The organism is Micromonospora qiuiae (genome assembly GCF_016863555.1).
Classification (GTDB): Bacteria; Actinomycetota; Actinomycetes; order Mycobacteriales; family Micromonosporaceae; genus Micromonospora; species Micromonospora qiuiae.
This window is the reverse complement of sequence record NZ_BOPC01000039.1, coordinates 57,672-103,987: the sequence shown is the minus strand read 5'-3', so window position 1 is coordinate 103,987 and position 46,316 is coordinate 57,672. Positions and strand designations below refer to the sequence as shown.

The following is a 46,316-nucleotide window of genomic DNA, read 5'->3' as shown; positions in this document are numbered from 1 at the left end:
CACCCCGCTCCCCGCTCCCCGCTCCCCGCTCCCCGCTCCCCGCTCCCCGCTCCCCGCTCCCCGCTCCCCGCTCCCCGCTCCCCGCTCCCCGCTGATCTTGCACTTTGCGTCGGGACAAAGGCCTACGTAACCGGCAATCCGGCGACCGAAAGTGCAAGATCGCCGGGGAGAGGGGTGGCGGCGGGGAGGGGGGTCAGGAAGTGAGGTTGTGCAGGGCGTCGGAGATGGCGCGGTGGAAGGTCGGGTACGCGTAGATCATGTGCCGGAGCTGGGCCAACGGGACCGCCGCGTGCACGGCCACCACCAGCCCGGACAGCACCTCGCCGCCGGCCGGGCCGGCCGAGGTGGCCCCGACCAGCACCCCCTGGTCGGCGTCGGCGACCAGCTTGATGAAGCCCTCGTCGTCGGTCTGGTGGATCCAACCGCGAGTGGACGAGGAGAGCTTGGTGAAGCCCACCTGCACGTTGATGCCGCGCTCGCGGGCCTGCTGTTCGGTCAGGCCAACTGCGCCGACCTCCGGGTCGGTGAAGGTGACCCGGGGCAGCGCCCGGTAGTCGGCGCGGGGCACCGACCCCGCCGAGCCGCTCGATCCGGTTGCCGCCAACGAACTGGCCACGCCGGCCGCGCCGCCGACGATGCTGGCGGTACCGCTGGGGTCGGCGCCGTCGCTGGCCCGCCGGACGTGGTCGAGCACGTCGGCGACGACGATGGCCGCCTGGTACATGGCGACGTGAGTGAAGGCGCCCTCGCCGGTCACGTCGCCGACCGCCCAGACCCCGTCGGTGACGTGCAGCCGGTCGTCGACCGACAGGTACCGTCGGCCGGCGTCCACACCGATCGTCTCCAGCCCCAGCTCGTCCAGGTGGGCACGGCGCCCGGTGGCCACCAGCAGCCGGTCGGCGGTGAACTCCTCGCCTGCGGCGCCGTGCAGCGTGAAGCCACCCGAGCCGTGCTCGACCCGGGCCGCCTCGACCCCGGTACGGATCTGGACGCCATCGGCGCGCAGCGCGGCGGCGACTGCCTCCGACGCCTCCGGCTCCTCGACGGCGAGCACGCGGTCCGCCGCTTCCACCACGGTGACGCGTACGCCGAACCGAGCGAACACCTGGGCCAGTTCCAGCCCGATCGCCCCGCCGCCCAGCACCAGCAGCGATCCTGGCAGTTCCTCGACCTCGACTGCCTCGCGGTTCGTCCAGTACGGGGTGTTTGCCAGCCCGTCGATCGGCGGCACCGACGGCTTGGTGCCGGTGCCCAGCACGATGCCGTGCCGGGCATGGAAGACCTGGTCGCCGACGCGAACGCGGCCCGGCCCGTCGAGCCGGCCGCTGCCCCGGACCAGCCGCCCGCCCTTGCCGATGAACCGTTGCACTGCGGCACGGTCGTCCCAGTTGTCGGTGGCCTCTTCGCGGATCCGTTTCGCCACCGGCGCCCAGTCGGGACGAAGCTGGGCGCTGCCACCCAGCCCGTCGATCCGACGCGCCTCGGCGATCGCGTTCGCCGCCCGGATCATCATCTTGCTCGGGATGCAGCCCCAGTACGGGCACTCCCCGCCGACCAGGTTTCGCTCGATTCCGACGACGGTGAGCCCGGCCTCGGCGAGTCGGCCGGCGACCTCCTCACCGCCGACCCCGAGCCCGAGCACGACCACGTCCACGTCCACGTCCACGTCTGACAGTTCCGGCTCCACCATCCCGCCAGCATCGCGCACCACCGGCCCCGCGGGCCAGCCGAGCGCCGCCGACAAGAGGGACGCGGTAGCAGCCCGGGCTAGCACACCACCGGGCCGGGCATGACGCCGGCCACCGGCACCGGCGATGCGGGCGGCACGACCGGCGTACCGGCCGGGGTGAGCAGGGCTCGGCCGGCCACCGCCACCCGGTGCCGCTGCGGCACGGTGGCCCGCCGGGCGAACACGTCGTAGCCCTGGGCAGCCACCTCGTCGAGGATCCCGCCGTAGAGGGCGTACGCGGTGCGGATGCAGGCCTGTGAGCCGGCGTCGAGCAGGATCACCCCCGGTGCCGCGGCGGCGTAGTGCGCCTGGGCGCGGCCCACCTCGTACCGGATCAGCTCGCGCACCGCTTCGGTGGCCCGGCCGACGGCGCGGCAGCCCGCCAGGTCGTCCGGAGTCACCCCGAACGCGGCCAGGTCCTCCTCCGGCAGGTACGTCCGGCCCCGGCCCAGGTCTTCGGCCACGTCCCGGATGAAGTTCGTGAGCTGGAACGCGAAGCCGAGCTGACGGGCCGGCTCCCGGGCGGCCGACGGGTCGGAGCTGCCCAGGATGGGCAGCATCATGGTGCCGATGACCGCGGCGGATCCCTCCATGTAGTCCAGCAGCTGGCCATAGCTGCGGTACGACGTCACGGTCAGGTCCATCGCCATGCTCTTGAGGAATGCGGCGAAGTCCTCCCGGTCCAGATCGAAGACGGCGATGGTGTGCAGCACCGCCGGCAGCAGTGGGTCGTCGACCTGCTCACCGTGCAGCCCGGCGACGAACCGCCCACCCCAGTCATCGAGCTGGGCGGCGCGCTCGGCCGGCGGCAGGGCCTCGGTCTGATCGACGATCTCGTCGGCGTACCGAGTGAATCCATATAAAGCGTGCACATGACGCCGTTTCCATGCGGGCAGCAGTCGGGTGGCCAGATAGTAGGTGCGGCCATGACGTCTGTGCAGCTCACGGCACCTGCGGTAGGCGGCGGCGAGATCCAGGTCCACGGCCCCTCCTCTAAATCGACGCATCAATCGACGCATCTTGCACTTTAGGGTACGCTCAGCCTCATGGCCAAAGACGCACCAACGGGTAACCTGCTCCGTGTGGTGCCTGAACAGCCAATCGATGGAGATGATCCGATTCGGGCCGTTCTGGCCGCCTACACCCGGGATGTCATCGCGGCCGTCGACCGGACCCTGACCGAGTTCCTCGCCACCGAGGTCGGCGCGCTGGACGAAATCGACGCAGCCATGGGTGATTTCGCCGCCACGGCGCGCGACTACGTCCTCGGTGGCGGCAAGCGGGTCCGCCCGACCTTCGCCTACTGGGGATGGCGCGGAGTGGTCGGCGGCGACCAGCCGGTCGAACCGGTACTGCCCGCCCTGGCCACCTTGGAGCTGCTGCACACCTTCGCGCTGGTCCACGACGACGTGATGGACGCGTCCGCCACCCGGCGGGGCCGGCCGACCGCGCACGTGGCGGTGGCCGCCCGACACGCGGCCGACGGCCGCAACGGGGACTCCGCACGCTTCGGCGAGGCGGTCGCCGTCCTGATCGGCGACCTCTGCATCGTATGGGCCGACCAACTGCTGGCCCGCACCGAGCTCCCGGCGCCCCAGCTGCTCGAGGTCCGGCGCGGCTACGACCGGATGCGGGTGGAGACGATCGCCGGGCAGTACCTCGACATCCTCGGCGAGACCGATCCGGCCAACTGGTCGGTGGACCGGGCGCTACGGGTGGCCCGCTACAAGACCGCCAGTTACACCGTCCTGCGCCCGCTGCTGTTCGGCGCCAGCCTGGCGGGTGCCGACGACCCCGCACTGATCACCGCGTACACCCGCTACGGCCGCTCGGTCGGCGAGGCGTTTCAACTCTGCGACGACCTGCTCGGCGTCTACGGCGACCCGAGCACGACCGGTAAGCCGGCCGGCGACGACCTGCGCACCGGCAAGCCGACGGCCCTGCTCATGCTGGCCCGGCAGTTGGCCACCCCGGCTCAGCGCCGGGCGCTGAACGGCGCCGGCCCCCGCGACGAGCCGGAGATCGCGCGGTTGGCCGAGGTGGTGGTCGACACTGGCGCGGTCGACCGGATCGAACGGATGATCGGCGAGCGGATCGAGGACGCGCTGTCGGCGCTCGACACCGTCGCCGTCGACGGGACCGCGCGTACCGCGCTCGTCGGCCTCGCGTCCGCCGCCACCCGCCGGTCGGCATGATGGGCTCCGCACGCAGGGAGGTGGTCGCCGGTGCGAACCGTTGACGGACGTACGGACCGGGTGGTGGTCGTCGGTGCCGGGCTTGGCGGTCTCGCCTGCGCGCTGCACCTGGCCGGCAGCGGACGGCAGGTGACCGTCCTGGAACGCGAGCCGGTGCCGGGCGGGCGGGCCGGGCGGCTCAGCCTCGACGGCTACGAGTTCGACACCGGCCCGACCGTGCTCACCATGCCCGACCTGATCGCCGAGGCCCTCGGCGCGGTCGGCGAGGAGCTGACCGACTGGCTCGACCTGGTCCCGCTGGACCCCGCCTACCGGGCCTACTACCCGGACGGGTCCACGCTCGACGTGCTCACCGACACGACCCGGATGGCGGCGGAGATCTCCCGGGTCTGCGGGCCGCGCGAAGCCGACGGCTACCTCCGGTTCGTGGACTTCGCCCGCAAGCTGTGGCGGCTGGAGCGGGCCGATTTCATCGAGCGCAATCTCGACGCACCCACCGACCTGCTCACCGCCAACCTGCTCAGGCTGGTGGCCAACGGGGCCTTCCGACGCCTCCAGACCAAGATCGACCAATTCTTCCGGGATCCACGCACTCGGCGGATCTTCTCCTTCCAGGCCATGTACGCCGGCCTCGCACCGCACGACGCGCTGGCCATCTACGCGGTGATCGCGTACCTCGATTCGGTGGCCGGCGTCTACTTCCCGCGCGGCGGCATCCACGCGGTCTCCCGGGGCCTGGCCGGCGCCGCCGAGAAGCACGGCGTGCAGATCCGTTACAGCTGCACGGTGACCCGGGTGGAGACCGCGAACGGCCGGGCCACCGGCGTGCTGACCGCCGACGGCGAGTTCGTCCGAGCGGACGTGGTGGTGCTCAACCCCGACCTGCCGGTGGCCTACCGCGACCTGCTTCCGCCGTCCCGCCCGCGCCGGCTGACCTACTCGCCGTCCTGCGTCGTCCTGCACGTCGGCTCGACCCAGGGCTACCGGCGGATCGCCCACCACAACATCCATTTCGGGCGGGCGTGGAAGGGCACGTTCGACGAGGTGATCCGGCGTGGTCACCTGATGACGGACCCGTCCCTGCTGGTCACCAACCCGAGCCGCACAGACCCGGCGGTGGCGCCCGCCGGCCGGCACACCTACTACGTGCTCGCCCCGGTGCCCAACCTCGACCGGGCATCACTCGACTGGCGCGGCGACCTCACCGACCGCTACACCGACCGGCTCGTCGCCACCCTGGAGCAGCGCGGCTACGTCGGCTTCGGCGCAGGCGTCGAAGTCCTCCGGGCGGTCACCCCGGCCGAGTGGGCGGAGCAGGGCATGGCGGCCGGCACCCCCTTCGCCTCGGCGCACACCCTCTTCCAGACCGGTCCGTTCCGGCCGTCGAACATCCACCGGTCATTGTCCAACGTGGTCTTCGTCGGCTCGGGCACCCAGCCTGGCGTCGGCGTTCCGATGGTGCTCATCTCCGGCAAGCTCGCCGCCGGACGGGTGATCGGGAAACGGCCCGTGGGCGCCAGCAGGCCAGCACAGCAGAGCACCAACGTCACGAACGGAGGACGGCACTGATGCCAATGTCCCGAGAGGGTCACCTGGTCGAACTGGTCGACGACGCGGGTCGGCCGGTCGGCGAGACCACCGTCGCCGCCGCCCACCGGCCGCCGGGTCAGCTGCATCGCGCCTTCTCGGTGCTGCTGGTCGCGCCCGACGGCCGGGTGCTGATCCAGCGCCGCGCCGCGGTCAAGACCCGCTTCCCGCTGCGCTGGGCCAACGCCTGCTGCGGTCACCCCCAGCCCGGTCAAACCCCGGCGGAGGCCGCCAACCGCCGGCTGGCGGAGGAGTTGGGCGTCGGCCCCGTACCGCTGACCGAGATCGGGGCCTTCGTGTACCGCGCCGAGGACCCGGCCACCGGACGGGTCGAGGTGGAGTACGACCATGTCCTGCGAGGCGAGTTCCGACCGGACACTCCGCTACGCCCCGACCCGGCGGAGATCGCCGAGCTGCGCTGGGTCGATCCGGCGGCGCTGGCCGCCGAAATCGCCGGAGAACCGGACGCGTACGCCCCCTGGCTGAGTGGCGTCCTGGATCGGTTGCTGCGCTCCTCGAGCCCCGCCGACGACGCGTCGGAGCGGTCGGGTGGCCGATGAGGCGTTGAGCGCCGGGGCGACCGCCCGTCGGTTGGGCGTGGCGGTGACCACACTGCGCACCTGGCACCAGCGGTACGGCCTCGGGCCCAGCCAGCACGTCCCCGGGCACCACCGGCGTTACACCTCGGCCGACCTGGTCCGGCTGGACATCATGCGTCGGCTGACCGCCGAGGGGGTCAGCCCGGCCGAGGCGGCCCGCTGGGCCCGGCGGGCATCCGACGACACGGTGCCCGGCGGCGCCAGCGTCCGGGCCGGGTCGAGGGGTGTCCGGGACGGCGGCGGCACGGCCATCCCGGTCGGCCGCGCCGGCCCGGCGGCCCGCGGACTGGCCCGCGCCGCGATGCGGCTGGACACCGTGGCGATCAGCGAGACGATCACCCGGAGCATCGCCACCGACGGAGTCGTCCGGACCTGGGATCTCCTGCTCCGTCCGGTCCTCGTCGGCATCGGTGAGCGGCACGCCGCGACCGCCGCCCTGATCGAGGTCGAGCACCTCTTTTCGCGCTGCGTCTCGGCGGCGTTCGCCGCCGTCGTGGCGGGCCGTCCCGCCCCCGCCGCGCCGCCCCGCATCCTGCTCTCCTGCGCTGACGAGGAACAGCACAGCCTGCCGCTGGAGGCGCTTGCCGCCGCCCTCGCCGAGGCCGGCGTGAGCCATCGGATGCTCGGTGCCCGGGTGCCGGTGAGCGCCCTGCTCGACGCGATCGGCCGGACCGGCCCGGCCGCCGTGGTGATCTGGTCGCACATCCGGTTCACCGCCGACGCAGCCCAGCTCACCGCCCTGCTCACCGCGCCGCGCCGCCCGCTCCTGGTGCTCGCCGGCGGGCCTGGTTGGCAGGCCGAGACCCTGCCCGCCGGGGTGATCCGTCCGGTCGACCTGGCCGAGGCGGTCGCGCTCGCCGTCGCCGTACGCGACTCGCTGGACCAGGCCGCCGCCTCCTGATCCCTCCGATGCAAGCCGTCGAGGTACGGAAAGCTGCCGCGTCCTGACCCGCCGTTGATCCCTCGGAAACGGGTGAACTAGCGTCTGAAGGTCCGCGTACCCCGACCCCCCTCGGGAGCGAACGATGCGTCCTCGTGCTCTGCTCGCCTGCGCCACCGGCCTGACCGTTCTGCTGATGTCCGGCTGCGCCGGCGCGAAATCGCCCGAATCCGACAATCCACCCACCCCACCGCCCCCCTCGGCCGCCCTGCCACCGCAGGCGGAGCCGGCACCGACGCCTACGCCGAAGCCGACGCGCAGCAAGCCATCCAAGCCGCCCCTACGGCCGCTACCCGCCAAGCTGCCGGCCGGTCTGGTCCGTACCACCGGGGTACCGGAGGTGGCCCTCACCTTCGACGACGGCCCGGACCCGGTTTGGACCCCGAAGGTGCTGGACCGTTTGAAGAAGGCCAAGGTCACCGCCACCTTCTGCGTGGTGGGTACGCAGGTCCGCAAGCACCCCGAACTGGTCCGCCGGATCGTCCGGGAGGGGCATCAGCTCTGCAACCACAGCTGGCGTCACGACCTCGACCTGGCCCGACGGCCGATCGCCGAGATCCGCGCCGACCTGGTCCGCACGAACAAGGAGATCCGGCGGGCGGTGCCCGACGCGGAGGTGCCGTTCTACCGGCAGCCCGGTGGCCGGTGGACCGCCGAGGTGGTGAAGGTCGCGCGGAAGCTGGGCATGCGATCGCTGCACTGGACGGTCGACCCGAGGGACTGGGCCAAGCCGACCGCCGCCACGATCGAAAAGCGGGTGAAGCGTTCCGCCAAGCCCGGCGCGGTCGTGCTGCTGCACGACGGCGGCGGCGACCGCGCCGCCACCCTCGCCGCCTGCCACCGGATGATCGCCGCCCTCAAACGTGACCACGGCGTCGCGGGTCTCCGCTGACCCCCCTCCTGAGCTGCGGCTATTCGAGGCGCTGGGCCTACGGCCATACCGGTTTGGTCGTCGGGTGAGGCATCACGTATGCTTTCCAAGCCTCCGGCGGGGCCGGATGGGAGCAAGTCCGCACAACGTTGCGAGTGTGCAATGATGGCGGGGCCGCCCTCATCGTCTAGCGGCCCAGGACGCCGCCCTTTCAAGGCGGTAGCACGGGTTCGAATCCCGTTGGGGGCACGGTCCGGCTTCGGCCGGATGCGACAACAGCTAGGTCCTGTGGAGCAGTCGGAGTGCTCGCCGCCCTGTCAAGGCGGAGGTCGCGGGTTCAAGTCCCGTCAGGACCGCAAGCGCCGACGCCGCGCACCACGCGCGGCGTTCCGCGTATCGGGGAGTGTGACCCACGCGGCGGCCATCCCGCCGTCCGGGTAGCATGAACCGAGCAACAAGGCCAGGTAGCTCAGTTGGTACGAGCGTCCGACTGAAAATCGGAAGGTCGGCGGTTCGACCCCGCCCCTGGCCACATAGCCTTTCGCCGGGCTATTGCAGCGCCGACCAGCGGAAACGCCGGGTCGGCGTTTTGCTTGTTGCCCCGTGACCAACCCGTCTCGTGTCATCGACGGGCACCGAGTGCGGCCGGTATGGAGCACACGCGAAGCGGCCGCGCCCTGTCGACCTGGCACGAGCGGCCCCGACCGGGGCCGCGTTAAAGACGGACAGAAATTCCGCCGAGCAGGATGGCGGCGGTGAGAGCGACGCCGGCCTGGTTGGTCTGGCGCGTGGCTGCTGGCGAACCGGTGGACAGGTGGACCGGTTCACCTGGTGGCGCGCCGACTTGTACGCCTCTCGGCGGGCCAGCGCCGCGCAAGCTGGCTGGCCTGGCGCAGCGGCGTTCCGCCTAGTGCTGCTGCCCTTTCAATCCGGCAATAAATGATGGCGAGGTGGGTCCGGGCGTGATGACCGCTGCGCCTGGGGATGCGGACGGCACGGGTTGCGGCATCTCGGGGTGTTCGGGCGCCCAGGGCGGGCACGTGTTACGGCATGTGGGCGTATCCCGTCCTTCGAGTGGCACGGGTTGCGGCATGTTGGGGCTTCCGGGCCGGCCGAGACCGCGACTTGCGGCATCCTGCGCCACAGGACCGCGAGTTGCGGTGTCCAGTGCGAGGGTGCCGTTGCGGACGTGGTCTCATCGCCCGGCCGCCTGGCGTGCCCAGGATCCGCCCCGGCCGCCTCCGCCCTGTTGCCGATCGCTCTAACGAGGCAGTGGCGACGACCTGGTGCGAACTCCAGGCCCGGGCACAGCATCGCGGCCGCCCTCGTCCGACGAGTGATTCCTGAATCGCGGCGCGTTGCCTGGTCGACCGGCTGCCGCTGGCGGCCTTCAATGGCAAGGATCACGTTGACTTCGCCGAATACGACGGCCTGCCCCTCTTCGACGTTTCGTAGTTAAACGCCCGTCGAGGGGGTCGGGCGCCGGCGGGCAGGACGGGCTTCAGGAGAGCTGCGCATCCGGGCATCAGACGGTATGGTCCGGGCCTATGGGACACGGGATGGCCGATGCGACCGACATCAGGCAGGACCATGACCGGTTTGCGCTTCGCAGCACCCTGCTGGTCCCTACCTCCGCTGATCGGGCCTACGCGGCGTTCACTGGAAAACTCGCCGACTGGTGGGTGACGGAATACACCTGGTCCGGGCCGGGCGTACTGGCCGAATTGGGGATGGAGCCCCGGGCCGGCGGGATGCTCTACGAGGTCGGTCCCTACGGGTTCCGCAACGACTGGGGTCGCGTACTCACCTGGGACCCGCCCCGCCGCCTGGTCTTCACGTGGCAGATCGGCGCGGACCGCGCGCCGGTGCCCGACCCGGCGCGGGCCAGCGAGGTCGAAGTGCTCTTCAATCCCGAAGGGGCCAGCACCCTGGTCGAGGTCACGCACCGGCACTTCGACCGGCATGGCGAGGCCGCGGAGGGCTACCGGGAGGCGTTGACCGCCGGCTGGCACGAGCTGTTGTCCCGCTTCGCCGCGATCGTGGCCGACAACCGGACGTGAGATCGCCGAGGGCCGGCGACGGTCGCGCCCGGACGGTGGTCAGCTGGCCCGGTGCCGCAGCGTGGCCACGGTCGAACCGGCGAGGGTGAGCAGGCACTCCGGCAGCAGCCCGTCGGCCTGCGCCGCACCGAACAGCGCCTCCGCCGTGTCCAGGTCGGAGTTGGCGTACGCGCTGACGAAGCGGGCCACCCACCGGGCGTCGTACCCGGCCTGGTCGATCCCGGGAAAATCGAGTGCGCAGGCACCTGGCGGAACCGGATCGCCGACCATCGTCGCGGCCAGGCACCAGGCCACGTCGTACACCCCGGCCAGACCGGCCCGGTCGACCACCGCGTCGAATGTCCCCGCCACGGCCTCGGAGTCTCCGTCGAGCGCCGAGCGGAGGATGGCGGCGGCGTCGTCGTGCGTCTGCTGTGGCGAGTCGGTCACCCACCGCACAGTAGGGGTGTGGGTCAAGAACCAACTCATGGCTACTCTCCGTGCATACCGACGTCGACCTGCGGATAGCCGGACCTCCATGGTCCCGCTGACCGGAACGGCGCGCTAATCTGCGCACCGGACCTTCGCCGGAGGAAGGACGACAATGCACATGTCACGGGGCTCGCGGACGGCTCTTCTCGCCTCCTGTGCAGCGCTCCTGCTCGCCACCAGCGCCTGCGGAGACGACCAGCCCGAGGAGGCGGCGACCCAACAGGTGCACCTCTACGGCACCGACGGCAACATGTCGAACTCGTATCCGGAGGAGTTGGGCGATCGCGCCGGCCTGGTAAACGGCATGAAGGGCACCACGCCCCTCACACCGCTGCCCGAGGACTTCAAGAAGCGGCTACTGTCCGTCGATCCGCAGCTGGACGGCTTCCTCTACGCCGCCGAGGCGTACGACGCGGTGGTGATCAGCGCTCTCGCGGCCGAGGTGGCCGGCACCACCGATCCGGCGGCCATCGCGAAGCAGATCGTCGGCATCACCAACGGGGGCACCCGCTGTGGCACCCCGGCTGAGTGCCTGCCGCTGGCCCGCGACGGTGAGGACATCGAGTATCGCAGTGTCTCGATCACCCGGGCCGGGTTCACCGACGCCGGCGAGCCGGCCACCGCCAGCTACGCGACACTGCACTTCGACGGGGATCGGCTCAACGACGCCAAGATGGAGTTCGTCGGCGCCGGTGACGAGTCGGCGGCGAGCGCCAAGTCGCCGCCGAAGGTGGACCGCTCGTCCAACGGTGGCGACGCACCGCTCGTCCTCGGCGGGCTGCTGCCCAAAACGGGCGACCTGGCGCTGGCCTACCCGCCGATGGCCGCCGGTGCCGCGCTGGCGATCAAGGAGCTCAACGACGCCGGTGGCGTGCTCGGCAAAGACGTGGTCTGGATCGACGGCGACGACGGCACCAACCCCACGGTCGCCAAGGCGACCGTGGCCCGCCACCTCGCCGAGGGGGTACACGTGATCATCGGTGCCGGTGGCTCCGGGATCACCGCCGCCGTGCTGGATGACGTGGTGAAGAAAGGACGGATCCTGTTCTCCCCGTCGAACACTGCGGCGAGCCTGACCAGCGCGGAGGACCGGGGCCTCTACTTCCGCACCGCACCGCCGGACAGCCTCCAGGGCCGGGCACTGGCCGACGTCATCCTCCGGGACGGGCCGCACAAGATCGCCATTGTGGCCCGTAAGGACTCCTACGGCGAGGGCCTGCAGGACGTCGTCCGGTCCGAGTTGGAGCGGGCCGGTTTCGGTGGCGACAAGGTGCGGCTGCTCAGCTACGAGCCTGGTGAGGGCGCCGAGGCCCCGCCGATCGACTTCAGCGACGGCGCCCGGCAGATAAAGGAGTTCGGCGCGGACGCTGTCCTGATCATCGGCTTCAGCGAGTCCGCCGCGGTGGTCCGGGCGCTCGCGGACGCCGACGTACCGCTGGCGGCACTGGCCCGGCGCTGACCCGCTGACCCGCTGGCTCGCTGGCTCGCTGACCCGCTGGCTCGCAACAGCACGACGGCCGCACCGGATCCGGTGCGGCCGTCGGAACGGTCTCCGGCCACCTCAGCGCCCGCGCCGCCGGTCCAGGAACTCCGTCATCCGGCGATGCTTCTCCTCGTCCTCGAAGAGCACCGCCTGGCTGACCAGGTCCAGCTGCGGGTGAGCGGCGGGCGGGGCGTCGACGGCGAGTTTGGTCAACCGCAACGCCAGCGTCGATCCCTCGGCCATTTCGTCGATCAGCTCGTGGGCCGCCGGCAGCAGCGCCTCCGGTGCCGGCACCATTCTGTTCACCAGACCGATCCGCAGCGCCTCCGCGGCGTCCATCCGCCGCCCGGTGAACAGCAGTTCCTTGGCCCGGGCCTCGCCGATCAGCGCCGGCAGCCGGTGGGTCGCACCGGCACCGGCCAGGATGCCCAGTCGCACCTCGGGCTGCCCGAAGACCGCGCGCTGGGTGCACACCCGCAGATCACAGGCGTACGCCAACTCGGCGCCGCCGCCCAGCGCCGGTCCGTCGACGGCCGCCACGGTCGGCAACGGCAGGGCCCGGATCCGGGCGAAGGCGGCCGCGTTGATCGCGGCGAGCGCCTCCAGCCGTCCCCGCTCGCGCAACTGGCCGATGTCGGCCCCGCCGGCGAAGATTCCGTCGGTTCCCCCGGTCAGCAGCAGCATCCGGGGGCGGGCCTCCAGCTCGGCGCAGACCTCGTGCAGCGCGGCGATGAGGTCGGCGTCGATAGCGTTGCGCTTCTCCGGTCGGTCCAGGGTGACCACCAGCCGGTCCGGGCGCTCCTCGACTCGCAGGCTCTTGCTCATCGCGCCGCCTCCGATCCGGGCAGCTCGGTGCCGCCCGCACGGACACCGTCGGCCCAGTGGTAGAAGCCCTGGCCGGACTTCTTGCCCAGCCAGCCCGCGGCGACCATTTCCACCAGCAGCGGCGGCGGAGCGAACCGGTCCCCGTACGCGGCCTGGAGCGTACGGGCGATGTCGAGGCGCACGTCCAGCCCCACCAGGTCGGTCAGCTCCAGCGGCCCGACCGGGTGCCGGTAGCCGAGCACCATCGCCTTGTCGATGTCGGCGGGGCTGGCCACCCCGTCGGCGACCATCCGGATCGCCTCCAGCCCGAGAGCCACCCCGAGTCGCGACGTGGCGAAGCCGGGCATGTCGCGTACCACGACGGGGTCCTTGCCCAGCCGGCCGGCGAGCGCGACGGCCGCGTCGGTGGTCTCGCCCGCGGTGGCCGGGCCGACCACGATCTCCAGCAGTGCCATGGCCCAGACCGGGTTGAAGAAGTGCAGCCCGCAGAAGCGCTCGGGTCGCGTCAACCCCTGGGCGAGGTCGGCGATGGGAATGCTGGAGGTGTTGCTCCCGAGCAGCGCTGGCCGCAGGGTCTCCGCCTCGGCCAGTACCGCCCGCTTCAGGTCGAGCCGCTCCGGCACCGCCTCCACGATCACGTCCGGTGTTTCGGTCACCTCGGCAAGCCCGGCCCGCAGGGCGACCCGCTTCCGGTTGGCCGTGGCCTGTTCGGCGCTGAGCTTGCCGCGCCGCACGGCCCGGTCCCACAGTTGCGCGAGCCGCTCCACGGCCGCCTCGCCGCGCGCCCGGTCCACCTCGACCAGCTCCACCAGGTGGCCGGCGTCTGCCGCCACGTACGCGATACCGAGACCCATCGTGCCCGCCCCGATCACGACGAACCGCTCAGTCATGGCGCCACCACCGCACAGTGACGATTTCCGGCTCACTGATGTCGCCGGCGCGCGGGATCGCCACCACGCCGGAGCCAGCCCGTACGCTCCGCTCAGTCATGGTGGGACCCTATGCAGCACCCGTCACGGCCACATGCGTGGGGGCGGGTGGGGCCGGGTACTGATCACCGACAACCAAGGGAAGGACGAGCGGATGAGCCAGGCACCGGAGACCGCGGGCGGAGCGGGCACCGAGGAGACCGTCGAGACGCGCGGCGAGGAGCGCGTCGACCTGCTACGTGCCGACACGAACAACGACGGCCGGACCGACGTGTGGGTGGTGGACACCGACGGCGACGGCAAGGCCGACCTGTTCCAGTTCGACACCGATGGCGACGGCAAGGTGGACGTCACGATGGTCGACCTCGATGAGGACGGCCAGCCCGACGAGATCGTCGACGGCGACGGCGGCCTCCCCCCGGAGCAACTCCCCCCCACCGTCCAGGTGTAAGGAAGGGCCCCTTGTTAACGCCTCCGGTATAGCAAGGGGCCCCTATTAACATCTGCCGACGCGCGACGGGGGTTCAGGCGGCCAGCCGGAGCGTGGCGAGGTAGTACGGAGCGTCCCGGTCGTCCACCTCAGCCAGTCGCCACCCGGAACCGCTGACCAGGTCGGCCAGCTCGTCGGGTGAGCAGACCAGATAGTCGAACCACGGCGTACCGAGTTCGCGGTAGCGCAGCCGCAGTCGTAGCTGCCCACCGAGGCGGCCCCGCCGGCGGTTGTACTCGTGGTAGCCGGTGTGTACGGGGTCTCGCGTGCCGTACGGATCGGTACCGTGCGCGATCACCTGCGCCCCCGGGTTGGCCATCGCGGCCAGGGCGGCGAGGAAGACGGGTGCCCGTTCCCGGCCCTCGAACAGCCCGAGGTTGTTGCCGAGCAGCAGGAAGGTGTCGTAGCGCCGCCCGCTCGCGGCGTGTGCGTCGACGGTGCCGTGCACGAGGTCGCGTACGCCCCGGCGGCGGCACACCTGAAGCGCCCCGGGCGAGACGTCCAGCCCGGTGACCGGTACGCCGCGCGCCTGGAGCAGCAGCGCGATCCGCCCGGCACCGACGCCGATGTCCAGGGTGTCGCCGCGCACCCGGTCCACCGCCCGGTGGTCGTGCGGTTGCCAGTCCTGCGGCCCGTCGAGATAGTGCGCGGCCGGCGCGCCGTTGATCAACCCGTCGTCGCGCTCGATGACCTCGATGACCGGGCGGGGAAGACGCCCGCCGGCCAGTGGCCGGGGACCGACCCCGGTGGCCACGGCCAGCGCGTCACGCAGCAACTCCCCGAAGACGTCACCGATCTGTGGTTCTCCCGTCACATTCGCCACGCTATCCGGCCGCCCGGTCAGCGGCGGCGCCCGTATCCTTGGCGCGTGACCACGTTGGATCGCCTCGCGGCGGAGAAATACATTCTCCTCACGACCTTCCGCAAGGACGGTCGCGCGGTGCCGACCCCGGTCTGGGCGGTCCGCGACGGTGACGCGCTGGCGGTGTGGTCGGCGGCCGACGCCGGCAAGGTGAAGCGGATCCGGCGCAGCGGGGAGGTCACGGTCGCGCCATGCGACGTACGCGGCCGACCGCACGGCGAGGCGGTGCCGGCCCGGGCGAGCCTGTACGACCCGGGGGCGACCCGCCGGATCCGCGGGCTGATCAAGCAGAAATACCGCGTGCTCGGTCGACTGACGCTGCTCGGTAGCCGGCTGCGCCGAGGCGAGGGCGGGACGGTGGGGATCCGCATCGAGCTGGCCGAATAAGGGTTCGGCAACAGGGCGGTGGAGGGGCGGTCACCGGCGGGCTCCGCGGAATGATCCAAGGCATCCGGCGGGTCCCGCGGAATGATCCAGGGCATGACGAAGGGCGGCGGATGGGGTCCGCCGCCCTTCGAGAAGCTTGCTATGGGTCAGCCGGTCAGTCGCCTTGGCGCTGCTGCGGGATCTGCCCCTGCAGCAGCGCCCTGACCTCGGACTCCCGATAACGGCGGTGGCCGCCGAGGGTCCGGATGGCGCTGAGCTTGCCAGCCTTCGCCCAACGGGTCACCGTCTTCGGGTCGACACGGAACATCGACGCCACCTCGGCCGGTGTAAGTAGCGGCTCTGGTTCGTGCGTTCGCGATGCCATCGGTCACTCCTCCACATGTATAGACATCGGCCGGGGTCCCGCCGGCCGACGCGTCTCCCATGGTCCGGCTAGTCCCCGATGTCCGACATGGGCCGAACGGCCGAACGTCCCTAGACGGACGGATGAACCATGCCCGATATATACTACCTTTACCCCCCAGAAGCCACCTTATTCGGACTCATGATCACGGTTCGTGATGCGTCAACTACGAAGTCCCCTCGCGTCAAGGGGCGGAACGGGGACAAACGAGGGCCAGTGCCACTTTCTGCCGATGAGCAGGACCGTCCCAGGGCGGCCGGGACCGAGGGGCCACTAATTGCAGCGTTCCAGAAGTTGCACGGCGCGCCAGCGAGCCACCAGCCTGTCGTAGGCGGTGGACGCCTCCTCCGCCTCGCCCCGGGCCAGCCCGGCGAGCCCCGCCGCGACCAGTTCCGGCGAGTCGTCGGCGGCCAGCGTCTCATCCGAGAGCAGCTCGACCAGCCCGCCGTAGTCCAACTCGACCACGGAACGCGGGTGGAACTCCTCCAGCCACCGGGCGGCCTCCTCGACCGCCTCGGTGATCGGCGCCTCGCCGACCGACTTGCGCAACACGGCCAAGGCCCGGGACGAACGGCGGCGGGCCTTGGAGATTTCCGTCCGGAAACGCAACGAACGCCGGTGAGGCGCGGTGACGTGGTGGCGCTCCTGCGGCTCGAACAACACGAACCACCGCAGCGGTACGCCCCAGGTCGCGATCTGCTCGTGCACTCGCGGCACACCGTGCTCCAGCACCCGCGCGCCGCTGCGCCAGTCATCCACCACCGCCTTCGCCTGCCCGGCCAGCACCGGCGGAACGAACGCGTCGGCCAGCACGGGTGGCACTCCGTCCCGCGCGCTCAACGCGGCCTCGGCAACCCGGATGCGCAGATTCCACGGGCACACCAGCAGGCTCTCGTCCGTCTCCAGCACGTACGCCTCGTCCGGCAGGTCGGGCAACCGGGTCCAGCCGGCACCGAGCGCCTCGATCACGGAGCTGCGCTGCCGCCCGGGGCCTTCCACCGGTGCCACCGCCCGCCCTTGCTCGACGTAGCGTCGCCAGTACGACTGACGATCCCGATCGAAGGCAGTCAGCGGCTCGTACACGCGCAGGTATGAGGCGAAGAGCGACGGCACGGCGCGATCCTCCCACGAACCACAAGCCGAGCGTTGCTCGGCGTCATCAATGGACAGCCGACAAACACCGCCGGACCGCGCAATCGACAGTACGCAGAGACAGGCCCGCAGGGCGGGACAGTGCTGTCGAGGGGAGCGGAACCGGGGCGGCCGATATTAGGCTCGCAGCACCGGCAACATCCCCGCCGACATACATCAGGTCCGCGTCCCACAAGGACGCCCGCCGACGCAGGAGCCAGCCATGGGCGTATTCGCCACCACGGACGACCCCGAGACCACGGGTCACGAGCAGGTCGTATTCTGCCAGGACAATCAGACCGGCCTAAAGGCGATCATCGGCATCTACTCCACCGCACTGGGCCCCGCGCTCGGCGGCACCCGCTTCTACCCGTACGAAAGCGAGGAGGCCGCCCTCGCCGACGTGCTCGACCTGTCCCGCGGCATGGCGTACAAGAACGCCCTCGCGGGCCTGGACCTGGGCGGCGGCAAGGCGGTGATCTGGGGCGACCCGGAGCAGATCAAGAGCGAGGCGCTGCTGCGCGCCTACGGCCGCTTCGTGCAGTCGCTGGGTGGCCGGTACTACACCGCTTGCGATGTCGGCACCTACGTGCCGGACATGGACGTGATCGCCCGCGAGACCCGGTACGTCACCGGCCGCAGTGTCGAGCACGGTGGCGCCGGAGACTCCTCGATCCTCACCGCCTGGGGCGTGTTCCAGGGCATGCGGGCGGCGGTCGAGCACGCCTGGGGCGTACCGACACTGCACGGCAGGCGGGTCGGGATCGCCGGCCTGGGCAAGGTCGGCAAGTGCCTCCTTGGCCACCTGCTCGACGACGGCGCCGAGGTGGTCGCGGCCGACGTGAACCCCCGGGCCCTGGAGTGGGCCCGTACCACCCACCCGCAGGTGACACTGATCGAGGACGCTGCCGCGTTGGTGGCCGCCGACATCGACGTGTACGCCCCATGCGCCCTCGGCGGCGCGCTGAACGACGATACGGTGGTGGCGCTGCGCGCGAAGGTGGTCGCAGGGGCGGCCAACAACCAGCTCGCCCACCCGGGCGTCGAGAAGCTCCTCGCCGACCGGGGCATCCTCTACGCGCCGGACTACGTGGTGAACGCCGGTGGCGTGATCCAGGTGGCGGACGAGATCGAGGGTTTCGACTTCGAGCGGGCCAAGCTGCGGGCGACCCGGATCTACGACACGACCCGGGAAATCCTCCGGCTCGCCGACAGCGACGGCGTCCCTCCGGCGGTGGCCGCCGACCGGCTGGCCGAGCGGCGGATGGCCGGGATCGGCCGACTGCGCATGATCCATCTGCGCTGACGCACCGCCGCCAGCGACCGGCCTCGGGGACGGGCGATTGGTTCCGTCCTCGGGGGCCCGGTCGGACTAAAATGAAAGTGCGGCGGTTTCACACGATTCATCCCGGTGTCACGACCGTTCCCGGCCTCGCCCCTTACCGGGTACAATGGGTGACGACCGGTAAGAACGCAACTCGCGGCAGCGGTCGACGGTAACCCGAGGTGCCGAACGATGGCATCCCCATGTACCGTAAGAGCCACGAGAGATGCCTGACGTCATCGGGGCCCGCCTTCGGGCTGCCCCGCATTCTGTGCGAGGGGGTCGAGCCATGGGGCGCGGCCGTGCTAAGGCCAAGCAGACAAAGGTGGCGCGGGAGTTGAAGTACCACTCCCCGAACACCGACCTCGCCGCCTTGCAGCGAGAACTCGGCGGCAGCGGCAAGTCGAACCGCAACTTCGACGACGACTACAACGAGTACGTCGACGACGACGAGGACCACGCCGAGGACGACCCGGACACCTGGGTCCGTCCAACCCGCTGACACCCGGTCACATCTGAGCACGCGGTAACTTCCGCGTGCTCACGTATGTGACCGTTCTGCGGCGGCGTGCCACCCGACGATCCGAGGGCCTGCCACGCCCGGTGCGATGCTCCGGACGTGGCAGGCTCCGGCTCTGGCCCCGTCAACGGGGCCGGTTGTTCCAGTTGTAGAACGTCGGGATGTTCTCGAAGTGGTTCCAGGCGCAGACCGCGCTGGACCCGTCGCCGCCCGCCACCTCCGCCCGTGCCTCGCGCGCGACCTCGGCCTCATGGAGCAGCGCGGTGAGCCCGACGCTGGCCGCACGGATCCGGTCGGCGACATCCGAACCGCCCCCCGTACCACGCTCAGGCTCCCGGTGACTGGTGGTCTCGGGCATGCTCCAACACTCCCTCCAGTAGGCGGATCTTGCTGTTACGGCAGTGTTCCGTCTCTGTGGCGTCAAAACGCCCCAGCTCGAAGTAGCGGTTCGCCGCATGGCCACCGCCACAGAAACCGAAGTACGGGCACGACGAGCGGCACGCCTCCACCCCGGTCAGGAACTCGCCCACCCAGGGCGTACGGGCCGCGTCGGCGAGGATCGCGTGCAACGGTGTGGTGAGCACGTTCCCGCTGGTGAAGTCGCCGTAGCGCGGATCCGTGAAACCGGCCAGCTCGGGCGAGAGCACCACCACCGAGCCGTCGTGCGCCACGGTCGGGATCGGATCGAGCTGGCCGGGTAGCAGGTCGTCAGCGCTGCCGTCCAGCACCGCCGCGGCGTACCGCAGGGACCACTCGATCTCCCGCAGATGGATCCGAGGATCCCGCCGCCAGGCCGCGACCAACTCGGCCCAGAAGGCGGTGACCGCTGCGGCATCGTGGGAGTTGTCCCGGGTGTTGACACCCTCGGTCTCCTCGATGTTCACACCGAGTACCTCGCAACCGAGGTCGAGGCAGTACTCGTAGAGCTCCGTCGCCCGGCCGGGCGACGGGTCGTTCACCACCGAGAGCGCCGAGAACGGCACCCCGTGCCGCCGCAGCGCCGCCACGCCGCGGACGATCCGATCGTACGCGGGCCGGCCGGACCGGCTCACCCGATCACCGTTGCGCTCCCGGGGCCCGTCCACGCTCACACTGACCCGCATCCGGTGCGCCACGAAGAACTCGCACCACGCGTCGTCGATCAACGTCGCGTTGGTCTGGACGTGGTGTTCCAGCGCGGGGTCGAACGGTGCCATCAGCACGGCGAGATGCTCACGCCCGGCTGCCAACGGTTCGCCACCGTGCCAGACGACCGAGAACCGCCCCGAGGTTGCCCACCGGTTCACCGAGCCGGCGACCGCCTCGGCCACCTCGACCGGCATCCGGCGGTCCAGGGCGCGCAACGGCAGGTAGCAGTACGCACAGTCGAGGTTGCAAAGGGTGGTCGGCTGCATCACGACGTACGACGGGACGGTGGCCAGGCCCCGCATCCCGCGCATCGACCGTCCCCGCGCAGCCATCGCCCTCCTCTGTAGCGGTTGACGGCTGCCGGGCGCACCCCAGCGCGGGCGCACCCCACAGCTACGAGGGTGCCCTTCAGGCTAGGCTGCCACGGCCACTCGGGTGAAGCCCTGTTCAGGTGGTTGGACAGTCATCCGGTGTCTTCACCCGCGGGTGTGCTGGCCGACCATCCGCACCTCACCGGTCCCCTCGATGATCTCGCCGACCTGCCAGGCGTCCACCCCACGCCCGGTCAGCGTCGCCAGGGCGCGGTCGGCGTCCTCCGCCGAGACGACCGCGAACATCCCGACACCCATGTTGAAGGTCGCCTCCATCGCCTGGTCCTCGATCCGGCCCTTGGACTGGATCAGGTCGAAGACCGGCTGCGGCTTCCAGGTGGAGCGGTTGACCACCGCGTCCACATGCTCGGGCAGAACCCGCACCAGGTTGCCGGGGATGCCGCCGCCGGTGACGTGGGCGAACGCCCGAACCTCGGCCTCGGCGATCAGCTTGAGGCAGTCCTGCGCGTAGATCTTGGTGGGAGTGAGCAATTCCTCGCCGAGGGTGCGCTGCCGCCCGAAGTCCTCGATCACGACGTCCAGTCGCATCCGCCCGGCACCGAGCAGCACGTGCCGGACCAGGGAGTAGCCGTTCGAGTGCAGGCCGGACGAGCGCATGGCGATCACCACGTCGCCGACCTCGACCCGCTCCGAGCTGAGGATCTCGCTCTCCTCCACCACGCCGACGCCGGTGGCGGAGATGTCGTACTCGTCGGGGCGCAGCACACCCGGGTGCTCGGCGGTCTCCCCGCCGAGCAGGGCGCAGCCGGCGTACCGGCAGCCGTCGGCGATCCCGGCGCCGATCTCGGCGACCTTCTCCGGTACGACCTCGCCGGTGGCGATGTAGTCCAGCAGGAACAGCGGCTCGGCGCCACAGGCGACGAGGTCGTCGACGACCATCGCGACCAGGTCGATACCGACCGTGTCGTGGATGTCCATCTGCTGAGCGATCACCAGCTTGGTGCCGACTCCGTCGGTGGAGGAGGCCAGGATCGGGTTCTTGTATTTCGTCGTGTCCAGCCGGAACAGGCCGGCGAAGCCGCCGAGGTCGCCCATCACCTCCGGCCGACGGGTCTGCTTCACCTTGGACTTCAGCAGCTCGACCGCGCGGTCGCCCGCCTCGATCGACACGCCGGCGTCCGCGTAGGAGACCGAGCGTTTGCGAGTTGAGCGGCCGGTGCCGGCCTTCCAGGGCTGGCGATCGCCCCCAGCGCCGGTCGGGCTGCTTCCTGCGCCGCTGCGCTCGGACACGTGCGTCACGGTTCTCCCCTTTGTTTCTCGGCTGCCACGTCGACGTGACCGACGCCACAGCCGGGCGGTGCTATGGGCGGTTTGTGGTCGCCGACATTCTCAGGTCGGAGCGCGGGCTGAAGTCGTCGTCGCCGCTCGGCGCAGCGACGACCGGAGGGACGGTCTGCTCTCCGGTGTCGGTGCCGCCGGCCGCACCGTACGCGACCCGGCGCCCGATCCCTTCGAGCACGTGCTTGCCGATCAGGTTGTCGACGGGCAGTTCGATCGGGTACTCCCCATCGAAACACGCCCGGCACAGCCGGCTCTTCGGCTGCTCGGTCGCGGCGATCAGACCGGGCAGCGAGACGTAGCCGAGCGTGTCCGCGCCGATGGAACGCCGGATGCCGTCGTTGTCGAGGCCGTTGGCGAGCAGTTCGGCACGGGTGGCGAAGTCGATGCCGTAGAAGCAGGGCCAGGAGACCGGCGGTGAGGAAATGCGTACGTGCACCTCCACCGCGCCGGCTTCACGGAGCATCCGTACGATCGCGCGTTGGGTGTTGCCCCGGACGATGGAGTCGTCGACCACGACCAGGCGCTTGCCGCGCACGTTCTCGCGCAACGGGTTGAGCTTGAGCCGGATCCCCAGCTGACGCAGGGTCTGCGACGGCTGGATGAAGGTGCGCCCGACGTACGGATTCTTCACCAGACCGGCGCCGTAGGTGATGCCGGACTCCTCGGCGTAGCCGATCGCGGCCGGGGTGCCGGACTCGGGCACCGGGATGACCAGGTCGGCCTCGACCGGGTGCTCCTTGGCCAGTTGGCGACCGATCTGCACCCGGGCCGCGTGCACGTTCCGACCCGCGATGGTGGCGTCCGGGCGGGCGATGTAGACGTACTCGAAGAGACAGCCCTTGGGCTCGGGGGCCGCGAACCGGGTCGACCGCAGGCCCTCGGCGTCGATCGCGATCAGCTCGCCGGGCTCGACCTCGCGGACCACGCTGGCACCGACGATGTCCAGCGCAGCCGTCTCGCTGGCCACCACCCAGCCCCGGTCCAGCCGGCCGAGCACCAGCGGGCGTACCCCGTGCGCGTCACGCGCCGCATAGAGGGTGGTCTCGTCCATGAAGACGAAGCTGAACGCACCCCGCAGTCGCGGCAGCACCTCCAGCGCAGCGGCCTCGACGGAGAGATCTGGTCGACTGGCCAGCAGCATGGTGACCAGCGAGGTGTCGTTGGTCGAACCGTCCGTCCGCAGGCCCCGCTCGATCACCTCGCCCTGGAGCTCGGCGGTGTTGACCAGGTTGCCGTTGTGGGCCAGCGCGATGGTGATGCCGGAGCTGGTGGCGCGGATGGTCGGCTGGGCGTTCTCCCAGGTCGAACCGCCCGTCGTCGAGTACCGGGTGTGCCCGATCGCGACGAAGCCGCGCAGGCTCGCCAGCGTCGGCTCGTCGAAGACCTGAGCCACCAGCCCGAGATCCTTGTAGACCACCACGCCGGAGCCGTCGCTGACCGCTATGCCGGCCGCCTCCTGCCCTCGGTGCTGCAACGCGTACAGGCCGAAGTAGGTCAGGTTGGCGACCTCTTCGCCGGGCGCCCAGACGCCGAAGACGCCACACGCGTCCTGTGGGCCGGGTCGTTGAGGATCAAGGTCGTGGCTCAGCCGGCCGTCGCCTCGGGGCACCTGCCGCTCCCTCTTGCTGGTCTGGACTGGCCTGGCGGGTAGCACGAGTGCTGCTCCGCACCGCACGGCCGGGACCACACTGTTCGTCGCGAGACAGTGTACGCGAATTCGCGTCGACACACACAGTCACGATTTCGGAGCTTTCCGTCATCACCAACTGGACCTCATCCCAGTTCGAGGGGCAGATGTGCGGACAGGTCCGCCCGCGACCCACTCGCCCGTACGCGACCCTCTGTTACCGCCCGAGTCCAGTCGAGTCGTCCGGTGGCCAACCTGAGCCAGGTTTCCGGATCCATCTCCACCGTGTTCGGTGGCGCACCACGGGTGTGTCGCGGCCCCGGAACACACTGAACTGCACCGTAAGGTGGGACACGCACCTCCACCGATTGGCCGGGGGTGCGGGCCGCAAGGACGTTCAACAGCACCCTGACCGCCTCGCGGAGCACCAACCGTTCGGGCGTGCGCCCCGCATCGAGCGCCGCCACCGCCGTCGCGACCGCTGCGGACTTACTGTACGGAGAGGACACGACGGGACGATACGGCGTGAGCGCGCGGCGTATCACGTTGCCCCTGGGTCGCGCCGATCCGCCCCGACAAGGCATAGTTGCCGACGGCGTATTCGTACCGTGATCTTCCCCGGCCGGGCATCCGCCGGTCAGGGAGGGTCAGTCCGGAAGGCGGTGGACGTGTCAACACACCGACGAGCCTGGCAGAAGCGGGCCGGTGTGGTCGTGGCGCTGATTGTCGGTGCCCTGCTCGCCGTCCCCGCCACACCTGCCCACGCCGCCCCAGAGGTGAACAATGTGTCAGCCTCCCCGAGCGCGGTTGAAGCAGGCAAAACCACCACGGTCAGCTTCTCGCTCAACTTTGGCGACGGCGCGGATCCTGCGGACATCACCGTCAGCTCCAACAACGGAAAACTGCGCTGCATCGATGGCTGCGAGCGTAAGCGGGTCGACGCGAATGGCACGTTCGAGGCAAAGTTCCAGCTCGCCAACGACGCTGGCAACGGGTCGGCCACGATCACCGTCAAGGCGGTCGACTCGAACGGGCCCCTCCGGCGGGAACAGCAAGCATCCACCACGGTGACGATGGTTGCCGCGCCGCCACCCGCGCCGACGACGCAGGCGCCGCAGACGGTCAAGTCGATCTCCGGCAAGGTGGTGAACCAGGCGAACGAGGGCGTGCCGAACGCCTTGGTCCTACTCAAGGACAGCGCCGGCAAGCAGTACGAGGATCGCAGCGACGGCAACGGGAACTTCCGCTTCAGCGGCACTCGGGACCGGCCGATCGCACCGGGCCGGATCGACCTCGGCGCGAGCGCCGAGGGCCAGACGGCCATCGTGAACTTCACCGCCAACGCCGGGCAGAGCATCACCGGGCGGCGGATCACTCTGGCGATCGGGGCCTCGGCCAGCCCGACCCCCACCCCCACGGCGACCGAATCGGCCCCGCCCACGGATGATCCGTTCGAGGACGAGTTCGCTGAGGAGGAGGAACCCGCCGACGAGAGCGCCGTCGCCCAAGCCCCGGCCGGCAACGAGGACTCCGGTGGCGGCTTCGGCAACTGGTTGCTCATCCTGCTGGGCGGTCTCTTCGTGGCCGTCGGCGTCGGCACGATCGTGCTGCTCTGGATGAAGCGCAAGGAGAACGAGGAGGCCGAGGCCGACGCTGACGGCCCGGCCGGTGCGCCGGCCGGCGCGGTGCCAGCGGCCCGCGGATCGTTCGCGGGAGCGGACGACCAGACCCGGGTGGTGAACCGGGTCGGCTCGGCACCGGACCCGACCATGATCGGCGGCGCCGGGTTGAGCAACGCTCCGACGATGATGCACCAGCCGGTCGTCGACGACGTTCCGCCGGACCCGTACGGCGCGCCTCCGCAGCCGTACGGCGCACCGGGCGGCCCCGGACAGGGGGGCGGCTGGTCCGGCGGCGGCTACGGTGAGGAGCCCGGCGGCTACGGCGCACCCGGCTACGGCAACGCGCCGTCGTCCGGCGGGGGCTACGGCAACACCCCCTCGTCGGGTGGCGGTTACGGAAGCCGCGACTACGGTGCCGACGGTGGGGCCGACTACCCGCCGGCGGGCGGTGCGGGCGGTTACGGCGAGCGGTACGACGAGCCGACCGGCCGCTACACCGGCGACCAGACCCGCTACCCAGCCCCTGCCGACCCGTACGCCACCGGGATGTACGAGCCCGAGGCGGGCCAGGGCTACGGCCAGGCCGAGCCCACCGGCGGCTACGGCCGGGGTGAGGCCGGCGGCGACTACGGCCGCGGCGAGCCCACCGGCGGCTACGGGCACGGTGAGTCGACCGGTGGCGGCTACGGCCAGGGCCCGCCGACCGCCGGCTACGGCCAGGGCGACGGCACCCGGGCATACGGGTCGGGCGAAGCGGGCGGCTACGGAGCGGCCGACCAGACCCGTGGCTACGAGCCGGGTGGTTACGGCCAGGGCGAGCCCAACCGTGGTGGCTACGGTCAGGGCGAAGCGGTCGGTGGTGGCTACGGCCAGGGCGAGCCCGCCGGCGGCTACGGCTCATCGGGCGGCGGCTACGGCCAGGACCCCGCCCACCAGCGCGGCTACGACAACGCCGGCTACGACAACGCCTACCAGCAGCAGCCGGGTGGCGGTGGCTACGGCCAGGGCGGTGGCTACGGCCAGGAACCCCCGCAACAACGCGGCGGCTACGACGACGCCTACCAGCAGCAGCCGGGTGGCGGTAGCTACGGCCAGGGCGGTGGCTACGGCCAGGAACCGCCACAGCAGCGCGGTGGGTACGACAACTACTACACCGACCCGGCCCAGACCGATCGTGGCCGGCAGGACAGCCCGGCCGACCGCGGCGGCCGCCGACTGGACTGGCTGGACGACTGACGCAGCCCGGCCGCAGCCAGCGCGTGCTACATACGAGCTGGCTGCGGCCGCCGGCAGCCCTGGCGGGGCTGACCTGGACGGCCGCAGCCAATCGCCTCAGCGCTCGTCGGAGGCGGCAGGTTCCTCGGGATCACCGGACTCCGAGCCGGCGTCGCTCTCGTCGCCGGCCGGCTCGGCCGGACGGTCACCCATCGCCACGGCCGGTTGCCCGGCGCCTCGCGCCACATCCGGGCCTGGCGCGGTGGCCTCGTCGGCGTCCTCGTTCGAGATGACGATGTCGACCTCGGTGAGGCTGTCCACCTCGGCGGTCACGTCGGCCTCGGCGGCGTCGGCCGTGGCCTGCGCCGACGACTCGGCGACCGGAGACCCGACGGGCACCGGGGTGAACGACTGCACGCCGCCGAACAGGCTCGGCAGGGTGCCGGTGTGCGCGTCCCTCAGCTCGTCCAGGTGGATCCGGAACTGGCCGTGCACCTCCAGCGCGCCGCCCGCCGGGTCGGTCACCCCGATCAGCTCCCACGGCACGCCGTGCTCCTCGCAGAGGGCGGTGAACGCCTTCTCGTGGCCGCGCGGCACCGAGACCAGCACGCGGCCGGCGGACTCGCTGAACAGGAAGACGAACGGCATCGAGCCGCCCTCGAACCGCTCCGGCACCGCGATCCGCGCGCCGACGCCGTGCCGCAGGCAGGACTCCACCAGGCTCTGCGCGAGCCCACCGTCGGAGAGGTCGTGTGCGGAGCTGAGGTGCCCCACCCGGCCGGCGTCGGCCAGCAGCCCGGCGAGTTGCTTCTCGCGTGCCAGGTTGACCTGCGGGGGTACGCCACCGAGGTGCTGGTGGGTCACCCAGGCCCACTCCGAGCCGGAGAGTTCCACGTGCGTCTCGCCCAGCAGGAAGAGCTGGTCGTGGTCGCCGCCGGGTCGCGGGACGAAGCCCATTGCCACCCGGTCGGCCACGTTCTCCAACACGCCGAGCACGCCGACCACCGGCGTCGGGTGGATCGCCGCCGCACCGGTCTGGTTGTAGAAGCTGACGTTGCCACCGGTCACCGGGATGCCCAGCTCGGCGCAGCCGTCGGCCAGGCCGCGTACAGTCTCGGCGAACTGCCACATCACGCCCGGGTCCTCCGGGGAGCCGAAGTTCAGGCAGTCGGTGACCGCGATCGGCGTCGCACCGGTCACCGCCACGTTCCGGTACGCCTCGGCAAGCGCCAACTGGGCGCCGTGGTACGGGTCGAGGCGGGCGTACCGGCCGTTGCCGTCGACCGACAGTGCCACGCCCAGGCCGGTCCGCTCGTCGATCCGGATCACGCCGGAGTCCTCCGGGGGCGCGAGCACCGTGTTGCCCAGCACGTAGCGGTCGTACTGCTCGGTGATCCAGGTCTTGTCGCACAGGTTGGGCGACGCGATCATGCGCAGCACGGTCTCACGCAACGCGTCCGGGTCGGCCGGCCGGGGCAGCGTCTCGGCCCGGTCCGCCTGGAGCAGGATCAGGTCAGCCGGCTCACGCATCGGGCGGGCGTAGACCGGCCCGTCGTCCACCAGCGAACCCGGCGGCACGTCCACCACCAGGTGATCCCGCCAAGTGATCAGGAGTCGACCGGGCTGACCGTCCGGCTGCGGCGGGGTGACCTCGCCGATGGCGGTGGCCAGCACGCCCCACTTCTCACAGATCTTGAGCACCGCGTCGAGCTTGTCCGGCTCGACGACCAGGAGCATCCGCTCCTGGGATTCGCTGGCGAGGATCTCGTGCGGCTCCATCGACGGCTCGCGCAGCGGCACCCGCTCCAGCCAGACCCGCATGCCGGTGCCGGCCGCCGCGGCGGTCTCGGTGAGCGCGCAGGTCAGCCCGGCGCCGCCGAGGTCCTGAATGCCGGCGACGAGCTGGGCGTCGTACAGCTCCAGGCACGCCTCGATCAACAGCTTCTCGATGAACGGGTCGCCGACCTGCACCGACGGGCGGCGCTGCTCGCTGCCCTCGGTGAAAGCGGCGCTGGCCAGCACCGACACGCCACCGATGCCGTCCCGTCCGGTCTTGGCGCCCATCAGCACCACGACGTTGCCCGGGCCGACGGCGGCCTTGTTCTGCAGTCGGCTCACCGGCAGTACGCCCAGGCAGAGCGCGTTGACCAGCGGGTTGCCCTGGTAGCAGGGGTCGAAGACCACCTCGCCGCCGATGTTGGGCAGGCCGAGGCAGTTGCCGTACCCACCGACGCCAGCCACCACTCCGGGCAGCACCCGGGCGGTATCGGGGTGGTCGGCGGCGCCGAAGCGCAGCGGGTCCATCACGGCCACCGGGCGGGCACCCATGGCGAGGATGTCCCGCACGATGCCGCCGATGCCGGTCGCCGCGCCCTGGTACGGCTCGACGAAGCTCGGGTGGTTGTGCGACTCGACCTTGAAGGTGACGGCCAGCTCGTCGGAGACGCGGACGACGCCCGCGTTCTCGCCGATCCCGGCCAGCAGCCGATCACTCGGCGGGGCCTTCTCGCCGAACTGACGCAGGTGCACCTTGCTGGACTTGTAGGAGCAGTGCTCGCTCCACATGATCGAGTACATCGCCAGCTCGGACTGGGTCGGCCGGCGGCCCAGGAACTGCCGGATGCGGTCGTACTCGTCCTCCAGGAGCCCCAGCTCGGCGTACGGCTGGAGTTCCTCCGGGGTGTCCTCGGCGCGCGGCACGGTGTCCACCCCGTCGGTCCAGTCGGTGGCCGCCCGCGCGGTGGCGTGCCGGGCCGCGGCGGCCAACGGCGCGGTGGCGTCCGGGCTCGGCTGCGCCGGCGCGACCGGGAATGCCTCCGGGCTCTCCCGTACCGGGTCCGGATGCGTGGTCATGACCTCTCCTCGTTGCGCTCGCCGCCGGACGGGCGGGTGAGCCGACCGATGATCCCGACGTGGGCGGTCACGCCGGTGCCCCCACCAGGTGCTTGAGCACGGAGGTGAAGAAGCCCAGGCCGTCGAGGGAGGGGCCGGTGAGCGCCTCCACCGCGTGCTCGGGGTGCGGCATGATGCCGACCACGTTGCCGGCGGGGTTGGTGATCGCGGCGATGTCCCGCTGCGATCCGTTGGGGTTGCCGCCGACGTACCGGGCCACCACCCGGCCCTCGGCTTCCAGCTCGTCCAGCGTCGCGGTGTCGGCGACGTAGCAGCCCTCGCCGTTCTTGACCGGGATCAGCACCTTCTGTTCCGGCTGGAAGGTGTTGGTCCAGGCGGTGCCGGTCGACTCGATCCGCAGGAGCTGGTCGCGGTTGCGGAAGTGCAGGTGCTGGTTGCGGGTGAGGGCGCCGGGCAGCAGGTGGGCCTCGCAGAGGATCTGGAAGCCGTTGCAGATGCCGAGCACCGGCAGACCGCCGGCGGCGGCGTCCACGATCGTCTCCATCACCGGGGCGAACCGGGCGATGGCCCCGCAGCGCAGGTAGTCACCGTAGGAGAAGCCGCCGGGCAGGACGACGGCGTCCACCCCGTGCAACTGCGGGTCACCGTGCCAGAGCCGGACCGGCTGCCCGCCGGCGATCCGGACGGCCCGGGCCGCGTCCCCGTCGTCGAGCGAGCCGGGGAACGTCACCACACCGACCCGCGCGGTCACGAGCGGGCATCCGCGGGTTCGTCGGTCTCGACCAGGCGGACGGTGAAGTCCTCGATGACCGGGTTGGCGAGTAGCTTGTCGGCGATTTCCCGGGCCCGGTCCAGGTCCGGTTCACCGGTGAAGTCGATCTCGATCCGCCTGCCGATCCGTACCGAGGCGACGTCGTTGACGCCGAGCCGGGGCAGCGCGTTTGCGACGGCCTGGCCCTGCGGATCGAGGATCTCGGGCTTGAGCATGACGTCGACGACGACGCGAGGCACTGGGCACTCCTGACTGTGTACGCAGTTGGGTGCCGACCCACAACGGGCGAGCGCAGCCAGCCTACCTGGCAGATACCGCACCGGCCGCACGCGGTGCGGGCAGTTCCTGGCCGTACCCGCACGTGCCCCTCCGCACCGATACGGCTTCGTTGCCGTCCCGATACGGGTTCGTTGCCGGATCGGCCGGCGGGTCGCCCCGGGAGACCCGATTGTTACATCACGTTGTTTCAGTGAACCTCTTGTGAAACATCTCACCGACCCCTACGGTACATCGTCAGACGTCGATGTGATCGGCGTCGCGGTGGCAGATCACCCCGTCCGCCACCGCAGGTCGACCCGGCTGAACCCGGGTCCCGCGAAACCCCGAAGGAGCCCCCACCCATGCGCATCCGATCCCTGATCGCGGTCCTCACCACAGCCCTGGCCGGCGTGCTCGGCGCCAGCTCCGGCGCGGTGGCCGCGCCCGTCAGCCCGTACATCATCGGCGGCGGAACGGTCTCCTCCGCGCCGTGGGCCGCGGCTGTCTTCAGCAACGGCTCGTTCACCTGCTCCGGCACGATCATCGCGCCGCAGTGGGTGCTCACCGCCCGGCACTGTCTCGGCGGCACCATGTCCGTCCGGGTGGGCAGCGTCTACCACGGCTCCGGCGGCGTCACCCGTACGGTCAGCGCCACCTACAGCCGCTACGACCTTGCCCTGATGCGGCTGTCCAGCTCGGTGAGCACCAGCTACGTCACCCTGGCCAGCAGCAATCCGCCGATCAACTCGACCAACTCGATCTACGGCTGGGGCATGACCTGCTACAGCGGGTGCTCGGCCTCGAGCCAGCTCAAGACCGCATCGGTCCGGGTGACCAGCAACAGCGCCACCGACGCGTACGGCGGGCAGGCGATCCGGAGCACGCGGATCAACGGCAACGCATGGCGGGGCGACTCGGGCGGCCCACAGTTCTACAACGGCGCACAGGTCGGCGTGGCCTCCACCGCCGACGGGCAGAGCATCCAGAACTACGGCAGCGTCGCGTACAACCGGGCCTGGATCACCTCGGTGGCCGGTGTCTGACGGTTAGCGCCCGTAGCGGCGCGGATGGTGGGCTGCGCACCCGCCGTCCGCGCCGCGCTGTTTTTCAGCATCCGATCAGGTGAACAAGGCTCACGTTGGGCCGCGACGAGGGCTGCGAGCATCGAAAACGTGCTGGTCGTGACGACGGATCAACTTCCCGGCTACGAGATCCGCCAGATCCTCGGCGAAGTGGTCTCCTCGATGGCCAGGACCCGCAACCCGTACCGCGAGGGCGTGAAGAACCTGCGCGGCGGCGCGTACGACCCGATGGCATCGGACAACCTCACCCGGTGGCGTACCGACTCGGTGGCCCGGCTCGGCGAGGAGGCCCAGCGGCTCGGCGCGAACGCCGTGGTGGGAATGCGGTTCGACAGCCGCGACTGCGGCGAGATGTGGATGGAGATCTGCGCCTACGGTACCGCCGTGATCGTGGTGCCGAAGGCCCCCGAGGTCATGCCTCCCGACCAGCCTCTGGTCGCTGCGGAAACCGCCCAGGACCCCGCCTTCACGGAGGCCCCCGGCAAGCTCGCCGAACCCCCCAGCGCCCCCACCCTCGGCACCTCCGCCGAAACCCCCACCCGCAACCCCTGACCAACCCCGCCCCGGGGGGGTCGCCGCGCCGCATCGCCGCGCCGCATCGCCGCGCCGATCATGAAGTTGTTGTCACTCCGCCCGGCGTGTCGCGACAACAACCTCATGATCAACCCGGCGATGCGGAGGGGGAGGCGGGGGGAGTTAGAGGATGGGGGGTGGAGTGTAGGTGGCGGCGGTGGGGTGGGATTCGACGATTCTGGTGATGCGGGCGGTTACTGCCTGGATCTGGGCGGGGGCGGCGCCGGTGAAGGCGGCGCGGTCGGCGACGAGGGCGTCGATCTCGGCTCGGGTCAGGGCGAGGCGAGGGTCGGCGGCGAGGCGGTCGAAAAGGTCGTTGTCAGCGCTGCCCTGCTCCCGCATGGCCAGGGCCACCGCGACGGCGTGTTCCTTGATGGCCTCGTGCGCGCTCTCCCGGCCGACGCCTCGGCGCACGGCCGCGACGAGAATCTTGGTGGTGGCCAGGAAGGGCAGGAAGCGCTCCAGCTCCCGGTTGATCACCGCGGGGTACGCGCCGAACTCGTCCAGCACGGTGAGGAACGTCTGGAACAGCCCGTCGGCGGCGAAGAAGGCGTCGGGCAGGGCCACCCGGCGCACCACCGAGCAGGAGACATCCCCCTCGTTCCACTGGTCGCCGGCCAACTCGCCGACCATCGAGAGATACCCCCGGATGATCACCGCGAAGCCGTTGACCCGCTCCGACGAGCGGGTGTTCATCTTGTGCGGCATCGCGCTGGAGCCGACCTGGCCCGGCTTGAAGCCCTCGGTGGCCAGTTCCTGGCCGACCATCAGCCGGATCGTGGTGGCCAGCGACGAGGGCGCTGCGGCCACCTGCGCCAGCGCGGCGATCACGGCCAGATCGATGGACCGCGGATAGACCTGCCCGACGCTGTCCAGCACCCGGTTGAAGCCGAGGTGCTCGGCGACCCGGCGCTCCAGCTCGGCCACCTTCCCGGCGTCGCCGTCGAAAAGATCGAGCTGGTCGGCGGCGGTGCCCACCGGACCCTTGATCCCCCGAAGCGGGTACCAGGCGATCAGGTCCTCCAGTCGCTCGTACGCGATGATCAGCTCCTCCGCCGCCGACGCGAAGCGCTTACCCAACGTGGTGGCCTGCGCCGCGACGTTGTGCGACCGGCCGGCCATCACCACGTCGGCGTACTCGTGGGCGTGCCAGGCCAGCCGGGCCAGTGTCGCCACCACCCGGTCCCGGATCAGCTCCAGCGACCGGCGCACCTGGAGCTGCTCCACGTTCTCGGTGAGGTCCCGCGAGGTCATCCCCTTGTGCACGTGCTCGTGCCCGGCCAACGCGCTGAACTCCTCGATGCGCGCCTTCACGTCGTGGCGGGTCACCCGCTCCCGGGCCGCGATCGAGTCCAGGTCGACATCGTCCAACACCCGCTCGTACGCCTCGACCACCCCGTCCGGCACCGGCACGCCGAGATCCCGCTGGGCCCGGAGTACGGCGAGCCAGAGCCGCCGCTCCAGCCGGATCTTCTCCTCGGGCGACCAGAGGGCGACCAGCTCGGGCGAGGCGTACCGGTGAGCGAGCACGTTCGGGATCATCGTCACGTAGCGCATTCTCCCGTACGCGCCGAGGGCGGCTGCATGGGTCTCTGCCTCGCACTCGGCGGGCTGATCTCATTTTTGGAGGTCGTGGAGGTCACGCACGTCCCGCACGATGATCGACTTGGACGACGAGGCCCTCGCGGAGGCCGCCCGCCACCTGGGAACGACAACGAAGAAAGAAACCGTCAAAGCTGCGCTACGAGAAGTTGCCGACCGACGGCGTCGAGCGGCAGCGGTGGAGCGGATGCGGCAGATGGCTGCCGAGGGCGAGATTGACTTCTCGAAAATCGAAAGCACGGAGAACGGCGACGCGTCGGAGGAGCAGTGGAAGGCCGCCGCGTGAGCAGCGCCTATCGGTGGGCGTCCCGCCTACTACGAGCCGACAACCTGCTACGAGAGACCTACCCCTATCACCCCGTGCGTGAGTCCATCTGGCAGGACACGGCGGAGTTGCGGCAGCGACTTGCAGATAAGGGATGGCACCAATGCGCCAGCCCGGTCGATCTGATGGTCGCGCTCACCGCGGCGCGCATGTGGATGCCGATTTCGAAACGATCGCCCGCATAACTCAACAACCCGTACGCAGAATCGATTGACCGCCCGACCGCAGCCAGCGGTTGCGTGTCCCCTGCCGAGGCGCACAGCAGGAGGATCTTGCCACAGCAGCACGACCATGATCAATTGATGCCGGGGCAGCGACAGCCGAGTTGCGATCCTCGCCCGCTCCAGCTCGGTTTCAACGGAATGGCGGGCTTCTGACGGACGGGGTGCCGCAATGCCGCCGAAACGGCGACCATGCCCCACCTCCTCGCCACACTTATTCATAGATCTTGGACACTTCCCGTTCGGCCTGAACGGAAAGTGTCCAAGATCCACTTACCCATGGGGAAGTGAGCCTCACTAGCAGGAATAAACGTCCACTTGGTCCTGAATTGGTAGTTCGGAACCCCGGGCTTTCGTTCTCAACTAAAGGTTCCTAGATCATCAAGAGCGTGCAAAAGCCAGGCGCACCGGCGGTTATTTCCCGGGGACATCGCGACACGATCCCAGCTCAGGCATGGTCCAGATGCTGTCGGTAATGCAGCTCGTGCAGGTGACTCCCCTTGATCAGGATGGACGCCTCGACGGGCCGGTCATCGATCGAGCGGATCACTCGGACCTGCCGGAGCACGGGAACGTAAGGCGGCAAGGACAGCGCCTCGACCTCCTCCGTCGTCGGCATCCGTGCCGAGATGCGATCGCGCATCTCCTTGGGCGGGTAGCCGAGGTCTGACAGGACTCGCGGCACTCCACCACTGATCTTGCGTCGCTCCGCCAGCTCGGTGCCCGAAGCAATGCTGGCCGGGTAGTACGACCAGGACAGCTCGACTGGCTCGCCGTCGTGCAGGAGCAGCCGATGCCGCAGTACCGCCTGGTCGCCCTCGGCCAACTCCAGCCCCTTCGCCACCTCCGCCGGCGGCACGACTTCTCGCACGGCGAGGAGCCGATAGGAATAGCCGGCGACCGAGGGAGCAAGGTACGGGGCCGCCTCTACTGCCAGCGGTCGCCGGTCCCGCACATAGACACCCTTGCCAACCTCGCTGTGCACGGATCCCTCCGCCTTCAGCGAGGCGAGCGCGCGCTGCACGGTTGCCGTGGCAGCGGAGTACTGCGTTACCAGGATCGGGATCGACGGCAGCTGGGCCCCAGGGGCGAGGTCGCCGGACATGATGCGTGCGCGGAGATCCGCGGCGATCTGCTCATGGCGCGGACGGCCGTCGGATCCGCTCGCCATGCCAGGTGCTCCGCTCCGTCAGTCGATCGACAATTCATAGCGCAGGTGCCGTCCCCACGGCACCATAGTCATGACGCTCACCTCGACCGGGCGTCCGTGGTCCGTGCTCGACACGCGGGTGAGCCCCAGCACCCACTCCCGATCGGTCAGGTCGAGCAAACGCCGCTCGGCGTCGTCGGGCTGGCGGGTGTACACGTCCTCCCTGACCCGCCTGGGACGATAACCCAGCTTCGCGAGCAGGCTGACCGCACCTCCCCGGATCTTTCGTGGCTCGGCAAGGGGGGTGTTCCGAGCGATCGACACCGGATAGTACGAGTAGGTCAGCTCGACCGGCCGATCGTCCAACAGCATCAACCGTTGTCGAGCCACCACCGGCTCGCCGTCCTCGACACCCAGCGCCTCGGCAACGTGTGCGGCCGGCATCAGCTCACCGACGCTTAGCAGACGCTGAGTGCCGACGCCGCCCTGTTGCGCGGCCTCCTCAGCCCAGGCGTCCCCTTGCCGCTCCGACCTGGGCAGGACGTAGGGCGTCGACACGCTGAGCCACTCGGTTCCGCTCATGTTCTCCCCCACTGACCATCGGCCCACCTGATACTCACGCGTCGACACCATCACGACAACCTTGACGCCTTACTGATATCGCAGTAAGGCTACCTCCACATACGAAGACGGACCGGGGTGGGGATGGTTTGGCGGCCTCCCACTCCCGGTCCGGGACGAGTCGAAAGGGAGCAGCCACGCTGGACCACGCCCGGGGAACGACTCCCCTCCTGTCTACCACCGTCCGCGCGTCGGCGCGTACCCGGTGATGGGCGTGGCGCGTCCGGTCGTGACCGTTCCCGACCAACCCGGTGCCGCGCCGGCCCGAAGGCCCGGCACCGGCCCGTGACGGGGCGGGCGTACGTCCGCGTCCGGCACCCGACCGTGACCGCAATCCCCCTGCGGCACGGCGGTACGCGCCGTGCGCCCGCCCCCATTCGACAGGAGTGGGAGATGGGCGTCTACGAGTCGATGGTCCGCCAGGCGTGGCAGCGCGAGGAGCCCGAGGCCGAGGCAGCGCGCGAAGTCCTGGCCAGCCACGTACCCGATGAGGACAGCGTCTGCGTGATCTGCCTGGTCCCGGGCCCGTGCGGCCCGGCCAACGCGGCGGCCAACCGGCTGGTCGACCTGGGTCGTCCGGTGCTGCCCACCGACCCGCCGCGTCCCCGACGGAGCGGCTGGCGGGGCTGGCTCGCCCCGAGACGGACGCGCCGATCCAGCTCACCGCCAGAGGAAACGCTGCCGCGGCGCATGCCGCCGCGCCGGGCACTGCTGTTGACGTACGTCTGGATCGTCCGCCTCGGGGCGACCCGCACCGGCGGGGTCACGCCGTGACCGGGGCGCTGCCGTTCGGCGTGGGCGACGTGGTCCAGGTCGCCGAGCTGCACTACTGCTACGGCCTGGGCACGCTGACGCTGCGGATCGTGGAGCTGGGATGCCGAGAGCGGCACAGCGACGGGCTCTGGATCAATCTGCGCGGCGTCGACCTCGGTGACCCGCGCGGGCCGCGCCAGCGCCGGGTGCTGGCCCGCATCGACGCCGTACGCCCGGCCGAGCCACGGTCGAGCGCGCATGTCCCCGTCCGGCCCAGCTGGAACTGTGCCGGCTGCGGCCAGGAGTGGCCGTGCCCGTACCGCCGCCGCCGGCTGCTGCAGCGGTACGCCCGCGAGCGCATCACCCTGCACATCTACCTGGGGATGCAGTTGGTGGACGCTGCCTCAGACCTGCGTCACCTGCCCGCCGACACGCTTAACACCCGCTTCCTCGGCTGGCTTCCCAGGCCTCCCGACGCAGGACGGTGACCGGAAACGCTGGGTCAGCGTTCGAGGATCGCGGTCACGCCCTGACCACCGGCGGCGCAGATGGAGATGAGCCCACGACCGCTGCCCTTCTCGGCCAGCAGCTTGGCCAGGGTGGCGACGATCCGGCCGCCGGTGGCGGCGAACGGGTGCCCGGCGGCCAGCGAGGAGCCGGTCACGTTGAGCTTGTCGGGGTCGATCGCGCCCAGCGGGGCGTCCAGGCCCAGCCTGTCCTTGCAGAACTCCGCAGATTCCCAGGCCGCCAGGGTGGCCAGCACCTGCGCGGCGAACGCCTCGTGGATCTCGTAGTAGTCGAAGTCCTGGAGGGTCAGCCCGGCCCGGGCGAGCAGCCGCGGCACCGCGTACGTGGGTGCCATCAGCAGGCCCTCGTCGCCGTGCACGAAGTCCACCGCGGCCGTCTCCGACCAGGAGAACCAGGCCAGCACGGGCAGGTGGTGCTCGCGCGCCCAGTCCTCGCTGGCCAGCAGCACCGTGGCGGCCCCGTCGGTCAGCGGCGAGGAGTTGCCGGCGGTCATGGTGGCCCGCTCGGCGTCCGGGCCTGTCGTGCCGAAGACCGGCCGCAGCGCGCCGAGCTTCTCCAGCGTGGTGTCCGGGCGGAGGTTCTGGTCGCGGGTCAGCCCCAGGTAGGGGGTCATCAGGTCGTCGAAGAACCCCTTGTCGTACGCGGCGGCCAGCCGCTGGTGCGAGCGCAGCGCGAACTCGTCCTGCGCCTGCCGGTCGACGTTCCAGCGCAGCGCCGTCCGGGCGGCGTGCTCGCCCATGGACAGGCCGGTGCGCGGCTCGGCGTTGCGCGGGATCTCCGGCTTGAACGGCTGGGCCGGGCGCAGCTTCGTGGCAATCTTCAGCCGCTCGCCGAGGGTGCGGGCGGAGTTGAGCTTGAGCAGCGTGCGGCGCAGGTCCTCGTTGACCGCGAGGGGGGCGTCGGAGGTGGTGTCGACGCCACCGGCGATGCCCACCTCGATCTGCCCGAGGGCGATCTTGTTGGCTACCAGGATGGTGGCTTCGAGGCCGGTGCCGCAGGCCTGCTGGATGTCGTACGCCGGGGTGCGCGGGTCGAGCTTGGAGCCGAGCACCACCTCGCGGGTGAGGTTGTAGTCCTTCGAGTGCTTCAGCACCGCACCGGCGACCACCTCGCCCACCTGCTGCCCGGCCAGCCCGAAGCGCGCGATCAACCCGTCCAGGGCGGCGCCGAGCAGATCGGAGTTGGAGGCGCTGGCGTAGCGCGAGTTGGCACGGGCGAAGGGGATGCGGTTGCCGCCGATCACCGCGACCCGTCGAACGTTCTGCACGATTGGCCTCCTCGAAAGTGTTGCCCGCACCTTACTCACCAGTAGGCTACGCCTATGACCGACAGGTACGCGAGCTTCGTCCAGTCGGGCCCCGGTCGGGCGCTGGTCAAGCGCCTCGGGTTGCCCGATCCGCCGCGACTGCGCCGACACGCTCCCGGCCAGCCGATCCTTCCCGGGCCGGTGCTGCTCGGCGCCGCTTCCGGTTCTCGCCTCGTCGAGCCGGTCGGCAGGATCCTGGCCTCCGCCGGGCTCGCCCTGCGCGATCCGGCCACCGCCGTGCCCGACCCGACGACCGGCCGTACGCCGGCCAGCGCCGCCCTCGTCTACGACGCTACCGGCATCACCGGCTCGACCGGGTTGCGTCAGCTCTACGACTTCTTCCACCCGCAGGCTAGGGCGGTCCAGCCCAGCGGCCGGGTGATCGTGCTCGGCACCCCGCCGGCTGAATGCGGCACGCCGCGCGAGGCGACCGCCCAGCGGGCTCTGGAGGGGCTGACCCGCAGCATCGGCAAGGAATTCGGGCGGGGGGTCACCGCACAGTTGGTCTACGTCACGCGCGACGCCGACGACGGCACCTGGACCAGTCTGGAGGCGACCCTGCGGTTCCTGCTCTCCGGCCGCTCCGCGTACGTCTCCGGTCAGGTGATCCGGGTCGGTGCCGGCCGGGCGACCGCGCCGGACGACTGGGACCGCCCGCTGGACGGGCAGGTCGTGCTGGTCACCGGCGCGGCCCGAGGCATCGGCGCGGCGCTGGCCCGGGTGCTGGCCCGCGACGGCGCCACCGTGGTGGCGCTGGACATCCCGGCGGCCGGCGACGCGCTGGCCGCGGTGGCCAACGAGATCGGCGGCAGCGCCGTGCAGCTCGACCTGACCGCCGCCGACGCACCGGCCCGGCTCGCCGAGCATCTGGCCAGCCGGCACGGGCGGGTGGACGTGGTGGTGCACAACGCCGGCATCACCCGGGACAAGACCCTCGGCCGGATGGACGCCGACCGGTGGGACCAGGTCATCGATGTGAACCTGTCCAGCCAGGAGCGGATCAACGACCTGCTGCTGGAGCGGGAGCTGATCCCGGCCGGCGGCCGGATCATCGGGGTCTCCTCCATCGCCGGAATCGCCGGCAATCGGGGCCAGACCAACTACGCCACCAGCAAGGCCGGCGTGATCGGGCTGGTCGATTCGCTCGCCCCGGCGCTGCGCGAGCGGCAGATCAGCGTCAACGCCGTCGCGCCCGGGTTCATCGAGACCCGGCTGACCGCCCGGATCCCGCTGATGCTGCGCGAGGCCGGCCGCCGGATGAACAGCATGTCCCAGGGCGGGCTGCCGGTGGATGTGGCCGAGACCATCGGCTGGCTGGCCTGGCCCGCGTCCGGTGCGGTCAGCGGCAACGTGGTCCGCGTCTGCGGCCAGAGTCTGCTGGGGGCATGATGGCCCGGCGCAGGCGTGGTGACGAGGAGCCGGCCGACGAGCTGTCGGTCGGCGAGCTGATCGACGGGCCCACGGAGATCATCACGCGGGAGATGCTGGCCGCCGCGCGGGCGGATCCGGCCGGTGGGGGCGCGACCGGTGGGGCGCCGCCCGGTACGCCGGCGACGCGGGAGCGGGTCGACCTGCCACGGCTGCCGGCGGCCGGTCCGCTTTACCGGCGGGCGCTGCTCAATGCGATACCGGGGCTCGGTGGCCGGCGTGGTGACGGGGTGCCGGCGGTGGAGCTGACCGTCGGTGGGATCACCGTGGACCCACAACGGCTGGCCGATTACGACCGGGTGTGCGGGTTCCGGCTCACCGACCGGCTGCCCGCGGCCTTCCCGCACGTCATGGGCTTTCCGCTGGCCCTGCGGTTGATCACCGCACCGGGGTTCCCGATCCCGCTGACCGGGGTGGTGCACGTCGGCAACCGGATCACCCTGCACCGGCCGGTCACCATCGCCGATCGGCTGGACCTCACCGCCTGGGCGGAGAACCTGCGCCCGCACGACCGGGGCCGGCAGGTGGACGTCGTACTGGTCGGGTCGGTCGACGGGGTGGAGGTGTGGCGTGGCGTCTCGACGTACCTCGGCCGGCAGCGCACGCCCGGCGAGGGTGCGCGGCGCGACCGGGGTGAGCGACCCGCGCCGCCGGCCGCGACCGCTCTCTGGTGGGTGGCGCCCGGGGTGGGCCGGGAGTACGCGCGTGTCTCCGGCGACCACAACCCGATCCACACGTCGCGGTTGGGTGCGCGGCTGCTCGGCTTTCCGCGGCCGATCGCACACGGCATGTGGAGCAAGGCCCGCTGCCTGGCCGCCCTGGAGGACCGGTTGCCCGATTCGTACACGGTGGACGTGGCGTTCAAGCTGCCGGTGCCGCTGCCCAGCACGGTCGCCTTCAGCGCCACATCCGAAGACGCCGGTTGGGACTTCGCTCTGCACGACCGAGACGGTCGACCCCATCTGGTGGGCACCATCCGCTGAGGAGGCGGCAACACAGCGAGGGTCGGGCACTTGCCCGACCCTCGTTTTCGCGCTAGGTTGTTCTCAGTTCGAGATGTTCTCAGAGTGAGTGTGATTGATCGTGAACGAGCAGGACTTCCTCGCCGCGTACGACCCGAGCGCCTTCCCGGCCGTGGCGGTCACCGCCGACGTGGTCGCCCTGACCATCCGCGACGCCGCGCTGCATCTGCTGCTGATCCGCCGCGGCGGCCAGCCGTACGCGGGCCACTGGGCGCTGCCGGGCGGCTTCGTCCGGCCCGACGAGGACCTGGCCTCCGCCGCCCGCCGGGAACTGGCCGAGGAGACCGGCCTCGGCGGCGAGCGGCTGCGGCGCGTCCACATGGAACAGTTGGCCAGCTACGGCGCGCCCGACCGTGATCCGCGGATGCGGGTCGTCTCCGTCGCCCACCTCGCCTTCGCGCCCGACCTGCCCGACCCGATTGCCGGCACCGACGCGGAGGAGGCGGCCTGGGTGCCGGTCGCCGAGTTGGCCAGCCGGCAGCTCGCCTTCGACCACCGCCGGATCGTCGACGACGGGCTGGAGCGGGCCCGCGCCAAACTGGAGTACACCCCGCTGGCCACCCGCTTCCTCCCGCCCGAGTTCACCATCGGCGACCTGCGGAGCGTCTACGAGACGGTCTGGGGGCACTCGCTGCACGCCGGCAACTTCCACCGCAAGGTGCTCTCCGTGCCGGGGTTCGTGGAGAGCACCGGAGCCAGCACCGAACGCGGTGGCACCCGGGGCGGTCCGCGTGCCCGGCTGTACCGCGCCGGCGACGCCCGACTGCTGCATCCGGCGCTGCTGCGCCCCGCTCGGGAGGAGACGGCACGATGAGGACCGACGAGGCGATCCGCCTGGTCACCACCGCCCGGGACGACGACGAGCTGTTCGGCGCCGACGAGCCGGAACGCCGCTACCGCGAGCTGGTCGCGGTGCTGCATCCTGACCGGCTCGGTTGGGTCGGGCCGGGCGTCCGCGCCGAAGCCACCGAGGCCTTCGTCCGGGTCACCACCCGGTGGCGGGCCCGCCGGGGGACGGTGCTGCGCGGCTACCGGTGCGGGCGGCCGGCGTACTCCGGTGACCTCGCCGACCTGTACGACGTCGGCGCCGACCGGCTGCTCAAGCTGCCCCGCGACCCACGCGACAACGACCTGATGGGCCGCGAAGAGCGCGCGCTGCGTCGGCTCGCCGAGCGGGGCGACCCCCGCTGGCTGCCATACGTGCCCCGGCTGGTCGACAGCTTCGCCCACCGGGACGCCGCCACCGGGGCCGAGCGACGGATCGTCGTGCTCGCCACCGCACCCGGCCTGCACAGCCTGGTCCAGGTGCGGCAGGCGTACCCGGACGGGCTGGACGCCCGAGACGTGGCCTGGATGTGGCGGCGGCTCCTGGTCGCGCTCGGCGTGGCTCACCGGGCCGGCGTGGTGCACGGCGCGGTGCTGCCCCCGCACGTGCTGATCGAGCCGGACGCACACGGTGTGGTGCTGGTCGACTGGTGCTTCTCGACCGAACCGCACGGCGTCGTGCCGGCGCTGGTCCCGGCCTATCAGGACTGGTACCCGGCCGAGGTCACCGATCGCCGTCCCGCCGGGCCGGGCACCGACATCGCCATGGCCGCCCGCTGCATGACCTGGCTGATGGGCCGTCAGGCGCCACCCGAGCTGCTCACCTTCGCCCGAGGCTGCCGGCAACGCGTCCTGCGCGCCCGCCCCGACGACGCCTGGCGGCTGCTGGGCGAGCTTGACGAGGTGCTGCACCGGCTCTACGGGCCGCGCACCTTCCGACCCTTCACCCTCAACCCCTAGGGAGGCTGCCATGGGCAGTGGAATCTGGTCCACCGACGTGTACGACGCCGCCGACCGCTACCGCCGGGCCACCGGCACCAGCGCGTTCTCGTACAGCGACAGCGGCGCTCGGAAGGTGCACCCGGCGCTGGACCCGCACGGCGTGGTGCGGGAGAGCCGCGATTCGGCCGAGCACCCGCAGTCGACCCCGATCGCCGTGCTCTTCGACGTCACCGGCTCGATGGGGCAGGTGCCCCGCACCCTCCAGGCCAAGCTGCCGCAACTGCTCGGTCTGCTGCTGCGCCAGGGGTACGCCCGCGACCCGCAGATCATGTTCGGTGCGATCGGCGACGCCACCTGCGACCGGGTGCCGTTGCAGGTGGGGCAGTTCGAGTCCGACAACCGGATGGACGACGACCTCGGCCGGATCGTGCTGGAGGGCGGCGGTGGCGGCCAGATGAGCGAGTCGTACGAGCTGGCGCTCTACTTCATGGCCCGGCACACGGCCACCGACCGTTGGGAGAAACGGGGCCGGCGCGGCTACCTGTTCGTCATCGGCGACGAGCTGGCGTACCCGAAGGTGAAGGCCGCCGAGGTGGCCCGGCTGCTCGGCGGCGGCTCGCGCGAGGACCTGCCGCTACGGCAGATCGTCGACGAGGTGACCCGTCGCTGGGACACGTACTACCTGCTTCCCGCCGGTAGCCACTACGCGGGCAACCACAAGGTGCTCGACTTCTGGCGCGGCCTGCTCGGCCAGAACGCCCTGGAACTGGACGACCTCGACGCGGTCTGCGAGACCATCGCCCTCACCGTCGGCCTCGGCGAGGAGGCCATCGATCTCGACGCGGGCCTGCGGGACCTCGACCGGGCCGGGTCGACGGCCACCGGCACCGTGTCCAAGGCGCTGGTACGCCTGGGCGGGGCGCGGCGGGCCGAGACCGTGGAGCTACCCGCCAACAGCGGCAACGCAAGCGGAGTCGTACGACTGTGACCGGCACCCTGGCGACTGGCACCCCGGCGGTCCCGGCGGTGGACGGCGGACGGCGGGCCGTTTCGGGCGACGCGGGGCGGACGGCCCCGGCGGCGGACGGCGGACGGCGGGTGGTCGCCCCGGTCGGCGGCGGGCGCGGAGAGCACGCGATCGTGGTCGACCTCGGGTACGGCGACGCCGGGAAGGGCACGGTCGTGGACTGGCTCTGCGCGACCCGGCCGGTGCACACGGTGGTCCGGTTCAACGGGGGCGCGCAGGCGGCACACAACGTCGTCCTGCGCGACGGCCGGCACCACACGTTCGCGCAGTTCGGCGCCGGCACGTTCCGCCCCGGCGTGCTTACGCACCTGTCCCGGCACGTGGTGGTGGACCCGCTGGCGCTGGCCGTCGAGGCCGACCACCTCGCCAGCGTCGGGGTGCCCGACGCGCTCGACCGGCTGACCGTGGACGGGGAGGCGCTGCTGGCCACCCCGTACCACCGGGCCGCCAACCGGGCGCGAGAGCTGGCCCGCGGAGCCGACCGGCACGGCTCCTGCGGGCTGGGGGTGGGCGAGGCCGTCGCATACGGTCTCGCCCACCCCGCCGAGGCCCCCCGGGTGGCGGACTGTCACCGTCCCGAGCTGCTGCGCCACCGGTTGACCGTGCTGCGGGACCGGCTCACCGCGGAACTCGGCCCGCTGGACGCCCCGCCGGTCGCCGACTGCCTGCCGGCGTACCGTGCCTTCGCGCAGCGGGTGGCGATCGTCGACCGATCCTGGCTGGCCGGAGCGCTGCGATCCGGGCCGTGCGTGTTCGAGGGTGCGCAGGGAGTGCTGCTGGACGAGTGGCACGGCTTCCACCCGTACACGACGTGGAGCACCACCACCTTCGCCAACGCCGAGTCCCTGCTGGCCGAGGCCGGGCTCGGCGGGGCGGCGACCCGGATCGGGGTGCTGCGCACGGTCACCACCCGGCACGGGCCGGGTCCGCTGGTCACCGAGGATCCGGCGCTGCCACTGGCCGATCCACACAACCCGACGAACCCGTGGCAGGGCCGCTTCCGGTTCGGCCACTTCGATGCGGTCGCCCACGCGTACGCCCTGGCGGTCGCCGGCGGGGTCGACGGCCTGGCGCTGACCCACCTGGACCTCGCCGATCGTGGCCTCGACCTGCGCATCTGCCGCCGTTACGACAACCTGGACCGGCTCGTTCCGGGCCCACCCGGCGACCTCGACCGGCAGGCCGCCCTCACCGCCCGCCTGCTGCGCGCCCGTCCGCTCTACGACGGCGCTCCACCCACCGACTGGCCGCAGGCGGTCGCCGAGGCGCTCGACACCCCCGTGCTGCTCACCTCCCACGGCCCCACGGCCGAGGAGAAGGAAGGGCCCCTTATTAACGCCTGGTGTAGAGGAAGGGCCCCCTCTTAACATCTGGTGCCACGGCCAGCAGTGGCAGCGCGTACCGCCGAAGAAGTGCCCGGGCTTCGACGATGATCCGGTGCCCTTACGCCGCAGGCGGGTGCCAGGTGATGCCGCGCAGGAGCTGGCCGGCGCCGAGCCAGGCGGCGTTCATCATCCGGGTGGCGGTCGTTTCCGGGTCGGCCTCCGGGTGGTCGGCCAGCCAGTCGGCCAGCGACTCGGTTGCGCCGACCAGGGCGTACGCGACCACCTCCAGCTCGGTCTCGGCCACCTCGCGCCCCTCGGTGCGCAGCGCGTTGTCGAGCATGCCGGCGACCACCTCGATCATTCTCGCCCGCATCATGGTCAACTCGTCGACGAACGGCGGCTCGCCCCGGGCCTGCCGGTAGAGCACCGACCAGCCGTCCCGGTGCGCACCAACGAAGCCGAAGAACGCCCGCAGCCCGCGCCAGAGTCGTTCGTCGGCGGGTAGGTCGGGGGCGGCGGCCCCGGCGATGGCCTCCACCATCCGGGTGCCCTCCCGGTGCAGGCAGGCGACGAAGAGTTCCTCCTTGGAGCCCAGGTACGCGTACACCATGGGCTTGGAGATGCCGGCTTTCTCGGCGATCTCGTCCATGCTGGCACCGTGATAGCCGCGCCGGGAGAAGACCCGTACGGCGGCGTCGAGCATCTGCTGTTCGCGTACGGCCCGGGGTAAACGTCTGAAGGCGGGCGTGGTGACCACCTTGCGAGCATACCTACTCGTACGTAGGGTTACGCATGAGTAGCCATTGTCCGAGAGGTGGATCCCCATGACTGACTTCGATCCGGCCAGCTTCGCCAACGTCGGCCCGAAGGAGTTCGCCCAACTCGTCAAGAACACCCCGGATAGCAAGCTCACCGAGGTGATGTCCGGTGAACTGCGCGGCAAAATCCTCGGTGAGGTCTTCGGGCGGATGCCGCAGCTTTTCCGGGCCGACCGGGCCGGCTCGACCAACGCGGTCATCCACTGGAACATCACCGGCGGCCCCGACGGCGGCACCGACACCTACGAGGTGGCCATCGCCGACGGCACCTGCACGGTCAACGAGACCCCGCAGCACGAGCCGCGGCTGAGCCTGACCATGGGCCCGGTCGAGTTCCTGAAGGTCGTCTCCGGTGGCGCCAACCCGGTCATGATGTTCATGACCGGCAAGCTCAAGGCAAAGGGTGACCTGGGCCTGGCCGCCAACATCGCCAACCTCTTCGACATCCCCAAGGCCTGAGATGGTCGAGTTCTCGCTCGACCTGAACGAGGAACAGCGGGATCTGCGCGACTGGGTGCACGGCTTCGCCAGCGAGGTCGTGCGCCCGGCCGCGGCCGAGTGGGACGCCCGCGAGGAGACCCCCTGGCCGATCATCCAGGAGGCGGCGAAGGTCGGGTTGTACGGCTTCGAGTTCCTCGCCACCTGCTGGGCCGATCCCACCGGGCTCTCGCTGCCGATCGCCAGCGAAGAGCTGTTCTGGGGTGACGCCGGCATCGGCCTGAGCATCTTCGGCACATCCCTCGCGGTCGCCGCCATCTACGGCACCGGCACCCCTGACCAACTCGTCGAATGGGTGCCGCAGTGCTTCGGCGAC

Annotated in this window: 46 protein-coding genes and 3 tRNA genes (1 of these 49 only partly in view); 28 read left to right on the top strand and 21 right to left on the bottom strand. The window is 71.1% G+C overall.

The window, feature by feature from the left end; translation table 11 throughout:
- Positions 1-193: 193 nt before the first annotated feature.
- Together Vqi01_RS15745 and Vqi01_RS15740 are read right to left on the bottom strand one after the other, a co-directional pair.
- Positions 194-1,687, bottom strand: a complete 1,494-nt coding sequence (locus Vqi01_RS15745; protein WP_372444366.1) for a dihydrolipoyl dehydrogenase family protein — start codon at positions 1,685-1,687, stop codon at positions 194-196.
- A gap of 80 nt (positions 1,688-1,767) precedes the next feature.
- A complete protein-coding gene (locus Vqi01_RS15740) occupies positions 1,768-2,712 on the bottom strand; it encodes a phytoene/squalene synthase family protein (protein ID WP_204035539.1) in 945 nt (314 codons plus the stop codon).
- Between the two features lie 63 nt (positions 2,713-2,775).
- Between Vqi01_RS15740 and Vqi01_RS15735 the strand changes: the two genes are divergently transcribed.
- The 9 genes from Vqi01_RS15735 (at position 2,776) to Vqi01_RS15695 (ending at position 9,981) form a co-directional block, all read left to right on the top strand.
- Positions 2,776-3,924: a polyprenyl synthetase family protein gene (locus Vqi01_RS15735; RefSeq protein ID WP_204035538.1), complete on the top strand. Its 1,149-nt coding sequence runs from the start codon at positions 2,776-2,778 to the stop codon at positions 3,922-3,924.
- A 30-nt stretch (positions 3,925-3,954) separates the two neighbouring features.
- Positions 3,955-5,493: a phytoene desaturase family protein gene (gene crtI, locus Vqi01_RS15730; RefSeq protein WP_204035537.1), complete on the top strand. Its 1,539-nt coding sequence runs from the start codon at positions 3,955-3,957 to the stop codon at positions 5,491-5,493.
- Entirely contained in the window at positions 5,493-6,071 is a 579-nt protein-coding gene (gene idi / locus Vqi01_RS15725) for an isopentenyl-diphosphate Delta-isomerase (protein ID WP_372444365.1), read from the top strand. Before crtI ends, idi begins: the two co-directional genes overlap by 1 nt.
- Positions 6,061-7,011 carry a MerR family transcriptional regulator gene (locus Vqi01_RS15720; RefSeq protein ID WP_204035536.1) on the top strand — a complete coding sequence of 317 codons (951 nt, stop codon included), beginning with the start codon at positions 6,061-6,063 and terminating at the stop codon, positions 7,009-7,011. The genes idi and Vqi01_RS15720 overlap by 11 nt, the downstream gene beginning before the upstream one ends.
- A gap of 124 nt (positions 7,012-7,135) precedes the next feature.
- Positions 7,136-7,942 carry a polysaccharide deacetylase family protein gene (locus tag Vqi01_RS15715; RefSeq protein WP_204035535.1) on the top strand — a complete coding sequence of 269 codons (807 nt, stop codon included), beginning with the start codon at positions 7,136-7,138 and terminating at the stop codon, positions 7,940-7,942.
- A 155-nt stretch (positions 7,943-8,097) separates the two neighbouring features.
- Positions 8,098-8,170: transfer RNA gene (locus tag Vqi01_RS15710), tRNA-Glu, on the top strand.
- A 33-nt stretch (positions 8,171-8,203) separates the two neighbouring features.
- A tRNA-Asp gene (locus Vqi01_RS15705) sits at positions 8,204-8,277 on the top strand.
- 102 nt (positions 8,278-8,379) lie between these two features.
- Positions 8,380-8,453, top strand: a tRNA-Phe gene (locus Vqi01_RS15700).
- Between the two features lie 1,015 nt (positions 8,454-9,468).
- A complete protein-coding gene (locus tag Vqi01_RS15695) occupies positions 9,469-9,981 on the top strand; it encodes an SRPBCC family protein (protein WP_204035534.1) in 513 nt (170 codons plus the stop codon).
- Between the two features lie 39 nt (positions 9,982-10,020).
- Here Vqi01_RS15695 and Vqi01_RS15690 read toward each other — a convergent pair whose 3' ends face one another.
- Entirely contained in the window at positions 10,021-10,410 is a 390-nt protein-coding gene (locus Vqi01_RS15690; RefSeq protein ID WP_204035546.1) for a hypothetical protein, read from the bottom strand.
- Between the two features lie 154 nt (positions 10,411-10,564).
- Here Vqi01_RS15690 and Vqi01_RS15685 point away from each other — a divergent pair, with 154 nt between their 5' ends.
- Positions 10,565-11,911: an ABC transporter substrate-binding protein gene (locus tag Vqi01_RS15685; protein ID WP_204035533.1), complete on the top strand. Its 1,347-nt coding sequence runs from the start codon at positions 10,565-10,567 to the stop codon at positions 11,909-11,911.
- A gap of 102 nt (positions 11,912-12,013) precedes the next feature.
- Here the strand turns inward: Vqi01_RS15685 and Vqi01_RS15680 are convergent, their stop codons facing one another.
- Together Vqi01_RS15680 and Vqi01_RS15675 are read right to left on the bottom strand one after the other, a co-directional pair.
- Positions 12,014-12,760, bottom strand: a complete 747-nt coding sequence (locus Vqi01_RS15680; RefSeq protein ID WP_204035532.1) for an enoyl-CoA hydratase/isomerase family protein — start codon at positions 12,758-12,760, stop codon at positions 12,014-12,016.
- Complete coding sequence (locus Vqi01_RS15675) at positions 12,757-13,650, bottom strand: 3-hydroxyacyl-CoA dehydrogenase family protein (RefSeq protein WP_204035531.1); 894 nt, start codon at positions 13,648-13,650, stop codon at positions 12,757-12,759. Before Vqi01_RS15675 ends, Vqi01_RS15680 begins: the two co-directional genes overlap by 4 nt.
- A 193-nt stretch (positions 13,651-13,843) precedes the next feature.
- Between Vqi01_RS15675 and Vqi01_RS15670 the strand changes: the two genes are divergently transcribed.
- Positions 13,844-14,140 (top strand): hypothetical protein, encoded by a 297-nt coding sequence (locus Vqi01_RS15670; RefSeq protein ID WP_204035530.1) that lies wholly within the window; start codon positions 13,844-13,846, stop codon positions 14,138-14,140.
- A 73-nt stretch (positions 14,141-14,213) separates the two neighbouring features.
- Here the strand turns inward: Vqi01_RS15670 and Vqi01_RS15665 are convergent, their stop codons facing one another.
- Entirely contained in the window at positions 14,214-14,993 is a 780-nt protein-coding gene (locus Vqi01_RS15665) for a class I SAM-dependent methyltransferase (RefSeq protein ID WP_204035529.1), read from the bottom strand.
- 54 nt (positions 14,994-15,047) lie between these two features.
- Between Vqi01_RS15665 and Vqi01_RS15660 the strand changes: the two genes are divergently transcribed.
- Complete coding sequence (locus tag Vqi01_RS15660) at positions 15,048-15,428, top strand: PPOX class F420-dependent oxidoreductase (RefSeq protein ID WP_204035528.1); 381 nt, start codon at positions 15,048-15,050, stop codon at positions 15,426-15,428.
- Positions 15,429-15,582: 154 nt separating this feature from the next.
- Here Vqi01_RS15660 and Vqi01_RS15655 read toward each other — a convergent pair whose 3' ends face one another.
- Positions 15,583-15,792, bottom strand: coding sequence for a BldC family transcriptional regulator (locus Vqi01_RS15655; protein WP_007073996.1), 210 nt, complete (start codon positions 15,790-15,792; stop codon positions 15,583-15,585).
- Positions 15,793-16,104: 312 nt separating this feature from the next.
- Positions 16,105-16,944, bottom strand: a complete 840-nt coding sequence (locus Vqi01_RS15650; protein ID WP_204035527.1) for a DUF8083 family protein — start codon at positions 16,942-16,944, stop codon at positions 16,105-16,107.
- 241 nt (positions 16,945-17,185) lie between these two features.
- Here Vqi01_RS15650 and Vqi01_RS15645 point away from each other — a divergent pair, with 241 nt between their 5' ends.
- Positions 17,186-18,268: a Leu/Phe/Val dehydrogenase gene (locus Vqi01_RS15645; protein WP_204035526.1), complete on the top strand. Its 1,083-nt coding sequence runs from the start codon at positions 17,186-17,188 to the stop codon at positions 18,266-18,268.
- Between the two features lie 307 nt (positions 18,269-18,575).
- Complete coding sequence (locus Vqi01_RS15640; RefSeq protein WP_204035525.1) at positions 18,576-18,788, top strand: DUF3073 domain-containing protein; 213 nt, start codon at positions 18,576-18,578, stop codon at positions 18,786-18,788.
- A 142-nt stretch (positions 18,789-18,930) separates the two neighbouring features.
- Here Vqi01_RS15640 and amcA read toward each other — a convergent pair whose 3' ends face one another.
- From amcA to Vqi01_RS15615, 5 genes are all read right to left on the bottom strand, one after another.
- Positions 18,931-19,164 carry a multiple cyclophane-containing RiPP AmcA gene (gene amcA, locus Vqi01_RS15635; protein WP_204035524.1) on the bottom strand — a complete coding sequence of 78 codons (234 nt, stop codon included), beginning with the start codon at positions 19,162-19,164 and terminating at the stop codon, positions 18,931-18,933.
- The gene (gene amcB, locus Vqi01_RS15630; protein WP_307825117.1) at positions 19,133-20,236 is read right to left on the bottom strand and encodes a cyclophane-forming radical SAM peptide maturase AmcB; all 1,104 of its coding nucleotides are present in this window, start codon (positions 20,234-20,236) and stop codon (positions 19,133-19,135) included. The genes amcA and amcB overlap by 32 nt, the downstream gene beginning before the upstream one ends.
- 174 nt (positions 20,237-20,410) lie before the next feature.
- Complete coding sequence (gene purM, locus Vqi01_RS15625; protein WP_204035522.1) at positions 20,411-21,565, bottom strand: phosphoribosylformylglycinamidine cyclo-ligase; 1,155 nt, start codon at positions 21,563-21,565, stop codon at positions 20,411-20,413.
- Between the two features lie 61 nt (positions 21,566-21,626).
- A complete protein-coding gene (gene purF / locus Vqi01_RS15620; RefSeq protein ID WP_204035521.1) occupies positions 21,627-23,216 on the bottom strand; it encodes an amidophosphoribosyltransferase in 1,590 nt (529 codons plus the stop codon).
- 164 nt (positions 23,217-23,380) lie between these two features.
- The gene (locus Vqi01_RS15615) at positions 23,381-23,743 is read right to left on the bottom strand and encodes a sterol carrier family protein (protein ID WP_239098420.1); all 363 of its coding nucleotides are present in this window, start codon (positions 23,741-23,743) and stop codon (positions 23,381-23,383) included.
- Between the two features lie 159 nt (positions 23,744-23,902).
- Here Vqi01_RS15615 and Vqi01_RS15610 point away from each other — a divergent pair, with 159 nt between their 5' ends.
- Entirely contained in the window at positions 23,903-26,092 is a 2,190-nt protein-coding gene (locus Vqi01_RS15610; RefSeq protein ID WP_204035519.1) for a carboxypeptidase-like regulatory domain-containing protein, read from the top strand.
- A gap of 96 nt (positions 26,093-26,188) precedes the next feature.
- On the opposite strand, the gene purL is transcribed toward Vqi01_RS15610, so the two are convergent.
- The 3 genes from purL to purS form a co-directional block, all read right to left on the bottom strand.
- Positions 26,189-28,924: a phosphoribosylformylglycinamidine synthase subunit PurL gene (purL, locus tag Vqi01_RS15605; RefSeq protein WP_204035518.1), complete on the bottom strand. Its 2,736-nt coding sequence runs from the start codon at positions 28,922-28,924 to the stop codon at positions 26,189-26,191.
- Between the two features lie 67 nt (positions 28,925-28,991).
- Positions 28,992-29,675 (bottom strand): phosphoribosylformylglycinamidine synthase subunit PurQ, encoded by a 684-nt coding sequence (gene purQ / locus Vqi01_RS15600; protein WP_204035517.1) that lies wholly within the window; start codon positions 29,673-29,675, stop codon positions 28,992-28,994.
- Positions 29,672-29,935: a phosphoribosylformylglycinamidine synthase subunit PurS gene (gene purS, locus Vqi01_RS15595; protein ID WP_189044558.1), complete on the bottom strand. Its 264-nt coding sequence runs from the start codon at positions 29,933-29,935 to the stop codon at positions 29,672-29,674. Before purS ends, purQ begins: the two co-directional genes overlap by 4 nt.
- Before the next feature lie 381 nt (positions 29,936-30,316).
- Between purS and Vqi01_RS15590 the strand changes: the two genes are divergently transcribed.
- Positions 30,317-30,997 carry a S1 family peptidase gene (locus Vqi01_RS15590; protein WP_204035516.1) on the top strand — a complete coding sequence of 227 codons (681 nt, stop codon included), beginning with the start codon at positions 30,317-30,319 and terminating at the stop codon, positions 30,995-30,997.
- Between the two features lie 24 nt (positions 30,998-31,021).
- Positions 31,022-31,588, top strand: a complete 567-nt coding sequence (locus tag Vqi01_RS15585) for a YbjQ family protein (protein WP_204035515.1) — start codon at positions 31,022-31,024, stop codon at positions 31,586-31,588.
- 144 nt (positions 31,589-31,732) lie between these two features.
- Here the strand turns inward: Vqi01_RS15585 and purB are convergent, their stop codons facing one another.
- A complete protein-coding gene (gene purB / locus Vqi01_RS15580) occupies positions 31,733-33,157 on the bottom strand; it encodes an adenylosuccinate lyase (protein ID WP_204035514.1) in 1,425 nt (474 codons plus the stop codon).
- Positions 33,158-33,266: 109 nt separating this feature from the next.
- On the opposite strand from purB, the gene Vqi01_RS15575 reads away from it, so the two are divergent.
- A complete protein-coding gene (locus Vqi01_RS15575; protein ID WP_204035513.1) occupies positions 33,267-33,497 on the top strand; it encodes a type II toxin-antitoxin system VapB family antitoxin in 231 nt (76 codons plus the stop codon).
- Between the two features lie 708 nt (positions 33,498-34,205).
- Here Vqi01_RS15575 and Vqi01_RS15570 read toward each other — a convergent pair.
- Both Vqi01_RS15570 and Vqi01_RS15565 read right to left on the bottom strand, forming a co-directional pair.
- Positions 34,206-34,928, bottom strand: a complete 723-nt coding sequence (locus tag Vqi01_RS15570) for a GntR family transcriptional regulator (protein ID WP_204035512.1) — start codon at positions 34,926-34,928, stop codon at positions 34,206-34,208.
- Positions 34,929-34,946: 18 nt separating this feature from the next.
- A complete protein-coding gene (locus Vqi01_RS15565) occupies positions 34,947-35,540 on the bottom strand; it encodes a GntR family transcriptional regulator (RefSeq protein WP_239098421.1) in 594 nt (197 codons plus the stop codon).
- Between the two features lie 381 nt (positions 35,541-35,921).
- Between Vqi01_RS15565 and Vqi01_RS15560 the strand changes: the two genes are divergently transcribed.
- Complete coding sequence (locus Vqi01_RS15560; protein WP_204035511.1) at positions 35,922-36,302, top strand: hypothetical protein; 381 nt, start codon at positions 35,922-35,924, stop codon at positions 36,300-36,302.
- Positions 36,299-36,769 (top strand): hypothetical protein, encoded by a 471-nt coding sequence (locus Vqi01_RS15555; protein ID WP_204035510.1) that lies wholly within the window; start codon positions 36,299-36,301, stop codon positions 36,767-36,769. Before Vqi01_RS15560 ends, Vqi01_RS15555 begins: the two co-directional genes overlap by 4 nt.
- A gap of 14 nt (positions 36,770-36,783) precedes the next feature.
- On the opposite strand, the gene Vqi01_RS15550 is transcribed toward Vqi01_RS15555, so the two are convergent.
- Positions 36,784-38,076 (bottom strand): acetyl-CoA C-acetyltransferase, encoded by a 1,293-nt coding sequence (locus tag Vqi01_RS15550; protein ID WP_204035509.1) that lies wholly within the window; start codon positions 38,074-38,076, stop codon positions 36,784-36,786.
- A gap of 54 nt (positions 38,077-38,130) precedes the next feature.
- Here Vqi01_RS15550 and Vqi01_RS15545 point away from each other — a divergent pair, with 54 nt between their 5' ends.
- From Vqi01_RS15545 to Vqi01_RS15520, 6 genes are all read left to right on the top strand, one after another.
- Entirely contained in the window at positions 38,131-39,504 is a 1,374-nt protein-coding gene (locus Vqi01_RS15545; protein WP_204035508.1) for a 3-oxoacyl-ACP reductase, read from the top strand.
- Positions 39,501-40,526 carry a MaoC/PaaZ C-terminal domain-containing protein gene (locus Vqi01_RS15540; RefSeq protein WP_372444364.1) on the top strand — a complete coding sequence of 342 codons (1,026 nt, stop codon included), beginning with the start codon at positions 39,501-39,503 and terminating at the stop codon, positions 40,524-40,526. Before Vqi01_RS15545 ends, Vqi01_RS15540 begins: the two co-directional genes overlap by 4 nt.
- 94 nt (positions 40,527-40,620) lie before the next feature.
- Positions 40,621-41,379, top strand: coding sequence for an NUDIX hydrolase (locus Vqi01_RS15535; RefSeq protein ID WP_204035507.1), 759 nt, complete (start codon positions 40,621-40,623; stop codon positions 41,377-41,379).
- Positions 41,376-42,350, top strand: a complete 975-nt coding sequence (locus tag Vqi01_RS15530; protein WP_204035506.1) for a serine/threonine protein kinase — start codon at positions 41,376-41,378, stop codon at positions 42,348-42,350. The genes Vqi01_RS15535 and Vqi01_RS15530 overlap by 4 nt, the downstream gene beginning before the upstream one ends.
- 10 nt (positions 42,351-42,360) lie before the next feature.
- Positions 42,361-43,320, top strand: a complete 960-nt coding sequence (locus tag Vqi01_RS15525) for a hypothetical protein (protein ID WP_204035505.1) — start codon at positions 42,361-42,363, stop codon at positions 43,318-43,320.
- A gap of 149 nt (positions 43,321-43,469) precedes the next feature.
- Positions 43,470-44,726, top strand: coding sequence for an adenylosuccinate synthetase (locus tag Vqi01_RS15520; RefSeq protein ID WP_204035543.1), 1,257 nt, complete (start codon positions 43,470-43,472; stop codon positions 44,724-44,726).
- 76 nt (positions 44,727-44,802) lie between these two features.
- On the opposite strand, the gene Vqi01_RS15515 is transcribed toward Vqi01_RS15520, so the two are convergent.
- Positions 44,803-45,441, bottom strand: coding sequence for a TetR/AcrR family transcriptional regulator (locus tag Vqi01_RS15515; protein ID WP_204035504.1), 639 nt, complete (start codon positions 45,439-45,441; stop codon positions 44,803-44,805).
- Between the two features lie 67 nt (positions 45,442-45,508).
- Here Vqi01_RS15515 and Vqi01_RS15510 point away from each other — a divergent pair, with 67 nt between their 5' ends.
- A complete protein-coding gene (locus Vqi01_RS15510) occupies positions 45,509-45,961 on the top strand; it encodes an SCP2 sterol-binding domain-containing protein (RefSeq protein ID WP_204035503.1) in 453 nt (150 codons plus the stop codon).
- Position 45,962: 1 nt separating this feature from the next.
- A protein-coding gene (locus Vqi01_RS15505; protein ID WP_204035502.1) for an acyl-CoA dehydrogenase family protein crosses the window boundary here: on the top strand, positions 45,963-46,316 show its beginning. Its footprint extends 861 nt past the window's final position; 354 of the gene's 1,215 nt are visible here — the first part of the coding sequence; its start codon is at positions 45,963-45,965; the stop codon falls past the right edge of the window.

Bases quoted from the DNA above. Each gene is read 5' to 3' on its own strand.
- amcA (WP_204035524.1), bottom strand. From the start codon at position 19,164: ATGCCCGAGACCACCAGTCACCGGGAGCCTGAGCGTGGTACGGGGGGC.
- Vqi01_RS15715 (WP_204035535.1), top strand. From the start codon at position 7,136: ATGCGTCCTCGTGCTCTGCTCGCCTGCGCCACCGGCCTGACCGTTCTG.
- idi (WP_372444365.1), top strand. From the start codon at position 5,493: ATGCCAATGTCCCGAGAGGGTCACCTGGTCGAACTGGTCGACGACGCG.
- Vqi01_RS15560 (WP_204035511.1), top strand. From the start codon at position 35,922: ATGGGCGTCTACGAGTCGATGGTCCGCCAGGCGTGGCAGCGCGAGGAG.
- Vqi01_RS15525 (WP_204035505.1), top strand. From the start codon at position 42,361: ATGGGCAGTGGAATCTGGTCCACCGACGTGTACGACGCCGCCGACCGC.
- Vqi01_RS15695 (WP_204035534.1), top strand. From the start codon at position 9,469: ATGGGACACGGGATGGCCGATGCGACCGACATCAGGCAGGACCATGAC.
- Vqi01_RS15675 (WP_204035531.1), bottom strand. From the start codon at position 13,650: ATGACTGAGCGGTTCGTCGTGATCGGGGCGGGCACGATGGGTCTCGGT.
- Vqi01_RS15670 (WP_204035530.1), top strand. From the start codon at position 13,844: ATGAGCCAGGCACCGGAGACCGCGGGCGGAGCGGGCACCGAGGAGACC.
- amcB (WP_307825117.1), bottom strand. From the start codon at position 20,236: ATGCGGGGCCTGGCCACCGTCCCGTCGTACGTCGTGATGCAGCCGACC.
- Vqi01_RS15575 (WP_204035513.1), top strand. From the start codon at position 33,267: ATGATCGACTTGGACGACGAGGCCCTCGCGGAGGCCGCCCGCCACCTG.
- Vqi01_RS15545 (WP_204035508.1), top strand. From the start codon at position 38,131: ATGACCGACAGGTACGCGAGCTTCGTCCAGTCGGGCCCCGGTCGGGCG.
- Vqi01_RS15735 (WP_204035538.1), top strand. From the start codon at position 2,776: ATGGCCAAAGACGCACCAACGGGTAACCTGCTCCGTGTGGTGCCTGAA.
- Vqi01_RS15530 (WP_204035506.1), top strand. From the start codon at position 41,376: ATGAGGACCGACGAGGCGATCCGCCTGGTCACCACCGCCCGGGACGAC.
- purL (WP_204035518.1), bottom strand. From the start codon at position 28,924: ATGACCACGCATCCGGACCCGGTACGGGAGAGCCCGGAGGCATTCCCG.
- Vqi01_RS15585 (WP_204035515.1), top strand. From the start codon at position 31,022: ATGGTGGGCTGCGCACCCGCCGTCCGCGCCGCGCTGTTTTTCAGCATC.
- Vqi01_RS15540 (WP_372444364.1), top strand. From the start codon at position 39,501: ATGATGGCCCGGCGCAGGCGTGGTGACGAGGAGCCGGCCGACGAGCTG.
- Vqi01_RS15680 (WP_204035532.1), bottom strand. From the start codon at position 12,760: ATGAGCAAGAGCCTGCGAGTCGAGGAGCGCCCGGACCGGCTGGTGGTC.
- Vqi01_RS15570 (WP_204035512.1), bottom strand. From the start codon at position 34,928: ATGGCGAGCGGATCCGACGGCCGTCCGCGCCATGAGCAGATCGCCGCG.
- Vqi01_RS15565 (WP_239098421.1), bottom strand. From the start codon at position 35,540: ATGGTGTCGACGCGTGAGTATCAGGTGGGCCGATGGTCAGTGGGGGAG.
- Vqi01_RS15685 (WP_204035533.1), top strand. From the start codon at position 10,565: ATGCACATGTCACGGGGCTCGCGGACGGCTCTTCTCGCCTCCTGTGCA.
- Vqi01_RS15645 (WP_204035526.1), top strand. From the start codon at position 17,186: ATGGGCGTATTCGCCACCACGGACGACCCCGAGACCACGGGTCACGAG.
- Vqi01_RS15640 (WP_204035525.1), top strand. From the start codon at position 18,576: ATGGGGCGCGGCCGTGCTAAGGCCAAGCAGACAAAGGTGGCGCGGGAG.
- Vqi01_RS15655 (WP_007073996.1), bottom strand. From the start codon at position 15,792: ATGGCATCGCGAACGCACGAACCAGAGCCGCTACTTACACCGGCCGAG.
- Vqi01_RS15510 (WP_204035503.1), top strand. From the start codon at position 45,509: ATGACTGACTTCGATCCGGCCAGCTTCGCCAACGTCGGCCCGAAGGAG.
- Vqi01_RS15590 (WP_204035516.1), top strand. From the start codon at position 30,317: ATGCGCATCCGATCCCTGATCGCGGTCCTCACCACAGCCCTGGCCGGC.